Origin of the sequence: Paenibacillus gyeongsangnamensis (genome assembly GCF_027533625.1) — a bacterium.
GTDB classification, from domain to species: Bacteria; Bacillota; Bacilli; order Paenibacillales; family NBRC-103111; genus Paenibacillus_G; species Paenibacillus_G gyeongsangnamensis.
Genome location: NZ_JAQAGZ010000028.1, coordinates 1 through 57,671 on the forward strand (window position 1 = coordinate 1; position 57,671 = coordinate 57,671).

Annotated in this window: 46 protein-coding genes and 7 pseudogenes (1 of these 53 running past the window's edge); 38 read left to right on the forward strand and 15 right to left on the reverse strand. The window is 45.8% G+C overall.

What is annotated here, in order from left to right:
- Positions 1 to 165, reverse strand: a 165-nt coding sequence (locus O9H85_RS38025; protein ID WP_409348189.1) for a transposase, incomplete at its 3' end; no start/stop codon positions are given.
- A gap of 23 nt (positions 166 to 188) precedes the next feature.
- Here O9H85_RS38025 and O9H85_RS31740 point away from each other — a divergent pair.
- The 7 genes and pseudogenes from O9H85_RS31740 (at position 189) to O9H85_RS31770 (ending at position 6,244) form a co-directional block, all read left to right on the forward strand.
- Positions 189 to 769 (forward strand): annotated as a pseudogene (locus O9H85_RS31740) (anthranilate synthase component II).
- 28 nt (positions 770 to 797) lie between these two features.
- Positions 798 to 1,067: an acyl carrier protein gene (locus O9H85_RS31745; protein ID WP_269885391.1), complete on the forward strand. Its 270-nt coding sequence runs from the start codon at positions 798 to 800 to the stop codon at positions 1,065 to 1,067.
- A 1-nt stretch (position 1,068) separates the two neighbouring features.
- Complete coding sequence (locus O9H85_RS31750; protein ID WP_269885392.1) at positions 1,069 to 1,311, forward strand: hypothetical protein; 243 nt, start codon at positions 1,069 to 1,071, stop codon at positions 1,309 to 1,311.
- 18 nt (positions 1,312 to 1,329) lie between these two features.
- Positions 1,330 to 2,487, forward strand: a complete 1,158-nt coding sequence (locus tag O9H85_RS31755; protein ID WP_269885393.1) for a beta-ketoacyl-[acyl-carrier-protein] synthase family protein — start codon at positions 1,330 to 1,332, stop codon at positions 2,485 to 2,487.
- A 1-nt stretch (position 2,488) separates the two neighbouring features.
- Positions 2,489 to 3,349: a hypothetical protein gene (locus O9H85_RS31760; RefSeq protein WP_269885394.1), complete on the forward strand. Its 861-nt coding sequence runs from the start codon at positions 2,489 to 2,491 to the stop codon at positions 3,347 to 3,349.
- The gene (locus O9H85_RS31765; RefSeq protein WP_269885395.1) at positions 3,339 to 5,645 is read left to right on the forward strand and encodes an Rv1355c family protein; all 2,307 of its coding nucleotides are present in this window, start codon (positions 3,339 to 3,341) and stop codon (positions 5,643 to 5,645) included. Before O9H85_RS31760 ends, O9H85_RS31765 begins: the two co-directional genes overlap by 11 nt.
- Positions 5,642 to 6,244, forward strand: coding sequence for an N-acyl amino acid synthase FeeM domain-containing protein (locus O9H85_RS31770; RefSeq protein ID WP_269885396.1), 603 nt, complete (start codon positions 5,642 to 5,644; stop codon positions 6,242 to 6,244). The genes O9H85_RS31765 and O9H85_RS31770 overlap by 4 nt, the downstream gene beginning before the upstream one ends.
- A gap of 271 nt (positions 6,245 to 6,515) precedes the next feature.
- On the opposite strand, the gene O9H85_RS31775 is transcribed toward O9H85_RS31770, so the two are convergent.
- The 5 genes from O9H85_RS31775 to O9H85_RS31795 form a co-directional block, all read right to left on the reverse strand.
- Entirely contained in the window at positions 6,516 to 7,334 is an 819-nt protein-coding gene (locus O9H85_RS31775) for a GGDEF domain-containing protein (protein WP_269885397.1), read from the reverse strand.
- Positions 7,335 to 7,700: 366 nt separating this feature from the next.
- Positions 7,701 to 8,285, reverse strand: coding sequence for a hypothetical protein (locus O9H85_RS31780; protein WP_269885398.1), 585 nt, complete (start codon positions 8,283 to 8,285; stop codon positions 7,701 to 7,703).
- A gap of 265 nt (positions 8,286 to 8,550) precedes the next feature.
- Positions 8,551 to 9,645, reverse strand: a complete 1,095-nt coding sequence (locus O9H85_RS31785; protein ID WP_269885399.1) for a GerAB/ArcD/ProY family transporter — start codon at positions 9,643 to 9,645, stop codon at positions 8,551 to 8,553.
- A gap of 287 nt (positions 9,646 to 9,932) precedes the next feature.
- Complete coding sequence (gene uraA, locus O9H85_RS31790; protein ID WP_269885400.1) at positions 9,933 to 11,216, reverse strand: uracil permease; 1,284 nt, start codon at positions 11,214 to 11,216, stop codon at positions 9,933 to 9,935.
- A gap of 504 nt (positions 11,217 to 11,720) precedes the next feature.
- Positions 11,721 to 12,509 (reverse strand): DeoR/GlpR family DNA-binding transcription regulator, encoded by a 789-nt coding sequence (locus tag O9H85_RS31795; protein ID WP_269885401.1) that lies wholly within the window; start codon positions 12,507 to 12,509, stop codon positions 11,721 to 11,723.
- 233 nt (positions 12,510 to 12,742) lie between these two features.
- Here O9H85_RS31795 and O9H85_RS31800 point away from each other — a divergent pair, with 233 nt between their 5' ends.
- The 7 genes and pseudogenes from O9H85_RS31800 to O9H85_RS31830 all read left to right on the forward strand — a co-directional run.
- Complete coding sequence (locus O9H85_RS31800; protein WP_269885402.1) at positions 12,743 to 13,681, forward strand: metallophosphoesterase family protein; 939 nt, start codon at positions 12,743 to 12,745, stop codon at positions 13,679 to 13,681.
- Positions 13,682 to 13,714: 33 nt separating this feature from the next.
- A complete protein-coding gene (locus O9H85_RS31805) occupies positions 13,715 to 14,572 on the forward strand; it encodes an EamA family transporter (RefSeq protein WP_269885403.1) in 858 nt (285 codons plus the stop codon).
- A gap of 59 nt (positions 14,573 to 14,631) precedes the next feature.
- Positions 14,632 to 15,459, forward strand: coding sequence for an alkaline phosphatase family protein (locus O9H85_RS31810; protein WP_269885404.1), 828 nt, complete (start codon positions 14,632 to 14,634; stop codon positions 15,457 to 15,459).
- A 1,433-nt stretch (positions 15,460 to 16,892) separates the two neighbouring features.
- Positions 16,893 to 17,009 carry a sensor histidine kinase gene (locus O9H85_RS31815; protein ID WP_269885452.1) on the forward strand — a complete coding sequence of 39 codons (117 nt, stop codon included), beginning with the start codon at positions 16,893 to 16,895 and terminating at the stop codon, positions 17,007 to 17,009.
- Positions 16,985 to 17,485 (forward strand): annotated as a pseudogene (locus tag O9H85_RS31820) (carbohydrate ABC transporter permease); the annotation flags it as partial. The gene O9H85_RS31815 and the pseudogene O9H85_RS31820, both read left to right, overlap by 25 nt.
- Positions 17,482 to 18,309: a carbohydrate ABC transporter permease gene (locus tag O9H85_RS31825; protein ID WP_269885405.1), complete on the forward strand. Its 828-nt coding sequence runs from the start codon at positions 17,482 to 17,484 to the stop codon at positions 18,307 to 18,309. The pseudogene O9H85_RS31820 and the gene O9H85_RS31825, both read left to right, overlap by 4 nt.
- Positions 18,310 to 18,327: 18 nt before the next feature.
- Positions 18,328 to 18,462, forward strand: a pseudogene (locus O9H85_RS31830) (NAD(P)-dependent oxidoreductase); the annotation flags it as partial.
- Between the two features lie 139 nt (positions 18,463 to 18,601).
- Here O9H85_RS31830 and O9H85_RS31835 read toward each other — a convergent pair.
- Positions 18,602 to 19,723, reverse strand: coding sequence for a sensor histidine kinase (locus O9H85_RS31835; RefSeq protein ID WP_269885406.1), 1,122 nt, complete (start codon positions 19,721 to 19,723; stop codon positions 18,602 to 18,604).
- Positions 19,720 to 20,406 (reverse strand): response regulator transcription factor, encoded by a 687-nt coding sequence (locus O9H85_RS31840; RefSeq protein WP_269885407.1) that lies wholly within the window; start codon positions 20,404 to 20,406, stop codon positions 19,720 to 19,722. Before O9H85_RS31840 ends, O9H85_RS31835 begins: the two co-directional genes overlap by 4 nt.
- Before the next feature lie 200 nt (positions 20,407 to 20,606).
- On the opposite strand from O9H85_RS31840, the gene O9H85_RS31845 reads away from it, so the two are divergent.
- Positions 20,607 to 21,080: a carotenoid biosynthesis protein gene (locus O9H85_RS31845; protein WP_269885453.1), complete on the forward strand. Its 474-nt coding sequence runs from the start codon at positions 20,607 to 20,609 to the stop codon at positions 21,078 to 21,080.
- 251 nt (positions 21,081 to 21,331) lie between these two features.
- Here the strand turns inward: O9H85_RS31845 and O9H85_RS38030 are convergent.
- A pseudogene (locus tag O9H85_RS38030) lies at positions 21,332 to 21,400 on the reverse strand (IS66 family transposase); the annotation flags it as partial.
- 197 nt (positions 21,401 to 21,597) lie between these two features.
- Here O9H85_RS38030 and O9H85_RS31855 point away from each other — a divergent pair.
- Positions 21,598 to 21,909 carry an ArsR/SmtB family transcription factor gene (locus tag O9H85_RS31855; RefSeq protein ID WP_269885408.1) on the forward strand — a complete coding sequence of 104 codons (312 nt, stop codon included), beginning with the start codon at positions 21,598 to 21,600 and terminating at the stop codon, positions 21,907 to 21,909.
- 101 nt (positions 21,910 to 22,010) lie between these two features.
- Entirely contained in the window at positions 22,011 to 23,198 is a 1,188-nt protein-coding gene (locus tag O9H85_RS31860; RefSeq protein WP_269885409.1) for an MFS transporter, read from the forward strand.
- Positions 23,199 to 23,237: 39 nt separating this feature from the next.
- Here O9H85_RS31860 and O9H85_RS31865 read toward each other — a convergent pair whose 3' ends face one another.
- On the reverse strand, positions 23,238 to 24,467 hold the full coding sequence (locus O9H85_RS31865) for an AraC family transcriptional regulator (RefSeq protein WP_269885410.1): 1,230 nt from the start codon (positions 24,465 to 24,467) through the stop codon (positions 23,238 to 23,240).
- Positions 24,468 to 24,592: 125 nt separating this feature from the next.
- Between O9H85_RS31865 and uidA the strand changes: the two genes are divergently transcribed.
- The 12 genes and pseudogenes from uidA to O9H85_RS31925 all read left to right on the forward strand — a co-directional run bounded on the left by uidA (position 24,593) and on the right by O9H85_RS31925 (position 39,265).
- Entirely contained in the window at positions 24,593 to 26,389 is a 1,797-nt protein-coding gene (gene uidA / locus O9H85_RS31870; RefSeq protein ID WP_269885411.1) for a beta-glucuronidase, read from the forward strand.
- A gap of 136 nt (positions 26,390 to 26,525) precedes the next feature.
- A complete protein-coding gene (locus tag O9H85_RS31875) occupies positions 26,526 to 27,938 on the forward strand; it encodes an MFS transporter (RefSeq protein WP_269885412.1) in 1,413 nt (470 codons plus the stop codon).
- Between the two features lie 18 nt (positions 27,939 to 27,956).
- Positions 27,957 to 29,112: pseudogene (locus O9H85_RS31880) on the forward strand (Gfo/Idh/MocA family protein).
- Between the two features lie 31 nt (positions 29,113 to 29,143).
- On the forward strand, positions 29,144 to 30,004 hold the full coding sequence (locus O9H85_RS31885; RefSeq protein ID WP_269885413.1) for a sugar phosphate isomerase/epimerase family protein: 861 nt from the start codon (positions 29,144 to 29,146) through the stop codon (positions 30,002 to 30,004).
- Between the two features lie 472 nt (positions 30,005 to 30,476).
- Entirely contained in the window at positions 30,477 to 31,337 is an 861-nt protein-coding gene (locus O9H85_RS31890) for a DUF421 domain-containing protein (protein ID WP_269885414.1), read from the forward strand.
- 142 nt (positions 31,338 to 31,479) lie between these two features.
- Positions 31,480 to 32,592, forward strand: coding sequence for a 4-hydroxyphenylpyruvate dioxygenase (hppD, locus tag O9H85_RS31895; protein WP_269885415.1), 1,113 nt, complete (start codon positions 31,480 to 31,482; stop codon positions 32,590 to 32,592).
- Positions 32,593 to 32,615: 23 nt separating this feature from the next.
- Positions 32,616 to 33,239 carry a flavin reductase family protein gene (locus O9H85_RS31900; protein ID WP_269885416.1) on the forward strand — a complete coding sequence of 208 codons (624 nt, stop codon included), beginning with the start codon at positions 32,616 to 32,618 and terminating at the stop codon, positions 33,237 to 33,239.
- A gap of 10 nt (positions 33,240 to 33,249) precedes the next feature.
- Positions 33,250 to 34,292: pseudogene (locus tag O9H85_RS31905) on the forward strand (fumarylacetoacetate hydrolase family protein).
- Positions 34,210 to 35,376: a homogentisate 1,2-dioxygenase gene (locus O9H85_RS31910; protein WP_269885417.1), complete on the forward strand. Its 1,167-nt coding sequence runs from the start codon at positions 34,210 to 34,212 to the stop codon at positions 35,374 to 35,376. The pseudogene O9H85_RS31905 and the gene O9H85_RS31910 overlap by 83 nt, the downstream one beginning before the upstream one ends.
- Positions 35,377 to 35,757: 381 nt before the next feature.
- Entirely contained in the window at positions 35,758 to 36,759 is a 1,002-nt protein-coding gene (locus tag O9H85_RS31915) for a LacI family DNA-binding transcriptional regulator (RefSeq protein ID WP_269885418.1), read from the forward strand.
- A gap of 222 nt (positions 36,760 to 36,981) precedes the next feature.
- Positions 36,982 to 38,283, forward strand: coding sequence for an ABC transporter substrate-binding protein (locus O9H85_RS31920; protein ID WP_269885419.1), 1,302 nt, complete (start codon positions 36,982 to 36,984; stop codon positions 38,281 to 38,283).
- 104 nt (positions 38,284 to 38,387) lie between these two features.
- Positions 38,388 to 39,265 (forward strand): annotated as a pseudogene (locus tag O9H85_RS31925) (aldo/keto reductase).
- Positions 39,266 to 39,463: 198 nt separating this feature from the next.
- Here the strand turns inward: O9H85_RS31925 and O9H85_RS31930 are convergent.
- Entirely contained in the window at positions 39,464 to 40,087 is a 624-nt protein-coding gene (locus O9H85_RS31930) for a LysE family translocator (RefSeq protein WP_269885420.1), read from the reverse strand.
- A 68-nt stretch (positions 40,088 to 40,155) separates the two neighbouring features.
- On the reverse strand, positions 40,156 to 41,193 hold the full coding sequence (locus tag O9H85_RS31935; protein ID WP_269885421.1) for a LacI family DNA-binding transcriptional regulator: 1,038 nt from the start codon (positions 41,191 to 41,193) through the stop codon (positions 40,156 to 40,158).
- A gap of 181 nt (positions 41,194 to 41,374) precedes the next feature.
- Between O9H85_RS31935 and O9H85_RS31940 the strand changes: the two genes are divergently transcribed.
- The 6 genes from O9H85_RS31940 (at position 41,375) to O9H85_RS31965 (ending at position 49,976) form a co-directional block, all read left to right on the forward strand.
- Positions 41,375 to 44,500, forward strand: a complete 3,126-nt coding sequence (locus O9H85_RS31940) for a beta-galactosidase (RefSeq protein ID WP_409348234.1) — start codon at positions 41,375 to 41,377, stop codon at positions 44,498 to 44,500.
- 20 nt (positions 44,501 to 44,520) lie between these two features.
- Positions 44,521 to 45,825, forward strand: coding sequence for an ABC transporter substrate-binding protein (locus O9H85_RS31945; RefSeq protein ID WP_269885423.1), 1,305 nt, complete (start codon positions 44,521 to 44,523; stop codon positions 45,823 to 45,825).
- A 14-nt stretch (positions 45,826 to 45,839) separates the two neighbouring features.
- Positions 45,840 to 45,971 carry a hypothetical protein gene (locus O9H85_RS31950; RefSeq protein ID WP_269885424.1) on the forward strand — a complete coding sequence of 44 codons (132 nt, stop codon included), beginning with the start codon at positions 45,840 to 45,842 and terminating at the stop codon, positions 45,969 to 45,971.
- Positions 45,972 to 45,973: 2 nt separating this feature from the next.
- The gene (locus O9H85_RS31955; protein WP_269885425.1) at positions 45,974 to 47,278 is read left to right on the forward strand and encodes a family 4 glycosyl hydrolase; all 1,305 of its coding nucleotides are present in this window, start codon (positions 45,974 to 45,976) and stop codon (positions 47,276 to 47,278) included.
- A gap of 153 nt (positions 47,279 to 47,431) precedes the next feature.
- Positions 47,432 to 48,883, forward strand: a complete 1,452-nt coding sequence (locus O9H85_RS31960; RefSeq protein ID WP_269885426.1) for an MBOAT family O-acyltransferase — start codon at positions 47,432 to 47,434, stop codon at positions 48,881 to 48,883.
- Positions 48,846 to 49,976: a hypothetical protein gene (locus O9H85_RS31965; RefSeq protein ID WP_269885427.1), complete on the forward strand. Its 1,131-nt coding sequence runs from the start codon at positions 48,846 to 48,848 to the stop codon at positions 49,974 to 49,976. The genes O9H85_RS31960 and O9H85_RS31965 overlap by 38 nt, the downstream gene beginning before the upstream one ends.
- Here O9H85_RS31965 and O9H85_RS31970 read toward each other — a convergent pair.
- The 3 genes from O9H85_RS31970 to O9H85_RS31980 form a co-directional block, all read right to left on the reverse strand.
- Positions 49,966 to 50,970 (reverse strand): phosphotransferase, encoded by a 1,005-nt coding sequence (locus tag O9H85_RS31970; protein WP_269885428.1) that lies wholly within the window; start codon positions 50,968 to 50,970, stop codon positions 49,966 to 49,968. The genes O9H85_RS31965 and O9H85_RS31970 overlap by 11 nt on opposite strands.
- A 24-nt stretch (positions 50,971 to 50,994) precedes the next feature.
- The gene (locus O9H85_RS31975) at positions 50,995 to 52,566 is read right to left on the reverse strand and encodes an FMN-binding glutamate synthase family protein (protein ID WP_269885429.1); all 1,572 of its coding nucleotides are present in this window, start codon (positions 52,564 to 52,566) and stop codon (positions 50,995 to 50,997) included.
- A gap of 307 nt (positions 52,567 to 52,873) precedes the next feature.
- Complete coding sequence (locus O9H85_RS31980; RefSeq protein WP_269885430.1) at positions 52,874 to 53,653, reverse strand: phytanoyl-CoA dioxygenase family protein; 780 nt, start codon at positions 53,651 to 53,653, stop codon at positions 52,874 to 52,876.
- Positions 53,654 to 54,046: 393 nt separating this feature from the next.
- On the opposite strand from O9H85_RS31980, the gene O9H85_RS31985 reads away from it, so the two are divergent.
- From O9H85_RS31985 to O9H85_RS31995, 3 genes are all read left to right on the forward strand, one after another.
- The gene (locus O9H85_RS31985) at positions 54,047 to 55,720 is read left to right on the forward strand and encodes an extracellular solute-binding protein (RefSeq protein WP_269885431.1); all 1,674 of its coding nucleotides are present in this window, start codon (positions 54,047 to 54,049) and stop codon (positions 55,718 to 55,720) included.
- 93 nt (positions 55,721 to 55,813) lie between these two features.
- The gene (locus O9H85_RS31990; protein WP_269885432.1) at positions 55,814 to 56,785 is read left to right on the forward strand and encodes an ABC transporter permease; all 972 of its coding nucleotides are present in this window, start codon (positions 55,814 to 55,816) and stop codon (positions 56,783 to 56,785) included.
- Between the two features lie 11 nt (positions 56,786 to 56,796).
- On the forward strand, positions 56,797 to 57,671 hold the 5' portion of the coding sequence (locus O9H85_RS31995; RefSeq protein WP_269885433.1) for a carbohydrate ABC transporter permease. 7 nt of this gene lie beyond the right edge of the window; the window shows 875 of its 882 coding nt (coding positions 1–875); its start codon is at positions 56,797 to 56,799; its stop codon lies off the right edge, out of view.

The following is a 57,671-nucleotide window of genomic DNA, read 5'->3' on the forward strand; positions in this document are numbered from 1 at the left end:
CAATTGCGAGAGGTTCTGAACCGCTTCTGATTTCCACCGATTCAGGACATTGCTATGAATGCCGTGCTCTGAAGCGAGCTGCGAAACCGACTTTTCTTCCTTCAGAATTTCCAGTACGATGTGGGCCTTTTCTTCCGGCGTAAACTTCCTTCTACTGGTCGTCATACAACTAAGAAACTCCTTTTTTTCTGTCTAGTTTCTATGTAGCATTATACTTTACCTATAATTTGGTTCAATATTTATTAAAATTAGGAAAAAAGAAATAGTTGTATATCGAAATGATGAAATAACGGCAGATGAAATTGGCAAAATGAAGCCTGACCATATATTGCTTTCTCCTGGACCAAGTAATCCTGACCATGCTGGCGTTTGTTTGGACGTTGTTCAAAAATTTCATCGGAGCATTCCAATTATGGGAGTGTGCTTGGGACATCAAATTATTGCGCAATCCTTTGGAACTAAAATCGTCAAAGCCAAGCAGCCTATGCATGGTAAAATTTCCGAAATTGTTCATGACGGCAAGTCTATTTTTAAAGGGATCCCTTCTCCCTATAAAGTAACCAGATATCATTCATTGGTTGCCGAAAGGGAAACCTTGCCCGATTGTTTTGAAATTAGCGCAGAAACCATGGACGGAGAGATCATGGCGTTACGTCATAAAGAATTTTCGGTCGAAGGAGTTCAGTTTCATCCGGAATCGATCTTAACCGAATATGGTCTGGAGATTCTTGGGAATTTTTTCGGAGCTAAAATGTATGCTTATCAATAAACCGAATCTATATTAAAGGAGAATATTTATGATGCGCCTTGAAGAAATGGGGGAGACCGTTTTATCAATAATTGAAAATAAAATGAATTTCAAGATGGATAGGTCCCTTATTAATGGAGAAACCGTATTAGGTGTAGAGGGAATGGGATTGGACTCGATTGCAATCATTTCGTTATCGAATCATTTGGAAAGAGAATATGGAATTTCGCTAACGGATGATGAAATTGCCGTCTTTCATGGAATGAATTTAAATGATATATGTCATTTGATTTTGGAAAAAAATAAAAACGAGGTATAGAATGATGATTACAAAAGAAGATATTAAATCTCTGTTGTTGGAGAGGAAACTTTATGCCCCTATAGACGAAGAACAATTGAACAACGGTTCGGAATTTATTTTGGATTCCTTATCGTTATTATGGTTTTTAGAAGGATTTGAAAAGAAGTTTGGAATCCAGTTGTCATTGGAAGATCAAGAATGGAACGAATTCACATCAGTTGATTCTATTTATCAAGTGCTAAAGACAAAGGGTTTGACATAAAAAGCAGGTGAAGTTTATATGAATAAAGTCGTAATTACAGGTTTCGGTGTACTCACTCCTTTTGGATTTGGCGAAGATGCGATAGTCCGTCATATGTTTAATGGTGATCACGGATTTAAAAAAACATCAAGATTTGATTCTTCGCGATTTCGTTCTTCTTATTCCGCTGAATCGAACTACAACGGTTCATTATTAGAACTGAGTATACAATTGTCTCAGGAAGCCATTGAAATGGCTGGATTACCGCGTGATGTGAATGCCAATGTTCTCATTGGCACGTCCGGCGATTTTGATATCTTGATGGATTATTGGAAGCAAAAGTTGTCCGGGAACGCACCGGGTGTACCTTTACTTGAGAAGATGGCTTCTTATCATGCGGAGAAAATTGCCGCTAACTTCGGATTTAATGGGAAAACGATTGGATTTAATAACGGTTGTATAGCGTCCAGTAATGCGCTCGGCATCGGTTATGAAATGATTGCTCAAGGGAAAGCGAATGTAGCCGTTTGTGGAGGCTATGCATTAGTTTGCGAAGAACAGGTTTCCAGGTTTAATTCAGGCAGAGCCTTATCTAAGGACGGATTAATAAAATCATTTAGTGCAGATCGTTCCGGTTTATTGCTTGGTGACGGCGGAGCCATATTTGTGTTGGAAAGCGAAGAGCATGCCCAAAGCAGAGGTGCTTCGTGTCTGCTCGAAATTTGCGGGTGGGGGATGACGTCTGATGCTTTTCATATCACCCAACCTCATCCTGAAGGATTAGGTATGGCCATGGCCATGGAAAAGGCGCTGAGAGCGTCAAACATAGAATGCCATCAAATTAAGTATATTAATGCGCATGGTACAGGTTCGGTTGTAAACGATGATAGGGAAACGAAAGCTTATAAGAAGGTTTTTGGTGATTTGGCGACTGCTATTCCAGTATCGTCAACGAAGACGATGACAGGTCATAGCTTGGAAGGAACCGGAGCGATGGAGACGGCTATTTTGTTAGTTTCCATGAAACATAATTTTATTCTTCCTACCATTCATTATCTCAATAAAGATCCAAATTGTGATCTTGATTATGTTCCGAATGAAGGGAGGAAAGTGAGCTCTTTGGATGTTACGATGAATTTAAACGCTTCTTCCGGAGGAAATAATGTAGTTACGGTTTTCAGAAAGACGGTGGAATAAAATGAAGAATAGATTTGCCATTACCGGAATGTCGATTATGGGAAAATGGGGCTCGGGCATAGATCAATTCATTGATTTTTGCGATGGAAAAGTCAATGACGAAGTGGAAATTCCTATTGTACCCGGATTTGTTAAATCTAATTTTAGTCCTTTGGTTTATCATAATATCAAAAAATTAATGGAAACCTGTACATTGAATAAAGGAAGCCGGACAGCCATTTTGCTTGGGAGTATATTTGGCGATTCAATTACCGATGATTTGTCTGTTTGCAATTCGGTTCAACGGCAACCCTTGGATCCCCTATTATTTGCACAATCCATCCCGAATGCAGTTCTCGGTTTTATATCCAGACAATTTAATATGACCGGTACTTTTTCGTGTATCACATCAATGGATCCTCTATTAACAGTAATGTTAGAGATGTCCGAATTGTTACTATGTTCTGACGATGCAGACCAAGTGGTATTAACTGCTGCAGAAATTGCAAATCCTAGAAACGATGAAATTTATTCTCAATATTTTAAAACGGGTTGTAAGACTAAACATAGGGATATTGTTGCTTCAATCGTTGTGGAAACAGAGGAAAATGCCTTAAAGAATCACCGTCCCATTTTATTCTACATTGACGAGTATAAGGAGCTATCGCAGCATCATGATTTGGTCAATGAAGATGTAACATTGGATTTTTCCCATGACCCGTTACTATTCTCTAGCACCTATAGTTTTGTGAAATTACTCCTGACATGGGATCAAATGAAAAAATCGAATATTCAGTCCGCAAGTATTATAGATCGTAATCTAAATCATAAAGCGGGAAAAATTGAAATTTCACTTCCGATGGAGGGAAATAATGAGCACTAGCCTTGAACTATTACAGAATCAGGCTTCTTTCGTGGATTTAGACGCTGAGAAAAACAGATATAGACCTATTATATTTGACTTATCTGTTCAGGAAGATATGGAAGCATTTGAAGAGCTGATGAAAATAAACCGTTTGTGGGGAATTCATGATCAGATCGAAACCCAACTGACAGATTTAGCAAAATCACGGTCGCCACATAAAAAATTAACTTCACTTGAGCTGGAACTTGAGGTTGCGAAAATTGTTAGGGATGTACGTGTAAATCAATACGGAAGGTGGGTCTATTTTCCATGGTCCGGAAGATTAGTCCATTTATTGCCTCCGGAAGAATTTCATGAATTACGATTAGATCGCAACCGGAATAAAATCACGTATGAAGAACAAAAACAGCTTGGAAATGTAACGGTAGGCATTGTAGGACTCTCGGTCGGTAACGCTGCAGCTCTGACCATGGCCTTAGAGGGTGTATTCGGACACATTAAACTAGCGGATTTTGATACTTTGGATTTATCTAATATGAATCGGATACGTGCCGGCGTGTATGATCTCGGAATACCTAAAACCGTATTGGCTGCAAGGCAGATCTATGAGATAAATCCTTATGCGAACATTACTTTATATAATCAAGGGGTTACATTAGACAACATCGATCAATTTTTAAGCGGGACTCCAAAGGTTGATATACTCATTGACGAATGCGATTCCATCAGTCTGAAGTTTTTATTGAGAGAAAAAGCAAGGGAACTAAAACTGCCTGTTTTAATGGAAACCAGTGACCGGGGCATGCTGGATGTTGAAAGATTTGATTTGGAACCCTCTCGGCCGCTATTTCATGGACTATGCGGCAATTTAACTTCAAAAGATATTCATGTTTGCGATAATGAAACCAAAATTGAGGCTGCTCTTTCCATTATCGGAACCGATACGATTTCCTCTCGCTCGGCGGCTTCCATGATCGAGATTGAACAAACCATTTCCACATGGCCGCAGCTGGCATCCGATGTCATTCTCGGAGGCTCCAGTTTAACAGCCGCAGTAAGAAGAATAGGACTCGGAAATCGTTTACTCTCGGGGAGGAGATATGTTGATCTGGATAACTTCTTAGACCAAGGTGGCGTACAAACCCCTGAACCCTCTTATCCTGCTCAAATGCCTGAGCGTGGATTGGCTCAACCGAGTAAAAAAGAAGAGTTTATACCGGAGCTGATTCGATTTTTTGTAAATCATGCTGTTCTTGCTCCATCCGGAGGTAACTGCCAACCATGGCAATTTTGTTATCAACATGACAAACTCCACATCATTCATGATCGCAAAAGATCAAAAAATTTACTGGACACAACAAATCATGGAAGTTATATAGCGCTTGGTGCTGCGATTGAAAATATAGTGATTGCCGCCAGATTTCGTCAATATGATTCCAAAGTCAATCTATTTCCTTTTGATGAGAACCGCGACATCGCAGCTTCTATCGAGTTTGCACCATTTCAGGATATTTACCCGGAGCCGGAGGAATCACTATATCATGAAATTTCCAAAAGAGTAACGAATCGACATGTGGATTCAACTGATTTGATAACTGAAAATGAACTTGATCGTTTAAACGAGGCATTGATGTCCGACAATTCAAAGCTACACTTAGTGACGGATAAACAAGTTATGTGTGAAATTGCTGATTTGTTAGGGCAAGGCGACCGCATTCGTTTTCTGAATCCGGAGCTGCATCGGGAAATGATGGGGGAGATTCGGTGGAACGACAAACAGACCTTAGAAACGTATTATGGCATTGATCTCAAAACTTTAGAAATGACCTCTGCACAAGCTGCAGGAATGAGACTTTTGGCTCGTCCCGAGGTTGCTAATATTTTGTATCAAATGAATGGAGGCAAAGCACTTGAAAAAGGTGCAAAAGATTCAATCGCTTATTCCTCAGCTGTCGGTTTAATTTCGATGATTGGCCGTCAAAATGAGGATTGGATAAAAGCCGGAAGACAGATTCAACGATTATGGCTGACTGCAACCAAATTAGGATTGGCATTTCAACCGATGACAGCCCTGCTTTTTATGTTCGATTTACTTCATCAAGGTTCAAATACATTATTTAGCGCTATAGAAAAAGCTGATCTGATGAATTTGCATAGCGATCTTTACCGATTATTCAACCTGCCCCCGGATATGACGCCGGTTATGCTCTTCCGTATAGCTAAAGCGGATGAAGTTACAATAAGGTCTTTAAGATTGCCGGTTGATTGGGTCTTGACTAAGGAATTACCTTCCATTCAGGAGGTAAGAGTATGAAAGGTAAAGTAGAAATCTTACAAACAGAGGAAGACATAGAAGAGCTTTTCCGATTAAGGTACCAGGTGTTTGTTGAGGAAGAAGGAAACATGGAGCCAAAACCCGATGAACAGATTTATGATGGATTCGACAAAATCTCAATGAATATAGCTGCGATTATAGATGGAAACATTGTAGGAGGTTTAAGATTAACAGCTCCTTCCGAATCCGGAATTCCAGCTGACGAGTTTTTTGATTTTCATCGCTACATCCCGGAGCATCCTGCTCGTTGCGGTGGAGGAAGTATGTTATGTATTTCCAGAAAATACAGGAGATCCATCAACTTGATTATTGCCTTAAACAGCTTATTTTTTTATTGGGGCATATCTACAGGCTTAACTCATATTTATGGAGCGGCTAATCCTGTCAGGGAACCATTTTTTGTAAGTAAAGGATATCGACGTCTTAGTCCGCCATTTTATCATGAGAAGAAAAAATTAGATTGCTTACCCGTAATCATTGATCTGAATGAAATAAAAGAACCTTATTTGTCCGTTGTCCAAAATCATATTGCAAACCATGGGCTTGGTTCAAAGGAGCCAGTGTTATTCGATATGTAAGTATCGCCAATGGAAATCAAGAAGGCGATCAAAAACTGGAAACCCGACGACTATAGGATATAACTAAAGTAAAATGGAGAAGGCACATGAAACATATGTATAGCACGATAATGACGGAAAGGAGGTGAACATACAGCATCTTTTACATACAATTGGGGATTTTCTGTTGAAAACGAGAATGTTAAACAAAATTTAGAAGGGATGAAATCCATGCCAAATCCTATTGTACATTGGGAAATTTATTTTCTTTATCTGTCACTTTATTAGCTAATCAACCTACTTGTACTCGATTGCGTCCTAAATTTTTGGCTTCATATAGTCTTAAATCTACTCTTTCAAGAATATCTTGATAGGATTCTGATTTTTTTAATAGGGTTACACCTGCTGAGATGGTAATCTTAACTGGAGTTTTTCCATTCATGAAGGAAGCATTTTCGATAATACATCTTAACATTTCCGCGATTATTTCGGCATCTTGAATATTGGTATGAGGTAAGATAATAATGAACTCTTCTCCACCCAAACGTACTATAGAATCCATTTCACGCAAATTATTTTTGATAAGATTAACAAGAGTTGTTAAAACTTGATCACCAAAAACATGTCCGTATTTATCATTGAGATTTTTAAAATAATCAATATCTATTGCAATTATGGACAGAGAGCTTGTGATACGGTTATATACTGGAAGTGCTCTTGTGAAATAAATTTCTAGATATCTTCGATTAAAAGATTTTGTCAAAGGATCAACAAGAGTTAATTGTTCTAATTCGGTTGTTTTTTTATAGGTTTCAATTCTAAAATATGAGAAAAACAATAATACAGTGAGATTAACTAACGAATTTATAAATTCCAGAACGATCGATTGTATAGGTAGAGTAACAAAATCGATTACACATTTGGTAATGACCCAAAAAGCTATTATTGATAATGCCAGTACCCAATTTGGGAAGAGAGCAATCAAACAAAGGCAAGGGATAATTAATATGATCCCTATAGATAGAAAACCTACATTTTTTCCCAATGAAAAATAAATGATTAAAGAAAAAATAGCAGAAAATAAAAACCAAAGTGACTTTTTACCGGTCATAAGAAGTACCGGCCTCCTTATGATTAATAGTTATAAAGAACAGAAGTTTAATGGGGTTCCATGTGGGTTTTACATCCTTCTGGATACAAGGTTTGTTCATTAGTGAAGTTCGCGAGAAATGATAAAAAGACCACTTTCCTAAAGTGGAAAATGGTCAGTAGCGCTACTAGCTCATTCAATTCAAGCGCCCTAATTTACGGAATTATATTCATCGCTTCCATTTTAGACACTCTAATTATACAATCAACTGTAAGTATCGACAATAGATACCAATTTATTTAATAATTTATTTGAAATTATCACTTCAAACTTTACTGCGCTTCCAATATCGTCTGGCGGTACTCTTAGAATATCTGCGCAAGTAAGTTATTTACTGTTCTTCAATTTATTGGAATACAGAAGAGGAATGCCTAGCCAAACAAAGCCGCCACCAGTAATTGCTCCACCGATTGCGGAAAAGACAGGTCCTGCATTTCCTGCAAAACTGCCTAATGCGAATATAATCGTTCCAATAACCAAGAGTAGGCCGCCCCATCGTGGCAGTATATTATTTAGCATTGTTGAGATACCGAATAATAACATCCCGGCAACGAAAATCAGTGACCCCGTTTTAATTAAATTTGGCACATATGAGTTAAATACTAGGCTTGTATCGACGCCGGAAGCACCGGCAATCTCCACATAGACGATAGCGCAGACGACGATCGTGCCCACTACTCCCAGCACCATTCCAAACATTCCAAGTAAACCTCTTCGCTCAGCCTGTGCCTCGTAAAGTCCAATGAATGCAAAGACGACGACTAAGTGAGCGGCAAAGACCAAACTTGCTCCCAGCACCGTACCAAATTCTGAATTTCCGAAAAGATTGAGGAAATGGGCAAGAAAAAAAAGTATTCCGGATGTAACTGCACCGAGCCCTCCTAAAATCTTGAATGAATGCGTTGATGACATAATAATTACCCCCTAGATAGTATTCCTCATCGTCACTCATGTTCAACATTCGTGTTGAGTCCACATTACATGGGAATGAATAACAATTCCAAGATAGAGGCCTCTCGTTATATTATAATTGCCCCATAGTGGCATGGAAATAGAATTCAAAATAACTTAATTAAAGGAAATCGGGTTAACAACTTGGTAAGCGGAAGTTTTACGTTTTGGATGTTGGAAAGCGCTTTTCTATGAAGCGAAACATAAGGCATCCGCCTTGAACGCTTCAACACGGGAGCTTATTTCTATTTCGTATAAGAGCAATGATCAGCAGTAATAAGGGTACGATCGTTTGTATGGAAAGCATGTAAAAAGGACCTGTTGTTGAGAAGAAACGCGCTAATTCCTGTAGACTGGAGGTGGACCAAATACTAATCAATACCAGTAAAATACCTATGGGCAATACGATAAGACGATACTCGGAAATATTTAACCATTGGGCGGTTCCAAGTGTGACCGCATAAAAGAATACGGATATTTTTATAAAAACTCCTCCAACATAAATGGCCATCACAATCGCTTCAAGATGCTCGAAAAAATCGGCGATCCTAATATACCGAATAGCGGTTAACATGGGATAAGTTATACTGCCCGTAATATCACCTAATAATAAAAGCGGAATGATATCAAAAAGAATAAATGTAGGGACTATAAGATGCACAGCAGAGAAGCCCCATTTTATTCCTCGATCTTGATCTTTTAAAAAGGGAAGCAAAAAAGCAATAAGCAGTAAATCACTGTAAAAGCTGCTCGAAATAATGGCCCCCTTGATGGAAGGTGTTATGCCATTTTCCATGACTGGGAACAAGTATTTTAGTCTCAAATCCGGTATAAGCAACATGATTGATATTACTAAAGCTATAAACAGAAACTGTTCAACGAGCTGCGCACACCTCGCAATGACTTCTAAACCGCCTCGAACCGCCAAAGAACAAACGAAGACCATACTTCCTAAAATAAATACCATGGGGGTTCTGTTAAGAAAAGATGAATTTATAAACTCCCCGTACTCCCTAATGATTGTGCCATTGATATGCAAATAAAATAATAAAAAAATAAATCCGAGGATTTTACCGGGTATTACACCGATGATGTGCCTGCTATATTCAACTACTGTCTGCTTAGGATACATTTTATTCAATTGATATACGAGATACACATTTAAGTATCCGATTATGCAGGCAAGAATAGGCGATATCCAGGTATCTTGTTTGGCATGCATGGCAGTGATCGAAGGCATTTGGATGAGGCCAGAGGCCATAATCGTCGGGTGCATCATAAGCACCATCTGAAAACCGGATATTTTACCTTTTTCAATCAAGATTTCTCACCCCGTACTTCCAAATAATTCTATAAGTATGCCCAAAAATGAAAAGAAAATCCATCAGGCGGGCGGGTGAGGGCGTGGTGCCGTTTGTTGCTCAGTGTTCGAGTTCCGGCGTTCGTAGCCCAATCCCAGCGCTTCCAGCAACGGGCTGATTTGGAAAGTGATTGAACAGGGGACTCACGAATTAAATAAGAGAACCTCCGATCCCGCCTTGCCGGCGGTTTTGGAGGTTCTTCTGTTCTTATTATTGGACTAAGCGAATTCCTGCGCAGCGTCCTTTTCTAATGATCCATGGACTCATTAAGAAGCCCCAGCTTCTCCAGCAGCTTGAAAAACAAGCTGAGCAGGATGGCGACCACGGTAGCCAGGGCCATACCTTTCAAAGAGAAGCTGCCGATCGATACGGTCGCTCCGCTGATCCCGATGACGAGCACAATGGTAGTAAGTGTGAGGTTGCTGGCTTTGGAATAATCGACCTTCGTCTCCACGAGCATCCGGATTCCCGAGGCTGCAATAACACCGAACAGCAGAAGCGATACGCCTCCCATGACCGGGGTCGGAATCGTTGTGATCAAAGCCGCGAGCTTGCCGAAAAAGGATAAGACGATGGCGATGACCGCCGCTCCCCCGATGACCCATACGGAGTAAACGCGGCTGATGGCCATGACGCCGATATTTTCTCCGTACGTGGTGTTGGGTGTCGATCCCAGGAAGCCAGACAAAATCGTAGATATCCCGTTGCCCATCAACGAGCGGTTCAGACCCGGATCCCGGGACAAATCTTTGCCGACGATGTTGCCCGTCACGATCAGATGACCGATATGCTCCGCGATGACGACAAGAGCGGCCGGAGCGATGATGGCGATCGCCGAAAAACTGAACTCAGGCCGGTAGAAGACGGGCATGGAGAGGAATGGAGCCTTCGCGACCGGCTCATAGTTCAAGTAGCCTAAGGCAAAGGCCAATACATAACCGCAGACAATCCCTACAAGGATAGGGATAATCTTGAGAAAGCCGCGGAATACGACCGAGCCGATCACCGTGATGAGCAGCGTCGCAGAGGAAATCGCTATGACTTCAAAGTTCGGCTTCCAGTCCGCTCCCGCGGCAGCCGGCTTGATGAAGCCCGCCATCTCGGCAGCGACCGGCACAAGCTCCAGTCCGATCACAGCGACAATAGCACCCATGGCGGCCGGCGGAAAGACGACATCCAACCAGCGGGTCCCCGCAAAATGGATGATGAGGCCGACGAGTGCAAAGATGACACCCGAAACGATAAATCCGCCTAGCGCAGCCTCGTAGGATTGGCCGCCTGCCAGGACGGCGAAAACAGGGGACAAGAAGGCGAAGCTGGAGCCGAGGTAAGCTGGGATTTTGCCCTTGCAAATGAGCAAGTACAGCAGCGTGCCGATTCCGTTCATGAGCAATATGGTGGCAGGATCTACCTTGAACAGCACAGGTACGAGCACGGTCGAGCCGAACATTGCGAACAGGTGCTGCAGGCTTAAAAAAAGACTTTTGACTAACGGGGGACGTTCGTCCACTTGGATGACTTCTTGCTGCACTTCCGATCTACTCCTTCGGTATTCAAACTGAAAACATCTTGTTTATCTTATCAGATCTCGGTCAGTTTGCCAGCTTTTTCACAAAAAAAAGCTTCTGCCGATCAGGCAGAAGCTTGGGTAAGAGAGCTCACGAGCCTGATTCGTGATTCAATCGCCCATGTTGTATTCCGTAAATTAGTCGGAGCACGCGTCACAGACTGGCTCTGGAGCTCGAACTCCTTGTCCCAACTTTCTGCCGACAGCGCTCCACGCCTTTTCTGAAATACCCTAACGCCATATCATAGGCGGAAGAGGCCTTGGCCCGGTTTCCCGCATCCAAATTCAACCTAACGAGCTGTAGGATCTCCTGTTCGTCCGCTATTCTTTCCGAGCCCGATTAAGATGGTTGACTACATCAAACGAGTTCTCTCCATACCTATCATCCTTTCCGTATAATCATCTGCCTAATCGGATATGGATGACCTGTTACGATTCATCGTTGATCTGACTATAGATCAGCTTCTCTTATCCAAAATCCGGCGCAGAATCGCCGACAAGTACGTTTACCCCAAGGGACTCGATGGCGTCGATCCATTCTTTCGGACAGCCGGAGTCGGTAACGACCATGGAGATTTCTTGAAGCCGGGCGATACGCGCAAACGTCGTAATGCCAAACTTCGAGTGATCGCATACGAGAATCGCTTCTTCCGACCGTTGGATCATGCTTTGCGAGACCGTCACTTCTTCAAGTTGATAGTCCGTAATGCCATCAGCCAGTGAGATGCCGCCAGCGGAAATAAAAGCTTTGTTTACCTTGAACTGATCCAGCAATTGATGCGTGATGGCTCCCGTAGCCGCTTGATACCGGGCATTCACTTCCCCACCCGCAAAAATGATCTTCCCCCGGAATATTTCCAAGGCAAGGGTAAGGATCGGAATGGAGTGGGTGATGATCGTCACGTCCGGGCGATCCTTGAGATGGCGCAAAATTTCAATTGTGGTAGTGCCATTGTCCAGCATAATCGTCTCGCCGTCTTTGACCAGGCTGGCGGCCAGTCTCCCTATGGCGGCTTTCTCTTCCCGCTTCATCTGTGACCGTTTCGGAAAAGGCGGCTCGATGTGATCGAAGCTTGCCTTCACCGCTCCACCGTACACCTTCCGCAGCTTGCTCTCCTTCTCCAGTCGGTCGAGATCTCTACGTATCGTTTCCGTCGATACATTCAGATGCTCCGCGAGGAGATGGACCTTGACTTTTCCTTCCATTTCCAACTGATCTAGGATGGTTTTCTTGCGATCCTCATAGGTCAAAGACATCTTATTAAAGCCTCCCAATGTGACCGATGATTAGGTATGCTGAGGTTTGTTGTTGTTTTTAACAGTATAAAAGATCGCAAAATTCATGTCAATGAAGGTATGTATGTATAATATAGATTGACAGGTAACCAGATCGGCTATACAATAGTCGGGAATCAACATAATTTTTTAATAAAACAACATGAAACAACATGTATACAACGAAATCTATTTATGGAAAGGGAATGGTCCTGATGAAATCTTCTCTTGCTTTCCGCAGTGATGGAACATTTACGATTGTACAGTTTACTGATATTCACTGGCAAGACGGCGGCCCGAAGGATCAGCAATCCCGTCAATTAATGGCGTCCGTTCTGGATTCAGAGAAGCCTGATCTCGTCGTGTATACGGGCGATATCATCTACACGGGCCGTACGTCCCTCGGGGAGCCGGTTTGCGAATTTCCCGGGCGGGCTTTTCTGGAAGCCGTTGAATCTGCAGAAGCGCGGGGAATTCCTTGGTCGTTTGTCTTCGGCAACCATGACACGGAGCTGGGGATAACGAGAGGGGAGCTGATGGATGTGGCGCTTAGCCAAGACCATTGCACAGTCCCTGCCGAAGCTGAGGAACGTTACGGGGTGGGAAACTATCGGCTTCAAATTGCAGCCACTGACGGGACGCCTGCCGCGGTGCTCTATTTCTTTGACTCGGGCAATCTTTCACGGGTCCCTGGCGTGAAAGGCTACGACTGGATTCACCCGGATCAGATCGGCTGGTACATAAGCCAATCCGCAGAGGTTAACAGATCCTTGACGGCAGCCAAGCTTCCGGCGCTGGCGTTCTTTCACATCCCGCTGCCGGAATACAAGGAAGTATGGGCGGGGGGGAACTGCCGCGGCCACCAATTCGAGGAAATATGCTGCGCCCAAGTGAATGGTGGACTTTTCGCTGCGCTGTTGGAAACCGGGGACGTGATGGGCACGTTTGCAGGGCATGATCATGTCAACGACTACTGGGGTGAGCTGCATGGCATCCGTCTTTGCTACGGCCGGGCCACAGGTTATAACACTTACGGACGGGAAGGCTTTCAACGGGGCGCGCGCGTTATCCGTCTATGGCAGGGTGTCCGCGATTTTGAAACCTGGCTGCGTCTTGCCGACGGATCCAGGGTCATCCAAGCGGCAACGCAGTGAAACATATGATATCGCAGGGAGCGCTGCATACATATGATTTTATCCATTCTGCTTGTTCTTGCCTCCGGTTTCACGCATGCCGTCTGGAGCTTGTTTGCCAAACGCAGCGGGAATAAAGCCGTCTTTCTCTGGTCCATCATGATCCTGACCACGATTATACTCTTTCCACAGTTTATCATCGAAATGCTAAGCGTACGTTTATCTTTGCCTGCTTGGGGTCTGCTGGCTTTGTCCGCGCTGCTGCAAGCAGCTTATGCCCTGATGCTGACCTTTGCTTACCGCATGGGCGATTTATCTCAGGTGTATCCTATCATGCGGGGCACCAGCACCCTGCAGATTCCATTGGTCGGCGTGCTGCTACTTCACGAATCCTTGACACTCTTCGGATGGCTCGGCCTTTGTTGCATGATCTTTGGTTTCCTTCTCCTCAGCGGCATCTTCTTGCACAGGGGAGCGAGTCAGGCCGTCTTCGGGGAGCTAAAGCCATTCCTTATGGCATTTTGCATAGGCCTTTGCACCACCTGCTACGTCTTCGTGGATAAGCTGAATCTACAGCACATTTCAACTTGGTCCTTGCTGGAGGTTACGAATATCGGGTTTGTTGCGGGCTTGACGCCTCTTGTATTGACTTCCGGGCATCTGAGGGCGGAGTGGAATCTGAATAAGAAGACCATTTTACTCGGCACGGTGCTGAATCCCGGTTCGTACTTATTGTTTCTGTTTGCGATGAAGGAGGCTCCTGTAGCGCTGATTGCGCCGCTTCGGGAATGCGGAACGGTCTTTGCCACACTGCTTGGAATCTACGTGCTGAACGAGGGGCATGGCCGGCTGCGAATTTGCTGCTCGATCCTAATCGCCATGGGAATTGTCCTGATCGGTCTATTGGGATAGGGAAGTTATAGGATTAGAGGGGGAACTCATAACATAGATAACAGCAAGGAGGACATTTCATGGAAACCATTAACCGTGTAATTATTATAGGTTGGGACGGGGCAGGTAATTTTGTCAAGGACGCGAATACGCCGAATCTGGACCGATTAGTGTACAGCGGGGCGTTCACACTCGACGCCCAAACGGCTTCGCCAACGATCAGCGCACAATGCTGGGGCTCGCTGCTGCACGGTGTCAGCCCGGAAAAACACGGTTTGACCAACGATAAGGCCGGTGAGGAAACTTATCCGGACGATTCGCCGTACCCTTCCATTTTTCGAGTGGCCCGGGAAGCCTTTCCCGATGCGAAACTGGCGGCGTTCTGCGCCTGGAATCCGATCAATCACGGCATCATTGAATCGTTAATCGACGTTCATAAGCTATCGCTGAAGGACCGCGAACTGGCGCAGGCGGCGGCCGCTTACATCCGCGAGAACCCGGACGTGAAGCTAATGTTTGTCGCGCTGGACTTGCCTGACTCGGCGGGTCATCGGGTTGGTTATAATACGATCGGACAACTTCAGGCAATCGAAGAAACGGACGCGAATACGGGATATATTTTGGATGCGTTGGAAGAAATGGACTTGCTGAAAGACAGCCTCGTCATCGTCGTGTCCGACCATGGCGGCGGCGGCGAGCATCCTGAGCAGCATGGCAGCGATCACCCTCTCGACAAAACGATCTTTTGGGCATGCGCTGGACCTGGGGTTATCCCCCAAATGGGCATACCGGACCGCATATCCATTGCCGATACGGCTGCCGTCGTTGCTTATGCACTTGGACTCGAAGCGCCCGCTGTGTGGGAAGCGATGCTGCCGAAGGGACTTTTTGCTGGGAATAGCCAGTAAGACACCTAGATCTCTAGGATCTCATTAGTATGGGTACAACTCGTTTGAACAAGGCGATCGAATCGTTCAGCCTTAGAGACAGGTTAAAAATGTGCAACGAAAGCAGTTTAATCTAAATATTTTCTTCCATTTTTTGATTATAATGATTTTCATGAAAAGCCGGATCATTCAGGTGTGGTTGCCTGTAGGATTCGGCTTTTGCAGTAAGCAGTTAGCGGAGGGATGCCCTAATCTTATATATAGAAACGAACAAATTTGATAAAATGGAGGGGGATCAATAATGCGTACCAGTATGCTCATATTCAAGGGGGCAGAGATATGAAACTCACAAGGTGCTTCCGAATCATCATAGGTTTCAGCGAAGCATACGAAACAAATTGATTGCTACCTTAATTTTACTCGTTTCAATTCCTCTCGCCGTGATCACCTTGTTTGCTGCGGAGAATACAAGAACGTCCGTTGAAACGGAAGTAATCGATTCTAACTTGTCCAAAATTAAATGGACGGGCGGTTATTTGGAGGAACGATTCGATCAAATAAATAATATCGTTTACACATTGCTCATTAATGAAAGCTATAATGATTACTTGAAGAAAATGGAAGATTCAAACCCTTCTATCGCATTTAATGCACAAAAGGGGTTAATGAACACCATCACCTCCATTTTTTATTCCAACGTCAATTATTTATCGGATATCCAGATGTATCTGAACGAACCCAACAAGTACATTCTGGTAAGCGGCAGTAATATCGAGGTCACTTCACCGCAGCATATTCCCGATCCATTCGAAAGTTTTCTCTCCACGAAGGATGATTTTATGATTAGCAACGGGAGCAGCGGTCAATCTTTTTTTCTATTACGGAGTATAAACCGTTTCGAAGACCGTGCTAGATTAGGCGGCATTTCCCTTGAAATTAATTGGGACAAAATGGATAGTACGTTGAATTTATTGAGTCCGGGGAATGAACAAGCCGTATTTATTGCAAATGAAAAAGGGGACATTTTGTATCAGCTCGGGGGAGGCCCGTCCTTAAAGACTTCCATTGGAGACTTTCATCAACCCATCGATTCCGGCTCGGGTTACTATCACACGAAAGATCATTATATCTTTTATAGCACGATTCAGCCTTGGAATTTGAAGCTTTTCAAAGTGATACCCAACAGTTTTATTAATGACAGCGCCAAACGTACTTGGAGCTACGGGATCGTTGTCGGCATCATTTCAATCGCCATATCGATTCTCATCGCGGTTATCGTCGCCTGGAAAACGGCAAACCCCATTGTAAAATTGGCAAGATCCATGCAAGGGTTTATGCCGCCGAAAGAAGACGAGACGCTGGTCATTACACACAAAGATGAAATTGGACTGCTCGAAACGCGTTATTATAATATGTCCACCCGGTTAAAGGAGTATATCAAGACGGAATACAGTATGAATCTTGAGAAACGAACCGCCCAATTGAAAGCACTGCAAGCCCAAGTCAATCCGCATTTCTTGCAAAATACGCTTCAATTAATCGGCAGTTTTCACAGGTACTTCCTCAGCTAGCCGTAAAGACCGGAATGTTATTCCTTAATCAAGAATGGATCGGGAACCCGAAGGTTTCCTTCTTCTCTATCGCCATCGTATCTTTATGGCACGGCGTCGGATATATGATGATCATTTATTTGGCGGCTCTGCAAGGAGTTCCGCAGTCGCTGCGCGAGGCGGCTATTATCGACGGGGCTACCCCTTTTCAGAATTTGATCCATATCACGCTTCCGATGATCACTCATGCACTGACGATCTGCTTCTTCCTCACGCTGAACAGTGCCTTCAAAGTTTACGAAGTCGTTTTCGGACTAACCGGCGGCGGTCCCGGCAGAAGTACGCAGGTCATCACGATGAATATATTCGAAGAAGCCTTTTCCAGCAATTTTCGCTACGGCTACGCAAGCTCCAAATCGGTTATTTTGTTCATTATGATTATGCTTGTTACTTTTGTTCAAGTCTTTGTCATGAAGAAAAGGGAGGTGGAAGCGTGAGATTGCTGCGTCTTGGCTCGCATTTGGTCACGGCGGTTCTATCATTGTTCGCAGTTCTTTCTTTCTTCCCCTTATACATGACGGTGATTAATTCCTTGAAGACGGAAGGAGAAATGTTCAGCTCCATCCTGTCCCTGCCGACGGTGCTGCATGTGGAGAACTTCACGAACGCCCTTCAGAAAACACAAATGCTTGGCAGTCTTGCGAATACGGTTATTATTTCGGTAGTAGGGATCGGCGGGATTTTATTGTTTGCTTCTTTGGCGGGCTACAAGCTGTCAAGAACGCCGGGAAAGCTAAGCGGGTTTATCTTCTTTTTATTTATCGCCTCTATGCTGGTTCCATTTCATTCGATCATGATACCGCTGGTGAAAACGGCAAAGAGCCTGTCACTTCAAGGCAGTGTTTTTGGATTGGCGGTTATCTATGTCGGACTTGGAGTGAATATGGCTATATTTTTGTATCATGGGTTTGTAAAGTCTATTCCAAAAGAGCTGGAGGAATCGGCCTATTTGGACGGATGCGGCCAGTTTAGGACGTTCGGTACCATAATCCTGCCACTGCTTTTGCCGATCACCGTCACTGTCGGTATTCTTGACTTCTTATGGATATGGAACGACTTCTTGCTTCCTCTGTTGATGCTTCAAGATGCCAATGATTATACGCTCGTTCTTTCTACGAATAAATTGTTCGGTGAATATACGAAAGATTGGTCGCTTATTTTGGCCGCTTTAGTGTTAACGGCAATACCGGTCATTATTATTTATTCGATTTTCCAGAAGTTTATTGTGTCAGGCATAGCGGAAGGTGCTGTGAAGGGATAACTCGCCGCAACTGCTGGAGACGAGACGTATCATATGATCCGTAAGGAACATGTTGAGATGATGAAGCCAAGCGAAATTTTTATAAACGCCTCCCGCGGCCAACTGGCCGACCAACCAGCTCTGGCAGAAACGCTTGAACAGCAACTCATCTAAGTCGTCTGAATCAACTTGAAGGTCTAGATCGAATAAGCCAAAGAGAAGGATAGTCGTACGGCAGTGTTGCAGCGACTATCCTTTTTTTGTCCCGATTCTGAATGACCCAAATTTGGAGCTGCGCCGGAGTTATCAATTTTTAAATATCATTACCCAAAGGCAAATAAACGGTAAATGTCGTACCTTGATCAGGCTCACTCACGACGCGGATAAAACCACCGTGGGCTCTGACAAAATGATGGGCGATGGATAATCCGAGCCCCGTACCGCCTGTATGCCGCGAGCGCGCTTCTTCCACGCGATAAAAGCGATCGAACAGGTGGGGAAGTTCTTCCGCCGGAATACCGATGCCGGTGTCCATCACCGAGACACATGCAAAAAACGCATTCCGATGGGCGGCCCGGTCTTCAATTCCAACCGTAATCTTCCCTCCACGAGGCGTGTAACGAATAGCATTGGTCAGCAAATTAATGAAAACCTGCGTGATCCGTCTCGCATCGGCCATCACGATCACCGGCTTTAAAATCGTATAAAGGCGAATTTCCAATCCGTTTTCTTCCGCTTCGTATTTCACGTCGTCCACGATTCGTTCAAGGTGTGCCGTCAGATCGAGCGGTTTGCGATCGAGCGACAACCGGCCCGCTTCTGCCAACGACAAGACATGAAGATCATCTACAAGCAGGCTCAATCGGATCACTTCATCATGAATCCGAAGCATTTCCGGCGGGACATGATGACCGGCCTGCTGATAATTTTCCAGTTTAAGCTGCATAATGGACAGCGGCGTACGAAACTCGTGAGCGACATCGGCCACCAATCGTCTGCGGGCGTCCTCAGCTTCCCGTAGGCGAAGCGTCATTTCGTTGAATGTCTGGATTACTTTCCCGTATTCGTCTTTTGATTGTACAGGAACGCTCACCTTCAGATCCCCCTGTGCAACGCGTTCGATAGCGGCAATGAGCTTTCGAAGGGGGAGCGTCAGTACCCCTGAAATCCATAAACTGAAGAATAGGCCGGTCGCTAAGAAAAAGCCCCATTTTCCAAGCCAAAACAATTTCATCTTGCCCATAACGTATGTTTTCAAGATCTCGATTTGTTCCCCGGGCGGGGCGTTCAAAAAAGAAGCATTGATTTCTTCCTTATGAAATTGATCGAACACAGACTCCATGTAATCCTGATTGGTTACGATATGAGAACCGCCGATAATTAGAACGAGCAGTCCTATGTAGACAAATATTTTTTGGCGTACCGTTAACGTCATGATTGTTCACCGAATCGGTAACCGAAACCGTATACCGTTTGAATATAACGAGGATTGGACGGATCGTCTCCCAGCTTGCGGCGAAGATTCCGGATATGGGAATCCATTGTTCTTTCGTATCCCATGTACTCATCCTCCAAAGCCACTTTTAACAATTGCAAACGGCTGAAGACTATGCCGGGACGGGCCGCCAGCGTGAACAAAATTTTGAATTCGGTCGGTGTCAATTGGATTTCCTGACCGTCTTTGAATACCTGACATTTAGCCTCGGAAATGATCAGGTTGTCTCTTTCCAAAAACATCGACCTATCTTCAGGTCCGCGCAAGCGGCGAAGTAAAGCTCGGATGCGCGAAGCGAGCTCACGCAAGCTGAACGGCTTCGTCAAATAATCGTCCGCGCCGATTTCCAGACCGACGATTTTATCGGATTCATCCGATCGGGCCGTGACCATAATAATACCGCAATGCGAGGTTTGCCTGATTTCGCGGCATACGTCGATGCCGCTTTTCTCGGGGAGCATCCAATCAAGCACGACGAGATCAGGCCGTTCAGACCGGGCAATCGTGAGCGCTTCCTTGCCGGTACAGGCGGTCAATACCCGAAACCCTTCACGTTGCAGATAGGAGTACATCTCCTCAAGCATGCCCGGTTCGTCCTCCACAAGCAACAATTTCGGTTCCATTCCAATCACATCTTTCCCATTTAATCTGCTTCCATTGTACCGCTTATGGAGATTATACCGCGAATTGGCAGGTTCTTGAAGAAATCCACGCAAAGAGAGGAAGATCTGCATAAGTTCTCGACATTTGTTGTGTAAACTGGCTGTGAAAGGAAAGAAATAGTCGCGAAGAACAAGAAAGAATAATCATTGAACGGGAGGATCTGTGCTTTGATCCAAAAGCCTCGACGATCAATCATATCTGGATCTGGGAGCAAGGCGGTGGCTACTTTGGGGTACCACTTACCAACTTCTTGGGGTGGTTCTTCACTGTGTATGTGTTCTTTCAATTGTTTGCCCTCTTCCTGCGTTTGCGCAGGACTGACGGCAAACAGGAGGCGTCGGCTTTTCCTAGGTCGTTCTACGCTCAGGCTATCATCATGTATGCCGTGACTGGGTTGGCATTTATTGTGGCCTATCTGTCAGACAGCGGCAATAAGCTGGTCACTGACGCGATGGGGGTGGTCTGGCATACCAGAAGCATTGCTGAGGCGGAAGCTACGGTCAGCATCTTTACGATGATCTTCGTGGCAGCTTTATCAACCGTGAAACTGCTTCAAAGGTCAGCCGTTGCTATCAACACAACAGTTGAAAAGGATCAGGTGAAACGGATGCCAGGGAAATCTCTTCAGCATTGAAATAACAAGGGAGCTTTGGAAGTCACGCTTTTGTCCATTTGGGAATTTCAGAGTTCCGGCACAGATTTTGGGCATCATGCGCGTCAGATCCATGAAATTCCCCAACGATCTCACAATTGATGGAGCACTTCCCAATTCAGTAAAAGAAAACTTTTGCCACTTTTGCTGTCCTTGCTCGCTACTCTGCCCCTGGTGACACCTTACTTAGCACCACCACCATTTTTGCTCCTCATTTAGTGTCTCACCACCCCTCGATTGTTGTCGATCTCCAACCTCCCGTCTTTCATAAATGCGGTCAGCTTCTCCCACTGGTTCAAGCTGATGCAGCAGGTACGTTTTCATGGCTTCAACCAGCGGGAGCAGCCACAGCTCCGCTCCGTACATCATCCAGTTTGCCATCGATTGCCAAGATAGGGTAAAGCCCAGCCTCGCAAACTGCTGTTCTTGCCGGTAGACGGCAGGCTGTCCATATAAATATAACAATTGATATATCTATAAAAATAGATATAATAAAGTTATGGATACTATGATGATCTTTAAAACGTTGTCCAATGAAACCCGCATGCAAATTTTGGAATGGTTGAAAAAGCCGGATGCAAATTTTGGGCCGCAATTGTATTTGCCGCCGGATGCCGACTTCAAAGGAGGGATATGTGTAGGAAGCATTCAGGAAAAAACGGGGCTGGCCCAATCCGTCATTTCCAGCTATTTGATGTTGATGAAGAAAGCCGGACTTCTCGAATCCAGACGTTTCGGGCAATGGACCTATTACCGGAGAAATGAAGAAACCATTCGTAAATTTGCCGATTTTATCAAAAATGAAATGTAGGACAGGCAGCCTCAATGATGAGGCAGCCTGTTTATTTGCAACAGTATATCTATAAATATGGATATATAGATAAAAGGAAAAGTTCTATGGAGGAGAGAAATGTGAAAAGAAACGGTCCCCTGTTTTTCATTGCGTTAGGCATCTTTGGCATTATTAATACAGAGCTTGGCGCAGTCGGCATTTTGCCGATGATCATGGAAAAGTATAACGTGACAGTGCCCCAGGCCGGAATGCTTGTGAGTTCATTTGCGCTTATTATTGCCCTGTTCGGCCCTTGGATGACGCTCTTGCTGTCAAGGTGGAATCGGAAAACGGTACTGACGGGCATTCTGGTTCTATTTGCCGTCTCCAATTTGGTTTCTGCTTTTGCTCCGAACTTTCATGTTCTTCTGGCTTTTCGAATGATTCCCGCTTTCTTTCATCCGGTTTATTTTTCCATTGCCTTTGTACTAGCCTCTGTATTGTCAGAACAGGAACGGGCCGCACAGGCGAGCGCAAAAGTATTTCTGGGGGTCAGTTTGGGCATGGTGCTGGGGATTCCGCTTACTTCCTATATTGCGAATCAATTTTCGCTCGGGTCCGCGTTTATCTTTTCGGCAATTGTGAATGGCGTTGCGTGTCTTGGCATAGGCGTCATGGTTCCATCCTTGTCCGGCAACAAGGAAACGAGCTCTATTGGAGGACAACTTGCGGTATTGCGAAAGCCCGCTTTGTGGCTGAACATCGGTGCTGCCTGTTTCATACTCGCCGCGATGTTTTCCGTGTATAGTTATTTTGCTGAATATTTGGGACAGCACTTAGACATGAGCGGGAAGCTGATCAGCATGATGCTCGTGGTTTTCGGCATCAGTGGTGTGGCAGGCAACTGGTATGCGGGAAAGCTGTTAAGCCATCATATGTTGAGAACCGTGCTGCTATATCCTGTTGCATTAGGGATGTGCTATATCCTTCTTTATTATGCGGAATCATCCCTTATTTGGATAAGTGGAATTATTGTTGTGTGGGGAGCCGTGCATACGAGCGGACTTATTGTCAGTCAAATTTGGCTGACATCGGAGGCCCCCGAAGCTCCTGAATTTGTGAATAGTTTGTATGTTTCCTTTGCAAATTTAGGAGTCACAATCGGAACGACATCAGGAGGCTGGCTTATTTCCCGTGCCGGAACAGGGGAAGTCGTTTGGAGCGGTTTGCTTTTTGCTGTTCTGTCCATTCTGTGCATTGTCGTAAAAACCATTTATTTTGTGAACGTTAAGTCAAATGTAAAATCTATGGTTTCGGAAGAAGCTTGAAGGAATAGCAGACTATAGCCTGCCGAATCGGCAGGCTTTTCAGTTTGCTTTGGAGTTTCGGTATTCGGAGGGAGATACTCCCTCCAACCGTTTGAAAATACGGGTGAAGTATCCGGCATCATCAAAGCCTACATATCCTGCAATCCATCCTATGGAAGCACGATCGGTTTTCAGAAGTACTTTTGCTTCTTCAATTCTTCGTTTTTGTTGATAATCGGTTAAGGTTATTCCTGTTTCTTTCTTGAATTGTCTCGACAAATGTGCCGGATGTACGTGGCAATATTCAGACAGCTGTCCCAAATGAAGAGGTCTGCTGAAGTGAGCCATGATATATTCCGCCGCTTTTTGAACGATAGGCGAGTAGCCGGATATAGCACGGTGACGTACCAAATCACAATATTCATCGCACATGACGCTTATTAGTTTATTGAGCGAATGGATTGTTTCGGATCGTTCGATTTGCTTGGAGAATTTCTCGGAAATTTGATGAAGGAAGACAGGCTGGACTCTTCCGTTCTCTGCTGCGATTCGAAATAGTGTATTTAAAATGATGATCGAATTTCTCATGGCCCTTACCGGTTGATTAGGAAACCTTTCAGAGAAATCGAATAAATTTTTCACTTTAGTGATCGTTTGTTTTAACTTTGCTTTATCGCCCTGCTCAATGGCTCGCATCATTTCTTTTTCGATTTTATATCTTAATGCGATGACTTCGATATAAGAATCATCGGATTGCTTTAGCATAAGCTCAACATCCATTTTTTGCGACGAATCAGGTGAATTCGGGTTGATCTCCAAAATCTGAAGGGAAGCCTGACGGATAGAAACGGCTCTATCCAAGATATTAGAGATGCTTTGTATTTTGGACCTGCCGATTAGTTTTAATCCCTGGTAAAATGCCTCCAATTCAATACGTTTTTGTTGATCGATTTTGATTTTAGCTTCGAATTTAGTGATGTCGGGGACTTGAATTAAGAAAGGACCGTTAACTAAAATTTTCGGTTCTTCGCCCTTCATCTGGAGTAGTTTGGCTAAATAGGAAAGACCCCATTCATTGGTAAACATGCAAATTTGCTCAGGCGATCGCTTCGCTTCCGTACCAAGCAGGAGGAAGTCTTTCTGCTGCACCTCTTGCATAAATTCAGGCAAAGGATCACGCTCATGCAGCAATTGAATCGAACCGTTGTTGTTCAATATCACGGTATTGATATCAGTTAAGTGAAATATCGTCAGACTGATGTTTGTTATTTGAAAAGGCTGAACCATCATCTTTATCCTCCTTAAATTATGTCAATATTGTCCCATTAGTGCAAATATAGTACTGACCATGAATGAGCATGTTTAGTATAATCTTTGTTGTAAACAGTTACAATATTAAATAAGGAGCAGGGACCATGTTATATCCAATCGTTACGGATACTCGAGTGATTATAGATTTAAATGGGATTTGGAATTTTAAATTGGATTTTGGAAAGGGCTTTCAAGAAAAGTGGTATGAAACACCTCTTACAGATACCATGAATATGTCTGTACCGTCATCTTATAATGATTTGGGCGTCACCGCTGATATTCGCAATCATGTCGGTTGGGTATGGTACGAAAGAGATTTTACGATACCAGGCTTGCTTATCTCAGAACGTATTGTCCTTCGTTTTGGCTCGGCGACTCATGCGGCGAAGGTTTACGTGAACGGGAATCTGGTCGTGGAGCATAAAGGCGGTTTTACTCCGTTTGAAGCTGAAATCAACGGATTCCTGCAGAGCGGGAAAAACCGATTAACGGTGGCAGTGAATAATATTGTGGATGAAACCACACTCCCTGTTGGAATTTACAGCGAAACGGAAGAGCCCGGCCTTGGCAAAGTGGCAAGAAATAAGCCTAATTTCGACTTCTTTAATTATGCGGGTATTCATAGACCGGTCAAGATCTATACGACTCCGCATACCTACTTCAAGGATGTGACGGTCGTTACGGACCTGAAAGAAACGACAGGGATGGTTCGTTACGAGGTGGAGGTAGCCGGCGAGGCGCAGGTTAAGGCAACGGTCATGGATCAATCGGGCTCTATTGTTGGGGAAAGCAGCGGCCGGCAAAATACAATCGGCATCAACGATGTCAAGCTGTGGGAACCATTGAATGCTTATCTTTATAACCTTAGGGTAGAACTTATTAAAGATGGACAGACGATTGACGTATATGAACAGCCGTTTGGAGTCAGAACCGCCCAGGTGAAGGACGGTAAATTCCTGATTAACAATAAACCGTTTTATTTTAAAGGCTTTGGCAAGCACGAAGATACTCCGATCCACGGAAGGGGCTTTGACGAAGCGGCCAATGTTATGGATTTCCGGTTAATGAAATGGATGGGGGCCAATTCGTTCCGGACGGCGCATTACCCTTATTCCGAAGAAATAATGAGACTAGCCGACAGAGAAGGTATCGTCGTCATTGACGAAACGCCTGCCGTCGGGCTCCATTTGAATTTCATGGCTATTTTCTCGGGCGGGCCAAAGAGGAAAACGTGGGAGGAATTAAAGACTGGGGAGCATCATCAGGAAGTCATTCGGGAACTGATTGCCCGCGATAAAAACCATCCTTGTGTGGTCATGTGGTCCATCGCCAATGAACCGGCTTCCGAAGAAGAAGGTGCAGAAGACTATTTTAGGCCGCTTGTGGAATTGGCAAAAGAAATAGATCCGCAAAAAAGACCTGTTACCATCGTCACTCACTTGATGTCAACCCCGGCTACATGCAAGGTGGCGGAGCTCGTCGATGTGCTTGCGTTAAACCGGTATTACGGTTGGTACGTGCAAAGCGGAGATTTGGAAGCTGCCAAAGTGAAGCTTCGCGACGAGTTTAGCGGCTGGAGTAAGCGCTGCCCGGGCAAACCGATCATAATGACCGAGTACGGCGCAGATACGGTAAGCGGCTTGCACGATGTCGATCCTGTCATGTTTACCGAAGAGTTTCAGGTTGAATACCTGCGTGCTAATCATGAGGTTTTCGATGAATTCGATAGCTTCGTCGGCGAACAGGTATGGAATTTTGCAGATTTTAACACGAGCCAAGGCATCATGCGGGTTCAAGGGAATAAAAAGGGGATTTTTACACGGGACAGAAAACCGAAATATGCGGCTCATGAACTGCGCAAAAGATGGCTTTCGATTCCCCAATTCGGATATAAGAAATAATCGCTAGGCAGTCATATCGGGGAGTCTGAATGGATGATCGAAACTAATGTTATCTTTGGAGAGACTCCTCAGCATTTTTTATAGGTCACTTTGTAAAGGGTTTCAAAACGGTTGCTAACGCTAGGGAGGGGTTAAAATGAACCAAAATGCAGTATTACAAGCGGCAGAAGCAAATATGGAGGTAACAACAACGCGTCCTTTTGGCATAAGAGATAAGCTTGGATATTTGTTTGGCGATTTCGGCAATGATTTCTTCTTTATTCTGGTCAGTTCATTCTTAATGGTTTACTACACGGATATTTTCCACATTAGTGCGGCTACTGTAGGATTCATGTTTTTAATTGCAAGATTATGGGACGCTGTTGCGGATGTTTTGTGGGGGCGTTTCATTGATACAAGAAAATCGGGCCATCATGGTAAATTTAAACCGTGGATTTTCAGAATGTCTTTTCCGCTCATTGTTTCAGGTGTGTTGATGTTCGTGAAAATTCCGGGTATGTCCAATGGATTTTATCTGGCCTATGCTTTTGTCACCTACCTGATCTGGGGAACTTTATATAGTACAGTGAATATTCCTTACGGTTCTATGGCTTCCGTCATTACGAGCGATCCTGTTGAACGGACAACGTTGTCTACCTTCAGAACGATGGGGGGGATGTTGGCGGGCTTAATCATTAATGTAGTTGGACCATTGATTTTGTTTGTAAACAATAAGGCAGATTCGGGTCGTTTTCTATTGGGAGCCTTAATTTTCGGGATTCTGGCTATCACTTGTTACATGGCCTGTTATAAATTATCAACTGAACGTATTACTTTGTCTGAAACGGAAGGGACAAGAGCCGGTTTAGGTAAAACATTAAAAGGTCTTTTGAAAAACAGACCGTTAATTTGGATCCTTATCGCATCTCTGACATTTATGGTGTGTTTTATGCTGATCGGTGCAGTTAACGTATATTTGTTTAAGGACTATTTTGGCAACACAAAAGCATTAAGTATGGTAGGACTAATCCAAACACTCACTGTATTTATCGCCATGCCGATGGTAAAGCCTCTAGTAGCCAAGTTTGGTAAAAAAGAATTAGCATCGGCTGGATTGCTGCTTGCAACTATAGTATACGCTCTTTTGTACTTCTTACCCCATTTGACTGCCACTCCATTTATTGCTGTTTTATCAGTTGCTATGTTCGGATACGCTTTCTTCAATTTAGTGGTTTGGGCATTCGTAACCGATGTTATCGATTATCATGAATATTTAACAGGCTTGCGGGAAGATGGTACCGTGTATTCGATCTACTCCTTTGCCCGCAAAGTGGGTCAAGCTATTGCCGGAGGTATTGGCGGTTTTGCGATTGCTGCCGTTGGATATGATGCGAGCCACAAGGTACAAACTCAAGGCGCGCTAGATGGTATTCATACTCTCGCTACTTTGGTACCCACAGTTGTTTTCTTGATTATTTTCTTCATATTAGTATTCCTGTACCCATTGAACAAGCAGCGTACAAATCAACTTGCCATTGATTTAGATGAAAAAAGAAAAAGCCAAAATTAATGATGAGGAGCAATGAACATGAATAATGTAAGACTGGGGATTATCGGATTAGGAGCACAAGGCGGATTCTACGCGGGTTTTTTAATCGAAGGAAAAGTGAAACACATGGTTCTCGGGGCTATATGCGATATCGATCCTGCTAAAAAAGCCGTGTGTGCGGAAAAGTATCCCGATGTCCCGTTCTATGACAACTACATCGATATGCTGGAGAGCGGCCATGTTGATGCGAACTTGTGTACCTCACTATCTGCACCCGGAGATGGGTATTGAAGCGTTAAAAAGAAACATTCACGCATTGGTGGAAAAGCCGGCTGGCGTGTATACCAAGCAAGTCAAACAATTAAACGAATTTGCAGCGACAAAACCGGAGTTGACTTTTGGCATCATGTTCAATCAGCGGACGAATCCGCTCTATCAAAAAATTAAAGAGATCATCGATAACGGTGAAATCGGAAATATCCGCCGTACGAACTGGATCATTACAACCTGGTGGAGACCGCAGGGGTACTATGATCAAAGTGAGTGGAGAGCGACCTGGGGCGGCGAAGGCGGCGGTGTGCTTGTTAATCAAGCGCCGCACCAGCTCGATTTGCTTCAGTGGATATGCGGAATGCCAAAGAAGGTATATTCCAATGTCAAATACGGGTACCAACGAAATATTGCCGTTGAAGATGAGGTAACCGTCTTGCTTGACTATGGCAATGGCGCAACAGGTGTATTTATTACTTGTACGCATGACGTTATGGGAACGGACCGATTTGAAATATTGGGCGATAAGGGTAAAATCGTTGTCGATGACAGCAAGAGGGTTACGATTAAACGGCTTCATCAGCCTGAGTCTGAAATGAGCGCCACCATGAGCATGCAGGATGTTATGAAAATTTTCATGGGCCAAGGCCAATCCGAAATATACACGGAAGAAGTGCTGGAATTTGGAAGCGCATGGGGTTCTCAACATATCGCTGTTATGGAGAACTTTGCTGCCAATATCGTGGAAGGGACGCCACTGCTGGCACCTGGAAGCGACGGGATTCATGGCGTTACATTAGCCAATGCCATTCATCTGTCAAGCTGGTTAGGCAAAGTGGTAGAAATTCCTTTGGATGAACAATTATTTATAACCGAGTTAAACAAAAAGATTGAAGAAGAGAAGAAGTACCCTGTGCAAGGATAATTTCATTATAAAATGAAAGAGGGAAGAAAGCATGAAAAAAGGTAAAATCGGCGTTCAAATGATGATGCTCAAAGGCAAGGTTGAGGAGCTCGGCATCTATGAGACGATGAGAAGGATTAATGAGCTTGGCTACCGCAGTGTAGAGGTGTCGCAAATTCCGATGACGGCCGAAAATGTATCGGAGCTTAAAAGAGCCTCAGCGGATTTCGATATCCAAATTGCTGCGCTTTCCGCCGCTCTGGAGCCCATGATGCCCGGCATGAAAGGTGAAACGTTAGCTGACGATTTCGATAAAATTGTAAACGACTGTAAAACCTTGGATTGCAGCTTTTTACGTATAGGAATGCTTCCGTTCAACCTCATGGGCAGCAAAGATAAAATCATGGAATTCGTTCAAAAAGCAGATGCCGCAGCCGAAAAATTAGCCGGGCACGGAATTGCCTTATATTATCATAACCATCATATCGAGTTTCAAAAATTTGACGGCGAGTACCTATTGGACATAATTAAAGATAATACCTCGAATATCGGTTTTGAATTGGATGTTCACTGGATTCAGCGGGGCGGGGAAAACCCAGTGGAAGTTATTAAAAAGTATGCAGGCCGCATTGCATTGCTGCATTTGAAGGACTACCGCATCGGGCAGCTGGATATGAGCGCCTTGGCGAGCCGAGACATGAGTAAATTTATGCAGGCCTTCACCAATGTGATCCAATTCGCAGAGGTTGGCGAAGGCAGCCTGGATATGAAAGGCATTATAGAAGCCGGTCTTGAAAGCGGGTCGCAGTATTTCTTAGTCGAGCAAGATGATGTTTACGGACGCGATCCGTTTGATTGCTTGAAAACCTCCGCCGACAACTTAAGAAAGTTGGGTTATGCCGATTGGTTTTGAAAGTAAGCAAGCCATTCGGAATTGCCCGATTTGGAAGTCGTTTATCAGGATGTATAAATAAATTTCATCGAATAATACAAGGGTCGATCTTTTGGACATAGCGACAAAAAGGTGGTGAATGAAACTATGCAATGGCTGATGTCTTTGTTAGGAAGACGAAGGAATGCGAATATCTTACAAATGACTCGCAGAAGAGGAATCATGATGTCATTATTTGCAATAGCAGCCGGAGCAACCGCGGTAGGTGTTTCCAGAAGAGCGTCATTAAAACAAGTTGCTTCCAGATTTTTCAGGTAAAAAATAAATCCTCACCTTCTGGGTGGGGATTTATTTTTTGAATAGTAAGATCAAATAGCGGGTAAATTGAAACTGACGAAGCAAAAGTAAACCGGAACTAAATAATCAAATTAAACCAACTCTAGATCGGCTCTTAGGTTGGTTTTATTTATATGTAACGGGGAGGCTATGGAACATGCCCGATTGGCTTGAAGTGGTATTACGAACGGAATTCGCCATCATTACTCTTTTTGTATTGACAAGACTTTTGGGAAAAAGACAAGTTTCTCAACTATCGCTATTCGAGTACATTAACGGAATATCGCTAGGGGGTCTTGCCGTTTATATTTCTTTGCACAGAGAAGCCAAGTGGTATTTAGGATTCGTGTCTTTATCGGTTTGGATATTGATGTCACTCGGAATTGAATATTTGCAATTGAAGAGTAAAACCGCACGAAATTGGATTGACAGCAAAGAAACCATAGTTATTAAGAATGGCAAAATTCTTGAAAATAATTTGAAAAAGGAACGGATCACTTCGGACGAATTGTTAGAACAACTACGAAAAAAAAATATTTTTAAAACATCCGATGTTGAATTTGCCATTATCGAACCGAACGGTGAAATCAACGCACTTGTCAAGAATGAACATCAGCCTTTAACGGCTGCTCATTTAGGAATTAGAGTCAAACCGGAACAGGAACCGCAGACGGTGATTATGGATGGAGCAATCATGGACGAGCCGCTTGCCAGGACAGGGATGAACCGGGAATGGCTTCATACTGAATTGGAGAAATTGGGGGTTACCATTGAAAATGTCTTTTTAGGACAAGTTGATTCCTATGGGGAATTCCATGCAGATTTATTTGATGACCGGATTACAGTTCCGGAACCCCAGCAAAGAGCATCATTATTAGCTCAATTAAAGAAATGTGAAGCGGATTTGGAAATGTTCGGACTCTCAACGAATAATGAACCAATAAAACAAATGTATCTGCAATGCTCAAAAAAACTTGAAAAGATGATTTCGGACCTCAAACCATTACTTATCCAGTAGGACATGGCGGGCCGCTTTGGGCTCGAAGTATATATCAACCTCCAGCAGCATCAATCCCTCCAAATTTCCTGCAATCCATACAGAAGCGTCAACATTTTCCGCGAACACTGAATATGATGGTGGTAAAAAAGGATGAGATTGCATGAAAAAACAAAGACGGATCGGTCGGGATTCTTCTGATTTTTTTCCAGTACGAGAAATCGATTATATAGAATTTTATGTCGGGAACGCGAAACAAGCCGCGCATTTTTTCAGCAAAGGGTTCGGTTTCCGCGCGGCGGCCTATGCGGGTTTGGAAACCGGGGAAACAAGCAAGGTTTCGTATGTGCTTGAACAAAATAATGCCCGATTTGTCGTCACTAGCTCGCTTTCGCCGGATCATCCTATCGCTGAGTTCGTCAAGAAGCATAGCGATGGAGTGAAGGACATCGCCATGCGGATCGACGATGTGGAGAAGGCTTACCGGGAGGCGGTGTCCCGCGGCGGGATCCCTGTGATGGAACCTTGGGAATATACCGATGCCTATGGAACGGTAAAAATGGCTGTTATCGGAACTTATGGAGATACGGTCCATACGTTAATCGACCGCAGCGGATATAAAGGACTGTTTTTGCCGAAGTATGAGCCTTGTGAACTGGCCATTCCCCATCAACCGGCCGGTTTAATCGGATTCGATCATGTCGTCGGCAACGTGGAACGTATGGAGGAGTGGGTGCGTTATTACGAGAAGGTCATGGGCTTTAAACAAATGATTCATTTTGATGATAAAGATATCTCGACGGAGTATTCGGCGCTGATGTCGAAGGTCATGTTTAACGGCGGGCGCATCAAATTTCCGATTAATGAACCGGCAAACGGAAAGCGCAAATCGCAGATTCAGGAATACCTGGACTATTATCATGGTGCCGGTGTACAGCACATCGCGCTGTTGACGAATGACATTATTTCTACGGTATCCGCCCTGCAGCATAACGGCATTGATTTCTTGGCCACGCCGGACAGCTATTATGAAATGCTGCCTAACCGGGTAGGCGCAATTGATGAAGAGATTGCCAAGCTTCGGGAGCTGAACATTTTGGTAGACCGGGATGACGAAGGCTATTTGCTGCAAATTTTCACGAAGCCTATCGTGGACCGTCCGACCTTGTTCATTGAAATTATTCAGCGGAAAGGAGCGGCCGGATTCGGGGAGGGGAACTTTAAAGCGCTGTTCGAATCGATTGAGCGGGAACAGGCCCGCAGAGGCAATTTGTAAATGCGCATAAAGGAGTGGGGAAGATGAAAGTAGATCCCGGCACTTTGGATTGGAAAGAGGCCTACAAATTGCTAATCGGCTCCGTTCTGCCTCGGCCCATCGCTTTTGTCTCCACTGTAGACCAATACGGGCGCTGCAATTTGGCCCCGTTCAGCTTTTTTACCGGTATCTGCGCGAATCCGATGATGGTTTGTTTTGCTCCGATGTTCAGAGGGACGGATGGGAAAAAGAAGGATACGCTCGCCAATATCGAGACGACCGGGCAGTTTGTCATCAACATTGTTGGGGAGCAGATCGCCGCCCAAATGAACGATTGCGCGATGGAATATCCGCCCGAGGTGGACGAATTCATCCAAACTGGGCTTTCCAAAATCCCGAGCGACTGTGTCAAACCGCCTCGTGTTAAAGAATGCGATGTACACCTGGAGTGTACGCTGCATCAAATCGTTACGCTGGGCGAGCATCCGGGCTCAGGCAGTTTGGTGATTGGCCGGGTCGTTTGCGTGCACGTTCAGGATGAACTTTTCGAAAACGGCAAAATCAACAGCGAAAAGCTGCGGCCGATCGGCCGGATGGCAGGGCAAACGTATACGCGGGCTGTTTCGGATACGTTTGAGCTGGAACGGAAGAAGCAGCAGGGAAAGTGAGATGACACGCATGAAATTGGTTACGTACCTCAATGAAAAAAGCGAGCAGCGGGCTGGCTGGGTGCAGGACGGCATGGTGATCGACATGCAGCTCGCCGGCGCTGGAGCGCTGCCGAATGATATGTCGGATTTTGTGGAGGATTCAGCAAAGTATTTGCCGATCGCAAGCCGATTGCAGCAGCAATTTCAGCTGAATGCTGCGGAGCTTTCTGTAGAGCAGCCCCGAAAAGCGTTCCCGCTAAGCGGCATTTCTTTGTGTGCCCCGCTTCCGAAGCCGTCTAGCGTACGCGATTTTTACGCTTTTGAGGAACATGTGAGAACGGCAAGAGCGAGACGAGGATTGGAGATGGTACCGGAATGGTATGAAATACCGGTATTTTATTTCTCCAATCACAGGTGCATTACGGGACCGGATGAACCGGTCCTACGGCCCAGGAAATGTGAATGGCTGGATTTCGAACTGGAAATCGCCTGTGTCATTGGCAAGCAGGGGCGTAATATTCAGGCTGCCGAGGCGGACGATTATATACTCGGATTCTGTATCATGAATGATTGGAGCGCCCGCGATATTCAGCGGCAAGAGGCGAAGGTCGGATTAGGCCCCGCCAAAGGCAAAGATTTTGCCACCTCACTCGGTCCGTATCTGGTTACGAAGGATGAGCTCGCGCCATACCGTACAGGGGATCGTTACAATCTGGAGATGACGGCGAAGGTGAACGGGCGGTTACTATCGCGTGGAAACTTTCGGGATATTTATTATACGTTCGGGCAGATCATCGAGCGTGCCTCGGAAGATGCCGTATTGGTTCCGGGAGATGTGATCGGGTCGGGAACGGTAGGTACGGGATGCCTTCTCGAGTTGGGAACGGAGGTACACCGGTGGCTCGAGCCGGGTGATGTGGTGGAGCTGGAGATCACCGGTTTGGGCGTGTTGAAGAATAAGGTAATGTGAGCGAGAGGGGGAGCGAATATGCCATTTTATCATCGCATGGGGGCAGTCCCGCCGAAGAGACATACGCAATTTCGTCGGCCGGACGCCTCGTTGTACCGTGAACAGGTGATGGGGACGAAGGGCTTTTCGGGAATTCAATCGATTCTATACCATCACCATGCGCCTGCCGAGTTAGTGAAAGTGCAATTGTTGTCTGCGTGCAGACCTCAGTATGAAGAGCAAGGAGCGCTCCGGCACCGGCATTTCCGCACCAACGGATTCAGTCAAACGGGCGATGCCGTCGCCGGCAGGCAATATATTCTCGGCAACGACGATGTGTTGATCGGTATCGTGAATCCGACGGAAGCGATGGACTACTATTATCGTAACGGAGACGGTGACGAACTGATGTTCGTTCATGATGGGTCCGGCAAAGTGGAAACGATGTACGGCACCTTATTTTATCGTCCCGGCGATTATATCCTGCTGCCGATCGGTACGATTTATCGGGTATTGCCGGATCCCGGCAAATCCAAGTTTCTCGTAGTGGAAACGAACAGCTGGATTACAACACCGAAGCGTTACCGCAACGAGCATGGCCAGTTGTTGGAACATAGCCCGTACTGCGAACGGGATATCCGCGTTCCGGACAACTTGGAAACGATTACGGAGAAAGGCGAGTTTGAGGTCCGCACCAAAAAAGGCGGATATCTTCATTCCCATGTCCTTGCCCATCATCCGCTGGATGTGGTGGGTTGGGACGGTTATTTGTATCCGTGGATTTTGAATATTCATGATTTCGAGCCTATTACGGGACGCATCCATATGCCGCCGCCGATTCATCAGACCTTTGAAGGAAACCATTTTGTCATCTGTTCGTTCTGCCCCAGGCTATACGATTATCACCCGCAGTCCATCCCCGCGCCGTATTTTCACAGCAATGTCGACAGCGATGAAGTGTTGTACTACGTTAGAGGGAATTTCGGCAGCCGCAAAGGGATTGAAGAAGGCTCGATAACGCTGCACCCCTCGGGCATCCCGCACGGCCCGCATCCCGGCAAAGCGGAAGAGAGCATCGGCAAAAAGGAAACGAATGAATTGGCCGTTATGATCGATACATTCCGTCCACTGCAAGTCGTGTCGCAAGCTCAGGGAATGGAGGATAAGGATTACGTATACAGCTGGGTTCCACGATCAGAGGCGTAAAGATTGTAAACGGAGCATCGCGGCAGACGGTTTTTACAGGCGCGGAAAACCGTCTCTGATGAAGGAGAAGCCGATAAGGCGGCGGACGCCGATCCAGGCGGACAGCGTCCGATCCGCTCATGCTCCTGTACACATTTAAAATGGACAAGCGATAAAAATTGTACAAATAAATTGTCCGAATCGAAGTGAAGGGAAGCGACTCCGCGGTTAACGTGGAGCTGCCGGGCGATGCCATCCTGAATGCGATCGGCAAGCAAAGCAGCACGGTCATTCAAAACCCTACAACGTTTGAGCAACAAGCAAAAATTCATATTGACTAATTAGTTTTACGGGCTTAAAATTTTAGTAAAATCGAAACGTTTCGATTTTAGGGAGGATACGATGGCAACCATCAAAGATGTGGCAAAATTAGCGGGTGTGGCCGTTTCAACCGCTTCCTGCGCATTAAATGGCGATAACAAGGTGAAGTCATCCACCCGCTTGAAAGTGTTGGAAGCGGCAAAACGATTAAACTATCAGAAGAACGGATTTGCCATGGATTTAAAAAGGAGCAGCACCCAGACGATCGCTGTTATTCTGGAGGGCTTTTCAGGTCCTTATTTCTCCGAATTGTTGAAAGGCGTTCAAGACATTACTTCGGCCAACCGGTACAGTTTAATTGCCTGCAGTTCACATGGCGATGCCGATTCTACGGCAATCAGGTTTTTAAAGGAGAAGCGGGCTGACGGTGTCATTGTTATGGCCTATAATATTAGCGATGAACTATTATTGGAATCGACCAGGGAAGGTTTCCCCATTATCTTGTTAAACAGACATTTGAGAGGGGATTTCATCTTTAACGTTACGATCGATGACGTTCTAGGCGCCAAGACGGCTACTGATTATTTAATTCAAGCGGGCCACAAGGAGATTGCCTTCATCAGCGGGCCGGCAAATTCACAAGCCAGTAATCATCGTTATATCGGGTATAAAGAGAGTTTGAAAGCGAATGGATTAAAGGAGCAGCCCAAATGGGTTCTGCCGGGTAAATTTACGCGTACAAGCGGGTATAAAGCAACGAAGACGCTTATTCTACAGGGAAATTTGCCGACGGCGGTCTTTTACGGTAACGATGAAATGGCGGTTGGCGGGTTGAAAGCATTCGAAGAAAGCGGGATAAAAGTTCCGGATGATATTTCCATCATTGGATTCGATGATATCGAGTTGGCTGAGTTTACGAATCCGCCTCTAACGACCATCCGCCAGCCTAAATATGAAATGGGTACATTGGCGGCTCACCTTATGTTTCAGGCTCTGGGAGGAGGCATCGTAACTCAAGATTACAACCTGCCGACCGAGCTGATTGAACGCGAATCTTGCCGGACCTTTGGGGACCAACGATAAGGAATTTTTCATTGCCCCATTCAATATAAAATCGAAACGATTCGCACATGGCAGGAGTGCCATTTAAGTTGTTTTATGATAGCGCTATCATAAGCCGTTGTTAGATTTGCTTCGAGAGAAAAAGCTTCGTTTCGATTCAACAATGGCAATCTTACATAAAATAAGCGGTTAGTCGTTAGTTCAAGCAAGAAGGAAATCAAATTATGGATTGGGGGAAGTTATGTGTTAAAATTAACGAAAACTATGGTTGCCATGTCCCTTATCGTCTTAACCGCTGCTGCCTGCGGAAAGCAGGAAGAGAAAAAACCGGAAGCGGCCGGAAGCAGCGAGCCGGTAAAGATTAGAGTGTATCAAAAAATAGCCGGCATTTCGGATCAAGAATTTCAAAGATATTTCGTTGAACCTGTGAAGAAGAAATATCCCAACGTCACCTTGGAAATCGTGAGAGGCGGAGATAAAGGGAATTCGGAGGAGGAGCTTCTCGCTAGCAATTCATTTCCGGACATCATTTACGGCAGTAATCCGGGGATACCCAGCTTTATCACGTTGGGACTTGCGGATGATTTAACCGAAATGGTCAAGAAAAATAATCTGGATCTTAATCAATTCGTACCCAGAGCAATCGAAACGATAAAACAGAACGGCAAGAACGGAGAACTGAATGCCCTTCCATTCTCGCAAAACTTTGGCACCTTGATTTACAATAAGGACATTTTCGACAAGTTCGGTGTCCCTTATCCGAAAGATGGCATGAGTTGGGAAGAAACGATTGAGCTTTCCAAGAAACTGACACGGAATATGGACGGCGTACAATATATCGGTCTGGATCCGTATACAGTGGATAAAGTAGGTTCAGGATTGCAGCTGCCTTATGTCGACCCGAAAACGAATAAATCCAGCATTAACAATGAAGGCTGGGCTAAGGTTCTGGGAATGTATAAACAACTTTTTGATATTCCCGGTTACATCGATTCCACTAACAATAAGTATCAATACGGAGTGAACGGCTTCTTCAAGGATAGGAATGTAGCCATGCTCGCACCTTGGCTTGATACGGTGGTCAGCCAGGCCAATACGATCAAAGATTTCAAGTGGGATTTGGCGCAGCTTCCGAACTTCAAAGAAGCGGTAGGTACAGGAAGAGAGTTCGATGAGCACGTGGTCATGCTGTCCAAGGTAAGCAAGCAAAAGGACTGGGCATTCAAGGTCATGCAGTTGGTTACGACATCCGAAGAAGTGCAGACGGATATGACGAAACAGGGAAAAATGAGCGTTCTGAACAAGCCCGAATTGCAGAAATTATTTGCGGCTAATCACGAATCGTTCAAAGATAAAAATATTGGCGCCATATTTAAATCGAAACCGGGCCTCCCTCATATTCCGACGCTCTACGATCCGATCGTAACATCGAAGCTAAATCAAACCTTGAAGGATTTGGCCACAACGAGTAAGGACGTTAACACCGTCTTGAGGGAAACCGAGGAAGCGGCCAACAAAGCGATCGATACAGCTAAAAATAAATAGATTAAAGCTATTATCTAGAGCATTTCGAATATATAATAAAATATATTGCTTTATAAGGAGAATAAACCATGTCTAGAAGCTTGCAGAAGAGAAGAATTGAAAGAATGAATCAAGAAGTGACGTTTATTGGTTTCGGCGCTTTGGAAATCGGCCGTGACTGGGGTATCGGTACGGAAGAGGAAAAGAGGCGGCCGTCTGAGGAAGAAGCGGGTCAAGTTTTAAACGCTGTCCTGGATCTCGGAATAAATCTGATTGATACGGCTAGCGCGTACCACCGCAGCGAAGAACGAATCGGAAAATTTATTTCCGGACACGCGATAAGTATGTCTTGGCATCGAAATGCGGTGAGCACAACAATGAACCCAAAACGTACTACGATTTTTCCTATAAAGCGATTAAAGAGTCCATTGACCGCAGTTTAATGTTGTTGAACACCGATCATATTGATGTGATGCAGATTCATTTTGGGCCGGACCCGCAGAAAGTTTTAGATGACGGGGAAACGGTTGCTGCTATGAAAGACGCAAAAAAGGAAGGCAAGATACGCTTCCTCGGTGCCTCCATCGACGGCGAGTTGGCTAAACGCTGCATCCTTAGCGATGATTTCGATGTGATGCAAATGGACTACAGCCTTCTCAATCAAAAAAATAGTGAAAATATCCGACTCGCTAAAGAGAGAGGGATGGGTGTATTTATCCGCGGAGGATTAGCCTATGGAAGATTAACTCCCCGAGTGAAATTTCTGATGAGCGGAGAATTTCAGGGGAAGGAAACCATCGGAAAGCTGCTTCATTTGGTCAATGATGATGCAGATGCATTGACCGTTTTAGCGCTGCAATTTCTCTATCGAAACGAAGGGATCAGCTCTGTTCTGGTGGGGACCAAAAACCTGAATCATTTGAAAGCGAATATTACTAGTTTGGACCGGCCTTTTGATGACGAGCTAATTGAAAAAGCAACAAATATCATAAAATCACTCTAAAGTTGATTGAACAATGGCCCGCCAGAGGAACACTTTGATATCAAGGTGCCCCTCTGGCGGGCCATTTTGTTTAGTTGATAAGAATTTATAAGTTTTCGTAGCTTATAGCTTCGCATCAACCTTGGTAAACGCGCTAGTCCTTATAAGACAAGGACGGCGTAGCCGTTTATCCTGGATGAAAATTCGGACAGTGCGACTTTACTTCTCACTAAAGGCAATTTTTAACCCTATTAGCCCAAACAACGAGCCTTGAATCATGTTTATTTTATTTGATATTGACGAATTTTTCCGTAAAAAACAACCCACTTTTTCTGAAAAAACACTAATGATAATAAAAATGAGTATTGCCTGCAGCAAAAAGATAATTCCCAATATAAGCATTTGCAGGGTTACTTTGCCCGTTGAATGATCAACAAATTGAGGCAATAATGCCAGAAAAAATAAGGATACTTTTGGATTAAGGACGTTCATTAAGATCCCTTTTTTGTACAATGATTTGAGGTTTAATGAACTCATATTATTGATAGTAAGATCAGATTCTTTCTCACGAAATGACTTCCATGCTAAAAATAACAAATAGGCTGCGCCTAAATACTTTACTATAGCAAAGGCCAATGCCGATTGATAAATGACCGCTGAAATTCCAAGTGTTGCAGCTGTAATATGTACGATTAGGCCCGAACAAAGCCCAAAAGCCGTTACGATGCCTGCTTTTTTACCTTTTGATATGCTCTGAGCAAGAACAAACAAATTGTCTGGACCAGGCATCAATGTAAGCAGTAAGGCCACTCCCAAAAAAGAAAAGACAGTTACTAAGTCCATATGAATCATTCTCCAATGTAAACAATTACTCTTCCTTATGCGGTTGAAAGTGAAGATGGCGTTTAACGCTACCCCGATTGCCGCGAGATGAGCCGGAACGACAAGACGATTTTTTCCGGCGGCATTCCAGGCTTGGACAATCTGTGCTGCAGCGCATCTACCGCACGGTAGCCGAGCACTTCCTTGCCCAGCTCCACGGTCGTTAACGACGGTTCCGAGTAAGCGGCTCTGTCGATGTTGTCGAATCCGACGACCTTGCTTTGTTCCGGTATCGAAAACCCGGCTTGTTTGAGCTGATTCAACAATTCAACCGCAATTTGATCATTCGCGCAAATGTAGCTATCGGGAATCGAGCCGGGGGCGAGCGACGAGATTTTACTCTTCAGCATGGGGATCCATCCCCCTTCATAAGGCAAATCCCACTTATCGAGCGCTACCGCATGCGGCCCCGTCCGATTCTCTTCATCCACTGCAATTCGGCAGCCCCACCATCTCTCCTTAAAGCTGACGGCATAATCGTCGGAGCCGACGAAGATAATCGATTTGCTTCCCTCCGCGATTAAACGTCTGCACATCGATTTAGCCGCGTCAAAATTGGAAAAGACAACGCAATCCAAGTCGGATAGCGGCTCTTCATGATCAGCCAGCACGACGGGGAGCTCCATTTTTTTGATCGACAGTAAAAAAGAAACCGGCAGACTGCCGATGACAATCATCCCGAGACACGATGCGCGGTCCGCATAGGAGGGAAAGGCAAACTCCGGATCTTCGCCGGAATTGGAGATAATCAAATGGTTCCAGCCCAAGGCGCCGCATCCGTTGACGATTCCAGCCAGCACCTGGTTCCAAAAATAAGGCTCGTCGAGCTTCGAGGAATGGATCCAAACGAAAATAAATGGATTAACTTTGTTAGGTGTTTTGTTAGTCTCTGTTTGTGGTTTGTGTTTTTTGCTGTTGATTCGATATCCCATCGCCTTTGCCATCTCCAATACTTTGGCCCGGGTTTCTTCACTGACGCCTTGCTTTCCGGACAAGGCTTGAGACACGGAGTATTTGGAAATTCCCAATCGGTCGGCAATAAGCTGCATCGATATTTTTTTTGACATGCCTTCACCATCTGTCTATAAAATTCCGGATTGCAACAAAGTCAAGTATTAGGGATAGGACTGAAAAAGTCAACTGCCTGCAAGCGAAAATCCGTATTGACGTTTGGTGGAAAATGGCTTAATTTTTTATTGTGTAGAATAATATTCCTAACAAAACTAACGAACTGGAACGGGGAGTGCTATATTGAGTAAAACGATTGTTTTTTATGATGAATCTTTTCCGTACCCGGGTGTGCGCCCGGACCAGGCATCGCTCCATGACTTCAGTGAACATGTGGTCATTGCGGATGCCAAACAATTAGGCAAGGAGCTGAACGGCCAAAAGTACAGCTGCTTCGTCAATCTCCACGGCCCTTATTTTCCAAAGAACGTATGGAAGGATATACTGGCTTTCTTGAGCAAGGGCGGCGGATTGGTGCACCTCGGAGGAGCCCCCTTCAAGTTTCCGGTGTACGAGGAGGACGGAACTTGGCTTACGGAGCATGAACAAACCGCCTACCACGGCCAATTGGGCATTCACGAAGCGCTGGAGGTTAACAGCGGCCGAATCGAGTCGTTCGCTGCCAATGCGGATATTCCGATATTGCAAGGAAAGGAAGCTTTGTTTGAAATCAAGCCGACGTACGGGCTTATTCTTCACGTAACCAAAGCAAGCGATCATCCGCATCATATCGGCTCCAGCGGTCCGATGGACACGCATATCTACCCGCTGCTCAAAGGGATGATGGCTGACGGAAGAGAGTCGGCGGCTCCCGCAGTGTTGATGGAGCATACGAAAGGCTCATTCGCGGGCGGGCGCTGGATGCTGATCAATCAAGCGGTCGGGGAAACGTTCTGGTCTAACGGAGGCGCCGGAGCGGTCAAGGAATGGGCGGAATATTGCTCCCGCGGGGTAACCGAAATGTGGTTGAAGCCCAATTACGGATGCTATGAACCGGGGGAAAGCCCTGTTCTTACCATACAGGCGCAAGCGATCGGGCAAGCGAATTCGTCCTCGTGGACGCTGATGCTCGAAGTCATCAAGCAATCGCATTTGAATGTGCATACATACCAGTGGGAGGAACGGTTGGAGCTGGAAGCGGGTCCGAATCTGGCGTTCGCGAAGTGGCGCGTTCCGCTTACGGTCGAGCCCGGATTTTATTCGGTGACGTGTAAAGCGCTATCCGATACGGGGGAAGTACGCATTCTGCGGCAAGCCTTTTGGGGCTTTGATGCAGAGTTGCTGCAGCAAGGGATGCCTCTCTCGTGCGACCGGGATTATTTTTGGAAAGATGGGAAACCGCTCCCAATCGTCGGTATGACCTATATGACGTCGGATGTAGCCCGAAAATATTTGTTCCTGCCCAATCCATCGGTTTGGGACCGGGACATGGCGCAAATGAAGCGGGCCGGCGTCAACCTGATTCGAACGGGGATTTGGTCGACCTGGCGTCAGATTATGTTCGTGGACGGCCACCCGTCGGAAGAGGTGCTGCGGGCGATCGACGCTTTCGTATTAACGGCCCGGCGGCACGACATGGAAGTCACGTTTAATTTCTTTGCTTTTACGCCCGAAGCGTGGGAAGGCGACAATCCGTATCTGGACCCGAGAAGCGTGGAAGCACAGAAAAGGCTCATCGCGGCTGTCGTTGCACGGCATGCCCGGACGGCCAATGTCCAGTGGGATCTGATCAACGAACCGTCGATGTTCGATCCGAAGCGTCCTTTCCAGGGGCCGCGCTCCGCAAAGGATTCTTTCGAAATCCAGGCCTTCATCGAGTGGGTGAAAGAAAGGCACGGCTCCATCCGAACGCTGCAGGAGCGGTGGAATATGACGCCGGCTCAGCTCCCCGACTTCTCGGCCGTCAGGCCGCCCGAGCCGGGGGATATCAACTTTGACGTTCAAGATATGTCCAAGGCCAAGAAAGGCGTCCGGTGGCTGGACTATACGCTTTTCACTATGGAGATGCACAACCGCTGGGCGCGTGAGCTTGCGTCCGTTATCAAATCGATCAATCCGAGCCAGCTCGTAACCGTAGGCCAGGACGAGGGGCTGGCGGGACAGCGGCCGTCGCCGTTTTTCTACGCCGAAGCCGTAGATTACACGACCGTGCATTCCTGGTGGAAGATGGATGAGCTCGTATGGGACGGCGTATTCGCCAAGGATACGATGAAGCCGAATCTCGTGCAGGAAACCGGCATCATGTATGTGGAGACGCCGGATGGAAGGGCGAAGAGGTCTGAAGAAGAGCTGCGCAATATTTTGGAGCGCAAATATGCCTATGCGTTCTCAACCGGGGGAGCCGGAGCGGTTCAATGGATTTGGAACACGAACTTCTACATGGATAACGTGAACGAATCGAATATCGGGGCGCTGCGCGCGGATGGGACGGAGAAGCCGGAGGCGGACGTGACCTACGATTTCGGCCGGTTCATAGGGCGCATCCAGGAGCTGTTCGTAGACCGCAAGCTTGAAGACATTGCCGTCGTATTCCCTTATTCCAACGATTTCTCGAACCGGAAGCTTGCCTTTGACGCCACAAGCCGGCTGTGCAGAGTGCTCCATTACGAAATGAACGTTCCGTTCCGCGGAATTGGCGAGTATCACTTGCAATCGCTGCAGCAGCATGCGCCGAGGCTGATTATTGTTCCAAGCGCGCACAATGTTTCAGACGCCGCCATGCAGCAGCTGATCTCGCATATCGAAAGCCGCGGAGGCGTGCTTGTGGTTACCGGTCCCGTAAGCATCGATGAATATTGGCGTTATAACCCGCGCCTTACGTCCTTGGTAGGGGATACGAAGCTGGGCAACATCGTGCGCGAAGAAATCATGGAGCTGAACGGCAAGAAATACCCGGTTTCCTTCGGCGGACGAAGAATCGCAGAATTGACCAAGGAGTCGGAAAGGGGCTCTAGCGACGATGCAGCGGTCCGGGAATACACGATTGGTAAAGGGCGGTTCATATGGTGCCCTCTGCCTCTTGAGCTGAACCTGCGCTCCGAACCGATCCATGCGCTTTATCGATACGTTATGTCTCTGGCGGGAGTTGAAATCGAGCTCGATTGGAAGCAGGGCGGAGACATGCCGGGCATTTACGGAAGGAAGCTGCAATTCAAGGAAGGAGCACTGTTCATTTTCGTATCGGAGTGCTCGGCTGACGTTTCCGTAGACGCGGTCGATCCGGTTACCGGAACGGGATATGAATTCACTTTAGAGAAGGAACGTACCGTGATGTTTGCCACAGACGCCGGCGGAGCTGTGACAGCCGTCTATCGGCCGGATGAAGTCAGCATCCATGCTTATACCCATGAAGGCGTTAAATTTTAAAATGACTGGAGTGGTGCTCCATGTTGAAAAAAATGTCCGTTATCGTTTCATTCGCTCTATCGGTCAGTGCGCTTTCCGCTTGCTCGAGCACGGGAACTCCGGAGAAACCGAAGCCTTCGGCTGATGAGAAAATACAGACAGGCGAACCGGCAACCGTCCAATTGGCCATATCGAAAGGCTGGCTGACGGATGAGGAAATCGACAAGTACATTATCGATCCGACCAAGAAGAAATTCCCCAACATTACGATCAAGCTCGTCACGATGGACGGAAAGAACGTCACGCCGACAACGCTTGTTGCTGCCGGGACCGTACCCGACCTGATCATCGTGGCGAATCCTACCATCAACGATATCACCTCATTGGAGCTGGACGATAATATCGAGCCTCTCATCAAGAAGCACAACATCGACCTGAACAAATTTAAGCCGGAGACCTTAGCCGCCATTAAAGGATCAACCGGTTATGATTATTTGGTCGGACTGCCGTATGCCATGCACTTCTCCGCACTCTATTACAATAAGGATCTGTTTAACAAGTTCGGCGTGCCGTTCCCGAAAGACGGAATGACATGGGATGAAGTGACCGAGCTTGCGAGGAAAATGACGCGGCTCGATAACGGAGTACAGTACCGGGGCCTCGAGCCGGACCATGTGACGCGCCCGGCTTCCCAGCTGTCTTTAGGCTTAATCGATCCGAAGACAATGAAAACGACCGTCAACTCGGAGCAATGGAAAAAAGTATTTACGACGCTCAAGAACATTTACGATATTCCCGGAAACAATCAGATGCAAAACTTTAACAATGCGAGCGACCAATTCGCGAAAGACAAGACGCTCGCTATGCGCCCTGAGCTGAACGTGTTAGGCCGGTTTGCCGCCGTAAAGGATTTGAACTGGGATCTCGTCACTTATCCGACCTTCAAGGAGACGCCGAACACCGGCATGCAGGTCGACGAGCACATCCTTGCGATCACCAGAACGAGCAAAGTGAAGGATGCGGCAATGGATGTCATTTCCGTAGTCGTCTCGGATGAGGTTCAATTGACAATGGCGGGAGATGCAAAAGTATCCACGCTTAAGGATGATAAATTTATTAAAGAATTCGGCAAAAACGTCGACTATGTGAAAGGAAAAAACATGGAAGCGGTGCTTCGCATGAAGCAGGCTACGCCCGTGGCGGTTACGAAATACGACAAAATCCCGAAAGACCGTATCCAAAACGCGATGGAAAGCGTCGTCAAAGGACAGGAGGACATCAACACCGCTCTGCGTACGGCTGAAGAAGAGATCAACAATAAGCTGGCTACGGAAACGAAGAAATAAAAAAAGGTACCGTCATGAGGGGAGATGCCTCGCCGGACTACTTCGGTTCCGCGCTCAAGACTCGCAACGTGGCCGATTTTGAGCTGGAGCATTTTAAAGGAAAAGCAGCCCATGCGGGCAAACGGGACATCGTAACGGAGGGATAATGATGAAAATTGTGTTGATTGGCGGAGGCAGCTACGTGTTCGCTCCTACGGTTTTGGAGGACATGATTGTCAAACACCGGCTGGCCGGATGTGAGCTGGTATTGGTCGATCTCCAGAAGGAAGCGGTGGAAGCTATGGCCGCAGCGGGAAAGCGCGTCGCTAGGGAGCTCGGCGTGACGCTGACGATTCGATGCAATACGGAACGAACGCATGCGCTTCCGGGGGCGGATTATGTGATCGTCTCCGCCTCTCCGCAGGGGGCTGGAAGATGGCAGATGGATTACGACATTTTGCGGGAAGCGGGGATGCCCGACCAAGCGAGAGAGTGCGGCGGAATGGGAGGCATGCTGAACGCCTTCCGTTCGATCACGCTCATCATGGACATTTGCCGTGATATGGAGAAGCTTTGTCCCGGAGCGGTTCTGCTCGATGTGACCAATCCGATGCCCAGAGACGTAACGGCCGTACACCGGTACTCCTCGATTAAAACGGTAGGCTTTTGCAATATCGCGTACCGCGGTCCGGACGGATATGATTTTCTGCCGCGCTTGATCGGCAGGCAGAAGAACGAGGTTCGTATCGTGACGGCCGGCTTGAATCATTTCGCGTGGCTCCTGGAGATCAAGGATGCACAGACCGGGGAGGACTTGCGGCCTCTTCTGGAACGGTACATTTTGGAGGGCGACTGGAGCGGGCAGCCTGCTGGCACCCGTAAGGAACTATCGGTCATGCGCCGCTGGCTGATGGAATACGGCGGAGTAGCCGCGGGCAGCGTAGACCATCACGCGGAATATTTGCCGGTACAACCGGACGTCCACTACTGGACCAAGCCTCCCTTTCACGGGAATGAAGCGGAACGGCGTCAGCGTCTTCTCAAACTGAAGCATATAGCCAATGGCCAAACGGGATGGGAAGACTTGTTCTTACACGGAAGCTGGGAGCATCCGGTGGACGTGGCCGTCACTCTGCATAGGGGATCGTCGTCCGCCTTCGATATCGTTAATTTGCCGAACAAGGGGAATATGAAGCAGCTTCCGGACGGACGAATCGTGGAGCTGCCCGCTGTTGTCAGGAACGGCGAGATTGCCGCGGCGATTGTCCCCGATTTGCCCGAAGTCGTGGCAGCGCTATGCAGAACCGTGTCCGATGTGCACGAGCTGGTTGTGGAAGCTGCGGTCAACGGCAGTACTGAAACGGCGAAGCTGGCGATTGAGCTGGATCCGGCCGTTACGGATAAAAAAGCGGCGTTCACCGCGCTCGATCAAATGCTAAAGGCCCATTCGGATTTGCTGCCGCAATTCAAATGATTCATTCGGCAATGCGGATATGGATTTGCCGTGTCGTAAATTTATATCCGCATTGTCATGTTATTGGATTATAAAACGGGTCAAATGTATGTTAATCTCTTCTTAAATCAAGAAATGTAAGCGCTTTTATTTGTGCCTGAGAGGAGGACCCTTGTGCTCTTTAACTCCATATCGTTCCTCGTCTTTTTCCCGACCGTGACTTTGGGTTACTTTATCCTGCCTCACAGGCTGCGATGGATTCTGCTCCTGGCAGGGAGCTGCTATTTTTATATGGCCTTCGTGCCCAAATACATTTTGATTCTGGCATTCGAAATCGTCGTAAATTACTTTGTGGGAATTGCTTTGGAAAAAACGGATGGCCGCTTAAAGCGGGGCATACTGACTTTTGGCATCCTTGTGAATGTTTCCGTTCTTTTTTTATTTAAATATTTTAATTTCTTCAACGAAAACATAGCTCTATTAGCCCATTGGCTCCATTGGAATTACGGTTTAGGAAGCTTGTCGCTGCTGCTGCCTATCGGCCTTTCCTTTCATACGTTCCAAAGTATCGGTTATCTCATCGATGTTGGTAGAGGCCGGCAAGCGGCCGAACGCCATTTCGGAATTTTCTCTCTATTCGTTATGTTCTATCCTCAGCTCGTGGCAGGACCCATCGAACGATCGGGAAACCTGCTGCGGCAATTTTATGAAAAGCATGAAATCGACTTGGATCGCATGGCAAGCGGCTTGAAGTTGATCATTTGGGGCTTGTTTAAAAAGATGGTGATTGCCGACAGGCTGGCGGACGTCGTAAATAAAGTTTATGGCGAGCCGTCTTCGTATTCCGGACCTGCCTTAATCACAGCTACGATTTTTTTTGCCGTCCAAATTTATTGCGACTTCTCAGGCTATTCCGATATCGCGATTGGCGCTGCGAGAGTCATGGGGTTTCGGCTGATGGAAAATTTCAGGCAGCCGTATTTCTCGCAGTCGATATCCGAATTTTGGAGAAGGTGGCATATTTCTTTGTCGACCTGGTTTAAGGATTACGTATATATCCCGCTCGGCGGGAACCGTGTAGCCCAATGGAGGCGGCTGTTCAACTTATTCGTCACCTTCACGGTCAGCGGAATTTGGCATGGAGCCAATTGGACCTATGTGATATGGGGAGCTTTGAACGGATGTTATTTGATTGTTTCCGTACTGACGGAACCCATGCGGAACGCGATGGTGAAGAGGATCGGGCTTAATAAAATTCCGTTCCTTCACCAAATCATCCGAATGCTCATCACGTTTACGCTGATCTGTTTTTCGTGGATTTTTTTCAGGGCGTCTTCTCTGTCCAGTGCGCTGGATGTGATTGGGCATTTGACGAGCTTTAGTCATTACAGAGTTACAAGCCTATCCAAGGTTATCCCCCAAACGGAATTGATCATCGACGCGGCTCTTCTGGCCGTATTGCTAATAGTTGACTTAATCCAGGAGAAGAAAGGGACATGGACGGTTCTGTCCCGAATACCGCTTGGCTTCCGATGGTTCTTTTATTACGCGATCCTGTTTGCCATCTTCGTCTTAGGGGTGTATGACGTTGCTTACAAAACTTCATTCATTTATTTCCAGTTCTAGAGCCTCGTTCGACGAAGCGGTAAGGGTAAAGCCCAAAACGAAAACATCAGCGTTTATTATGATGAAGGCGGTTCTATTTATTGCCGTTTTCTTCTTGCTGGAAGGTCAGCTGGCCGATATTCTGGATCCCGGAAGATATAAGAGCAACTTTCATCCGCGGCTAAGATGGGAAGAGTTTTATGGCATGAAGCAAAATATTGACGTCGCCTTTTTGGGCTCTTCTCATGCCTACCGCAGCTTTGACCCGACCTTCTTTGATCGTGAGTTAAACGTCACCAGCTTTAATTTCGGACATTCCGATCAGAATCCCATCGACAGCTACTATGTTCTGAATGAAGTGCTTAGATTTCATCATCCGAAGTTAATCGTGCTGGAATTGTTTTTTCCGTTATCGGAAGGGGTGGAAGCAAATCAAATTTCAGCTTCTTATTTTTTGTCGGCATCGTATGTTTATGACTATTTGAAGCCGTCCATGAACAAATGGGCTTGTTTCTTTGACGAATTTCAGCCCAAGGATTATTTGAAGGCCTTTTTTCACACGGTTCGCGATAAAGACAACTATAAAAACATGAAGCTGATCAAAGAAAACTTGAATAGAAAAGCTGTGGCGATACATGATTGGTTGACCCGCAAAGAGGTTCCTGCCACGATGCCGACTGCTACCAGCCTGGGTGAAATCTATAAGGGGCGGGGATATGTCGTGAATGATGGAGTTGCGTCTCCAAAGAAGCTTCAGGAAACGAACCGATTAAAGGTTTATCAGGGTCTTCCGAATTGGGATGAGAAGAAATTGCGTTACATCGATAAGATCGCCGGTCTGGCGAAGGAGAAGGGGATCCCCATCGTCTTCGTCACCTCTCCGCTTCCGCCCAGCACCATGAAATTTTTGAAAAGATATGAAGATATTCATAACAAATATCAGGAAATCGCGGATCGGAACGGGGTGCAATATTTAGACTATAATTACATGAAAGGCAAGAATGTACTGTTCACGGATAAAAATTTCAAGGATGAGGATCATTTGAATTCCTCGGGCGTTAAAATATTCAATCAAGATTTGCTTCCCTTGCTGAGGCCCTATTTCAATCCATGAAATTGATTGCAGGAGGCTTAGGCAGCCCAAGAAGGGTGGACGACCATCGTAGTGCAGGTCCCAATTGTAAACGCTGAATAGATCTAAGCCTCGGGAGTAAAGGGATTGGCGGTTTACCGGCTCTCGTTGCAAAAAATCCCGCTGCAGCGGCGGCAACGGATTGTTCGGCATAGCTGGGAAAATCAATGCCACGAGCAGCCATTGCTCTTTTGTATTCGGGCAGCAAGCGTTCTGCGGTGGGTCCGCCTTCACCCTCTATACTCGGAAAGAAGAAGCCCGCGTCAAATATTAACGGTCCTCTGCAGGCCGATGCCCAATCGAACAACACCAATGAACCGTTTCTAAAACGAAGATTATCCGAACGGACGTCTTTATGGATTAACCCCCAAGGTTGGTCCGGACGCATAAGTTCCCCTTCAATCGGAATCAGCGTATCAATGACTGCGTCAAGCCAAGCCTCGGCTTCGTTTCTTTTATCTTGAAATAGCCCAAGGAAATCAGTTCTTTCATCATGGTTATTTTTAATGTTTAGCCAATTGTCAGTAAAACCTTTGCCAGCCATTGCTTGTACCTTACCAGCCTCAGAGAGTCCCTGCACGTGAAATGCTGCCAGATCTCGAATGGCTTGCAAAGCCAACGCCTCGGACCAAGGCGGAACCTTCTTGGCAATTCTTAAATCCTCCAGCAATAATAGATGCCATCCATCAACACTTACAGACCCAAAATAACGAGGAGAAATGGGAGTAATCGCAGTGACATGACGATACGCGGCTTCTTCCAACGGAAGCACTCTCCAATTCTCAGCAATGGAACCTTGCCCGGCTCCCTTGGCGAATATGGTTCTGCCGTCTTCTAAGAAAAATCGAAAGGTTGCAGTGGGCCCGTAGCCTCCAAATACACGAGAAGCCCTGCGTATAGAGCTTCCCATTTTTTCTTCAACTTGCTTGCGTAGTTCTTTGGGGACATCCCGCCAGTAAGGTTTAGGTTCACGCATTGCGTTTCACATCCTTTTCCAGTTTTACATGGACTCCGGATAAGGAAACAAATCCACGATTCGGAAGCTTTGGCCGCTTTCGTTCGTATACACCAGATGTTCTCGATTCAATCCACGGGGACTTTCCAAGCCGCAGGCGGCTGCCAGCGAAAACAAGCCTTCCCTCAAATGAAGAATATAGTTCATCACGCGCCACTGTTTCTCTTCAGGCGCCAATGCCTCTTGATACTTAGAATCCGTCGTTGTGATGCCTGTCGGACACTTGCCGGTATGACACTGCAGCGCCATAATGCAGCCGTTGGCCATCATAAAGCCGCGCGCTGAGTTGACGCAATCTGCTCCCAGCCCCAGGGCGATCGCTACTTTGTCGGGTGTAATGAGTTTACCGGAAGCAAAAATTTTGAAACGGCCGCGCACGCCGAATTTTCTTGCCGTATCGTCGAGAATGAGCAGCGCGGCAAAGAGCGGCAAGCCCATGCCGTCCGCCATCGCCTTGAAGGTCGCTCCGGAACCGCCCTCGGAACCGTCAACGGTAATGAAATCCGGATAGATATCCAGCTCGACCATAGCCTGAAAAAACGGCTCAAGCCGCTTTGGATCGCCTACGACGATTTTGACGCCCACCGGCTTGCTGCCTTCATCTTGTAAGAGGCTGATGAAACGCAGCGCTTCTTCCGGATTGGTTAGGAATTCGAACCGGTTCGGCGAATTTACGGTTTTTCCTACAGGTACTAAGCGGGCTTTAGCGACTTTTTCAGTGACCTTGGTGCCCTCGAGGTGCCCGCCGCGTATTTTGGCACCCTGATGAAACTTCAGCTCGAATGCCTTGATATTTGGAACGCTAGCTTTGCGCTTGTATTCTTCTATAGAGAAGCGGCCCGTGTCATCGCGGAAACCGAACAAGCCAGGCCCGATCTGCGAGATGACATCGACGCCCGTAGCAAGGTGCACATCCGCAACCCCGCCTTCGCCTGTATTGATCCAAGAGCCGCCCGCCATGAATGCACCGCTCCCTGTAGACTGAATATAATGTTCGCCGACGGCTCCGAAAGAAGTGGCTGAAGCGCCGAACAAGCCTTTGAGCCGCCAAGGATATTTACGGTTTTCACCCACAACAATGACATCGTCATCATGCAGCAGCCAAGGTTTTACTTGTTCTTCTATGAATTGCTCCTTTCTTGTAAACAGTCCTTCATCGGTAATGACATATTTTTTTCCGGGTATCAGCCCTTCGTTATCCACCTTAAGCTCGCTCGTCAATTTGGGGAACATGGCATTGGACAAATAAAGGCCGGGCTTCTCATAATCACGCTTGCCTCCGAAAGAAATGAGATCCGTCCGGTATTTCGCTGCATAGACGATACCTACAAAATCGGCCCGTGAGAACGGCTTCCCTTCCGTGTCACTGTCGAACCAGTACTGGCGGAACTCGGGCCCCAGCTTTTCGAGCATATAACGCAGCCAACCGAGGAACGGATGTGACCGGATGATGGAATGCTTTGGTTTTTTGGATAAGGCATACATATAACCGAAAAAAATAAGCGGTGGCAGCGCGACAATAACAATCAGAATGACCAACAGGAAAATATGTACCATGTAGCAAATCCTCCCGGACGCGGAAATCGATCAAAAATAAAACAGGTACAGTATACCACAAACTTCCAAATATTACTCACGAAAGCTAATCGAATTGTTTTTTGAATCCATTTGCCTCACCTCGTCATGAAACCAGGATAAACGGCTACGCCGTCCTTGTCTTACAAGGACCAGCGCGTTTATCAAGGTTGATGCGAAGCTATAAGCCCGCGAAAAACTTATAAATTCTTATCAACTTAAAAAGGCTACAAGTTTAGTTTAACTTATAGCCTCTTAATAACATTGAAATAATCCCGGCATACCAAGCTCAATCTTCAGTCAATTTACCGGTATACGTATATTTTCTGAATATCGGATTGATGCCGCTGAGCATCATCCCCTGTCCCCAGTTTACATGAGTATCTTTTGTTGGCAGATCTTCCGGATCACGCACCTGGACAAGCACATTTCTTCGGGGGCGGTCGCTGCTATTGATAGGCGAACCGTGAATGGTTAAATAATTAAAGAATAACACGTCTCCCGCTTCGGCCAGGCACGGAATTCCGCTTTGGATCGGATATTCTTTATGGTTCAAATAATGACTGCCTACGTGGGGAAGAGGACCTAATTTATGAGATCCGGGAATGACAAACACACATCCGTTTTCCTCATTCGTTTGATCCAAATGAATGCTTGCCAGCATCATTGTATGCTTTTCGTGTGGAAAGTACGGATAATCTTGATGCATGGGGAAGGCGGCACCCTTTTCCGGGGGTTTGACCATCATTTTGGTATGATGGAGCTGGACGTTATCGCCAATCAGCTTGGTGAATACTTGCACGAGATTCGGATGGGTGATCATCCGGGTAAACTCGGCATCATGATATTGCACATCGTGGAAGCCCTTCAGCACCAGTTTCTTCAATACTTCCGGCGGCAAATAATCTCCTTGCCAAGCATGGCTCCGGTCAAATTTGGAGGCAGCCGCCCGTTTCAGGAAGCGATCCACCGAGTCCCTGAGAACTTCAACCTCCTCTGCGTTATAAACTCCTTTCACCAGCAGGTAACCGTTCTCATGATAAAAATTCACCTGTTCCGCAGTAATCATGTCGACTCCTCTTTTCCATAAGTAGTGGTGTGTAACCTGTTTTTATTTTATTGCTTTTTGCATTGCCTGTATTTATCCAAGTCAGACAGCTTTTTGCACTTTGAAGCCATATTCGTTTTAGTCAGGAAGTATCGAAAGATATGCAGTATCTATAAAAAGATCTGCGGAGTAACGGGTGCCTTTCTTTCTTATAATGAAGACATACCAAAGGAGAGGTGAGCAAACATGCCGACCGTTAAACGGAGCTTTGCAAATGAAGGTTTGTCCAATGACCGATACTCGGTCCGATCATAAAATCCGCCAAATCAAACTAGCTTGGTTCCTCAGCTGAAGCTCCATCGCTTTATGTAAACGGTTACATAACGGTTTAAAATGCTAAGGGGGAAAGGAATCATGAATGGTAAACTCCGCAAGACCTCAGCTTCCGTCATTTCTTGTGCACTGCTCGCAAGCCTACTCGCAGGTTGTACTTCGAATTCTTCGCAACAAACCGCTTCGCAGGAGAAATCTACAGAAAAGTTAACCTCAATTCCGCTGCCAATCGTTGATAAGCCTCTTACATTAACTATGTTTGTAGCCATGGACCCCAAAGTAGCGGCAACCATGAAAAATTATAATGAAATAGCTGAATTCAAGGAAATGGAAAAAAGGACCGGGATACATATTGATTTCATTCATCCCGCATCGATGGATGCGGCAAATATCAAAGAACAGTTCAATCTTATGGTTGCATCGGGTAATTTGCCCGATCTTATATATTATAGTTGGATAAACGACTATAACGGTGGGCCCAATAAAGCTATTAAGGATGGCGTAATTATTCCGCTCAATGATTTGATCGATAAATATTCTCCGAATCTCAAAAAATTTATGAATTCCGACCCTAGAGTGAATAAGCAGCTGCGTACGGATGATGGCACGCTCTATATATACCCTGAAGCACAATCGCCGGATCAGTATGCAAAGGTAAATCCCAACCCTAATCCCGCTTTTCAAACCTTCGGATGGCAGATCCGACAGGATTGGCTGGAGAAACTGAATCTAAAGTCGCCGGAAACGATAGATGACTGGTATGAAGTATTAAAAGCTTTTAAGACAAAAAATCCTAGCGGCAGCGGTAAAAATGACGAGATCCCTTTGGCACCCAAAGGAGCGGGCGATTTACAAAACTGGATAAGGGCATGGGGCATCAATTACGGTTGGTATCATGACGGAAATACAGTAAAGTTCGGACCCTATACGCCTGAATATAAAGAAGCTCTTACGACATTAGCCAAGTGGTATAAAGAAGGCTTGATCGATCCCGATTTTGCATTAACCGATGCTAAACAGTTTGATACAAAGGTCATGGGTAACCGTGCGGGCGCATGGGTGGGAGCCACATCGGGAACATTCGGGAGATTTGTCCAGTTGATGAAAGCGAAGGATCCGACGGTAAAATTGCTAGGAACGGTTCCGCCTTACGTTGCCGGCACGAAATCATATAATTTTAATGTAGACGAAATCAAAGTAAGTAATGGTATAGGTGTAGCCATCTCCGCCAAAAGCAAGCATCCGAAGGAAGCGGCCATGTGGTTGGATTACGGCTATAGTCCTGAGGGAGCATTGCTCAATACCTTTGGTATCGAAGGACAGAGTTACAAGATGGTGAACGGTTCGCCTCAATTGCTCCCTGAAGTCACCAATAACCCGCAGGGCTTGTCTATAGACGAGGCGTTGTCTAAATATACCAGAGGATCCGGCGGCGGTCCCTATGTACAGACACCTGAGCTTTGGCAGCAACGCATGTCATTGCCCGAGCAGCAGAAAATTATCGGCTTATGGAAAGCAGGTTCATACGATAGAACCATGCCTCCAGGGGTAACGCCAACCATTCAGGAATCGACAAGAATGGCATCCATCATGTCTACAGTTAACACTTATAAGGATGAGCAGTTCATAAAGATGGTTATGGGACAGGTGCCGATAAGTGAATTTGATAATTATTTGAAGACATTGAAGGGTATGGGGATAGAAGAAGCAATAAAAATTCAGCAGGCTGCCTACGACAGATACATGGCAAGATAATAAGTCTTCGTCTTGAACAGGAGATGAGCCGATCGGGATGATCGCTCATCTCCATAGTCCTTTATGAATACCCTAAATAAAGGAGAATGAACTATGGAGAATATAAAGGCTGGTGAAGTGCAGCTTTCCAGGAGTGTCTATCAGACGAAAAAACAAGGATTTGTTCACAGGCTTGGAAAAGATTTATATAAAAACAGATTCATTTATTTCATGGCGCTGCCGGTTATTGCTTACTACATCGTATTTCAATATGTTCCAATGTACGGAGCGACGATTGCATTTAAAGATTTTACCCCTATAAAAGGAATTTTGGGGAGTCCATGGATCGGATTTCAGAATTTTACCGATTTTTTTAACGATGTATATTTTGGTAGAATACTTAGCAATACACTTTTAATCAGTTTATATAACCTGATATTCGGATTTCCGGCACCCATCATATTAGCCCTTTTATTAAATGAAGTGCGGAAGAATGGCTTCAAAAGGTTTGTACAATCGGTAACCTATTTGCCGCATTTTATCTCTGTCATGGTTTTGTGCGGCTTAATTGTAGATTTCACCTCAAGAAACGGGATTATTAACGATCTCTTAGCTTTCATGGGAATGGAAAGAACCACCATGCTGCTTCGCCCCGAATTATTCAGAACCATCTATGTAGGCTCTAATATATGGCAAGAATTGGGTTGGGGTTCTATTATATATTTGGCTGCATTAGCCGGAATCGACCAGGACTTATACGAAGCCGCAAAGATTGACGGGGCCGGACGATTTAAACAAATGCTGCATATTACGCTTCCTGGGATTATGCCGACCATTGTCATCCTTTTTATTTTGAGAATGGGCAGCATGATGAACGTTGGATTCGATAAAATATTTCTCTTATATAATCCCATTACTTATGAGACCTCGGACGTTATTTCCACCTACGTTTATCGAAAAGGTATTCTGGAATCGAACTACAGCTTCAGTGCGGCCGTAGGATTATTTAACTCGGTTATCAATTTCGTGCTCTTGGTGATTACAAACAAGCTCAGTAAAAAAGTCAACGAGACAAGTCTTTGGTAGGGGTGAAAATCATGAATCAAAAAAGAAGTATTGCTGAAAACGTTTTCGGTGTTTTTAATCTATGCTTTTTGTTATTCCTAACGGTAATTACGCTGTATCCGTTTCTATATGTTGCATTTGCATCCTTAAGCAACGCGTCTGAATTAGCAAGTCATTCCGGTTTGCTGCTGTGGCCTTTGAAGTTTAACGTAGACGGTTATATTAGTGTCTTTAAAAACCCGAATATGATAACAGGATATACCAATACCATCCTGTACGTCGTGGTGGGAACAAGCATCAATCTGATCATGACCTCCCTTGGAGCCTATGTTTTGTCTAGAAAAGGGATCATGCTTCGAGATACGATGATGATGATGATTGTTTTTACCATGTTTTTTAGCGGAGGCTTGATTCCCAACTATTTGCTTGTGAGAAGTCTTGGCATGTATAACACCATGTGGGCACTCCTGATTCCGGGCGCAATCAGTACTTACAATTTGATTATTATGAGAACCGCTTTTGCAGCCATCCCGGATAGCTTGGAAGAATCCGCGAGAATGGACGGCGCGAACGATTTTACCATATTGTTTAGAATCATATTGCCATTATCCAAAGCAGTGATGTCGGTTATGCTTTTATTCTATGCCGTGGCTCATTGGAATTCATGGTTTAGCGCGATGATTTACTTGCAAAATAGAGATATGTATCCACTGCAGTTATTCTTGCGCGAGATATTGATAAACAGCAGCACCGACAATATGATTACAGGCTCCAGCGGGGATGATCGAGAGGCCGTCAGCGAAATTATTAAATATTGCACCATCGTTATAGCGACCGGTCCAATCATAGCCGTATATCCGTTCTTGCAAAAGTACTTTACGAAAGGGGTTATGATAGGAGCAGTGAA

Excerpts from the sequence above, each read along its gene's own strand:
- O9H85_RS31745 (WP_269885391.1), top strand. The coding sequence starts at position 798 with ATGATGCGCCTTGAAGAAATGGGGGAGACCGTTTTATCAATAATTGAA.
- O9H85_RS31750 (WP_269885392.1), top strand. The coding sequence starts at position 1,069 with ATGATGATTACAAAAGAAGATATTAAATCTCTGTTGTTGGAGAGGAAA.
- O9H85_RS31755 (WP_269885393.1), top strand. The coding sequence starts at position 1,330 with ATGAATAAAGTCGTAATTACAGGTTTCGGTGTACTCACTCCTTTTGGA.
- O9H85_RS31760 (WP_269885394.1), top strand. The coding sequence starts at position 2,489 with ATGAAGAATAGATTTGCCATTACCGGAATGTCGATTATGGGAAAATGG.
- O9H85_RS31765 (WP_269885395.1), top strand. The coding sequence starts at position 3,339 with ATGAGCACTAGCCTTGAACTATTACAGAATCAGGCTTCTTTCGTGGAT.
- O9H85_RS31770 (WP_269885396.1), top strand. The coding sequence starts at position 5,642 with ATGAAAGGTAAAGTAGAAATCTTACAAACAGAGGAAGACATAGAAGAG.
- O9H85_RS31775 (WP_269885397.1), bottom strand. The coding sequence starts at position 7,334 with ATGACCGGTAAAAAGTCACTTTGGTTTTTATTTTCTGCTATTTTTTCT.
- O9H85_RS31780 (WP_269885398.1), bottom strand. The coding sequence starts at position 8,285 with ATGTCATCAACGCATTCATTCAAGATTTTAGGAGGGCTCGGTGCAGTT.
- O9H85_RS31795 (WP_269885401.1), bottom strand. The coding sequence starts at position 12,509 with ATGTCTTTGACCTATGAGGATCGCAAGAAAACCATCCTAGATCAGTTG.
- O9H85_RS31800 (WP_269885402.1), top strand. The coding sequence starts at position 12,743 with ATGAAATCTTCTCTTGCTTTCCGCAGTGATGGAACATTTACGATTGTA.
- O9H85_RS31805 (WP_269885403.1), top strand. The coding sequence starts at position 13,715 with ATGATTTTATCCATTCTGCTTGTTCTTGCCTCCGGTTTCACGCATGCC.
- O9H85_RS31810 (WP_269885404.1), top strand. The coding sequence starts at position 14,632 with ATGGAAACCATTAACCGTGTAATTATTATAGGTTGGGACGGGGCAGGT.
- O9H85_RS31815 (WP_269885452.1), top strand. The coding sequence starts at position 16,893 with ATGAATCTTGAGAAACGAACCGCCCAATTGAAAGCACTGCAAGCCCAA.
- O9H85_RS31835 (WP_269885406.1), bottom strand. The coding sequence starts at position 19,723 with ATGACGTTAACGGTACGCCAAAAAATATTTGTCTACATAGGACTGCTC.
- O9H85_RS31840 (WP_269885407.1), bottom strand. The coding sequence starts at position 20,406 with ATGGAACCGAAATTGTTGCTTGTGGAGGACGAACCGGGCATGCTTGAG.
- O9H85_RS31855 (WP_269885408.1), top strand. The coding sequence starts at position 21,598 with ATGGATACTATGATGATCTTTAAAACGTTGTCCAATGAAACCCGCATG.
- O9H85_RS31865 (WP_269885410.1), bottom strand. The coding sequence starts at position 24,467 with ATGATGGTTCAGCCTTTTCAAATAACAAACATCAGTCTGACGATATTT.
- uidA (WP_269885411.1), top strand. The coding sequence starts at position 24,593 with ATGTTATATCCAATCGTTACGGATACTCGAGTGATTATAGATTTAAAT.
- O9H85_RS31875 (WP_269885412.1), top strand. The coding sequence starts at position 26,526 with ATGAACCAAAATGCAGTATTACAAGCGGCAGAAGCAAATATGGAGGTA.
- O9H85_RS31885 (WP_269885413.1), top strand. The coding sequence starts at position 29,144 with ATGAAAAAAGGTAAAATCGGCGTTCAAATGATGATGCTCAAAGGCAAG.
- O9H85_RS31890 (WP_269885414.1), top strand. The coding sequence starts at position 30,477 with ATGCCCGATTGGCTTGAAGTGGTATTACGAACGGAATTCGCCATCATT.
- hppD (WP_269885415.1), top strand. The coding sequence starts at position 31,480 with ATGAAAAAACAAAGACGGATCGGTCGGGATTCTTCTGATTTTTTTCCA.
- O9H85_RS31900 (WP_269885416.1), top strand. The coding sequence starts at position 32,616 with ATGAAAGTAGATCCCGGCACTTTGGATTGGAAAGAGGCCTACAAATTG.
- O9H85_RS31910 (WP_269885417.1), top strand. The coding sequence starts at position 34,210 with ATGCCATTTTATCATCGCATGGGGGCAGTCCCGCCGAAGAGACATACG.
- O9H85_RS31915 (WP_269885418.1), top strand. The coding sequence starts at position 35,758 with ATGGCAACCATCAAAGATGTGGCAAAATTAGCGGGTGTGGCCGTTTCA.
- O9H85_RS31930 (WP_269885420.1), bottom strand. The coding sequence starts at position 40,087 with ATGGACTTAGTAACTGTCTTTTCTTTTTTGGGAGTGGCCTTACTGCTT.
- O9H85_RS31935 (WP_269885421.1), bottom strand. The coding sequence starts at position 41,193 with ATGTCAAAAAAAATATCGATGCAGCTTATTGCCGACCGATTGGGAATT.
- O9H85_RS31945 (WP_269885423.1), top strand. The coding sequence starts at position 44,521 with ATGTTGAAAAAAATGTCCGTTATCGTTTCATTCGCTCTATCGGTCAGT.
- O9H85_RS31950 (WP_269885424.1), top strand. The coding sequence starts at position 45,840 with ATGAGGGGAGATGCCTCGCCGGACTACTTCGGTTCCGCGCTCAAGACT.
- O9H85_RS31955 (WP_269885425.1), top strand. The coding sequence starts at position 45,974 with ATGAAAATTGTGTTGATTGGCGGAGGCAGCTACGTGTTCGCTCCTACG.
- O9H85_RS31970 (WP_269885428.1), bottom strand. The coding sequence starts at position 50,970 with ATGCGTGAACCTAAACCTTACTGGCGGGATGTCCCCAAAGAACTACGC.
- O9H85_RS31975 (WP_269885429.1), bottom strand. The coding sequence starts at position 52,566 with ATGGTACATATTTTCCTGTTGGTCATTCTGATTGTTATTGTCGCGCTG.
- O9H85_RS31980 (WP_269885430.1), bottom strand. The coding sequence starts at position 53,653 with ATGATTACTGCGGAACAGGTGAATTTTTATCATGAGAACGGTTACCTG.
- O9H85_RS31985 (WP_269885431.1), top strand. The coding sequence starts at position 54,047 with ATGAATGGTAAACTCCGCAAGACCTCAGCTTCCGTCATTTCTTGTGCA.
- O9H85_RS31990 (WP_269885432.1), top strand. The coding sequence starts at position 55,814 with ATGGAGAATATAAAGGCTGGTGAAGTGCAGCTTTCCAGGAGTGTCTAT.